Origin of the sequence: Shewanella alkalitolerans, from assembly GCF_019457575.1 — a bacterium.
GTDB lineage: Bacteria > Pseudomonadota > Gammaproteobacteria > Enterobacterales > Shewanellaceae > Shewanella > Shewanella loihica.
Window position 1 is genome coordinate 1 of sequence record NZ_CP080422.1, and the last position, 57671, is coordinate 57671.

At 54.9% G+C, this 57671-nt stretch carries 46 protein-coding genes and 1 riboswitch (1 of these 47 running past the window's edge); of the genes, 23 read left to right on the forward strand and 23 right to left on the reverse strand.

Annotated elements, in window-relative coordinates:
* The 5 genes from dnaA (at position 1) to K0J45_RS00025 (ending at position 6931) form a co-directional block, all read left to right on the forward strand.
* Positions 1 to 1380 carry a chromosomal replication initiator protein DnaA gene (gene dnaA, locus K0J45_RS00005; protein WP_011863811.1) on the forward strand — a complete coding sequence of 460 codons (1380 nt, stop codon included), beginning with the start codon at positions 1 to 3 and terminating at the stop codon, positions 1378 to 1380.
* Between the two features lie 20 nt (positions 1381 to 1400).
* Positions 1401 to 2501 carry a DNA polymerase III subunit beta gene (dnaN, locus tag K0J45_RS00010; RefSeq protein ID WP_220043791.1) on the forward strand — a complete coding sequence of 367 codons (1101 nt, stop codon included), beginning with the start codon at positions 1401 to 1403 and terminating at the stop codon, positions 2499 to 2501.
* 72 nt (positions 2502 to 2573) lie between these two features.
* Positions 2574 to 3656: a DNA replication/repair protein RecF gene (recF, locus tag K0J45_RS00015; protein WP_011863813.1), complete on the forward strand. Its 1083-nt coding sequence runs from the start codon at positions 2574 to 2576 to the stop codon at positions 3654 to 3656.
* 16 nt (positions 3657 to 3672) lie between these two features.
* Positions 3673 to 6090, forward strand: coding sequence for a DNA topoisomerase (ATP-hydrolyzing) subunit B (gene gyrB, locus K0J45_RS00020; protein ID WP_220043792.1), 2418 nt, complete (start codon positions 3673 to 3675; stop codon positions 6088 to 6090).
* Positions 6091 to 6211: 121 nt separating this feature from the next.
* Positions 6212 to 6931 carry a hypothetical protein gene (locus K0J45_RS00025; RefSeq protein WP_220043793.1) on the forward strand — a complete coding sequence of 240 codons (720 nt, stop codon included), beginning with the start codon at positions 6212 to 6214 and terminating at the stop codon, positions 6929 to 6931.
* Positions 6932 to 6964: 33 nt separating this feature from the next.
* On the opposite strand, the gene pxpA is transcribed toward K0J45_RS00025, so the two are convergent.
* From pxpA to glyQ, 5 genes are all read right to left on the reverse strand, one after another.
* A complete protein-coding gene (gene pxpA, locus K0J45_RS00030; protein WP_220043794.1) occupies positions 6965 to 7693 on the reverse strand; it encodes a 5-oxoprolinase subunit PxpA in 729 nt (242 codons plus the stop codon).
* On the reverse strand, positions 7683 to 8639 hold the full coding sequence (locus K0J45_RS00035; protein WP_220043795.1) for a 5-oxoprolinase subunit C family protein: 957 nt from the start codon (positions 8637 to 8639) through the stop codon (positions 7683 to 7685). The genes pxpA and K0J45_RS00035 overlap by 11 nt, the downstream gene beginning before the upstream one ends.
* Complete coding sequence (gene pxpB, locus K0J45_RS00040) at positions 8636 to 9322, reverse strand: 5-oxoprolinase subunit PxpB (protein WP_220043796.1); 687 nt, start codon at positions 9320 to 9322, stop codon at positions 8636 to 8638. The genes K0J45_RS00035 and pxpB overlap by 4 nt, the downstream gene beginning before the upstream one ends.
* A gap of 100 nt (positions 9323 to 9422) precedes the next feature.
* Positions 9423 to 11492 carry a glycine--tRNA ligase subunit beta gene (gene glyS, locus K0J45_RS00045; protein ID WP_220043797.1) on the reverse strand — a complete coding sequence of 690 codons (2070 nt, stop codon included), beginning with the start codon at positions 11490 to 11492 and terminating at the stop codon, positions 9423 to 9425.
* A 12-nt stretch (positions 11493 to 11504) separates the two neighbouring features.
* Positions 11505 to 12410: a glycine--tRNA ligase subunit alpha gene (glyQ, locus tag K0J45_RS00050; protein WP_011863820.1), complete on the reverse strand. Its 906-nt coding sequence runs from the start codon at positions 12408 to 12410 to the stop codon at positions 11505 to 11507.
* A gap of 109 nt (positions 12411 to 12519) precedes the next feature.
* Here glyQ and K0J45_RS00055 point away from each other — a divergent pair, with 109 nt between their 5' ends.
* A complete protein-coding gene (locus tag K0J45_RS00055; protein WP_220043798.1) occupies positions 12520 to 13089 on the forward strand; it encodes a DNA-3-methyladenine glycosylase I in 570 nt (189 codons plus the stop codon).
* A gap of 5 nt (positions 13090 to 13094) precedes the next feature.
* Here the strand turns inward: K0J45_RS00055 and K0J45_RS00060 are convergent, their stop codons facing one another.
* From K0J45_RS00060 to fadB, 8 genes are all read right to left on the reverse strand, one after another.
* Positions 13095 to 13772 carry a hypothetical protein gene (locus K0J45_RS00060; RefSeq protein WP_220043799.1) on the reverse strand — a complete coding sequence of 226 codons (678 nt, stop codon included), beginning with the start codon at positions 13770 to 13772 and terminating at the stop codon, positions 13095 to 13097.
* Positions 13773 to 13984: 212 nt separating this feature from the next.
* A complete protein-coding gene (locus K0J45_RS00065; RefSeq protein WP_220045177.1) occupies positions 13985 to 17170 on the reverse strand; it encodes an amidohydrolase family protein in 3186 nt (1061 codons plus the stop codon).
* Positions 17171 to 17491: 321 nt separating this feature from the next.
* Positions 17492 to 17932, reverse strand: a complete 441-nt coding sequence (locus tag K0J45_RS00070; RefSeq protein ID WP_220043800.1) for an MOSC domain-containing protein — start codon at positions 17930 to 17932, stop codon at positions 17492 to 17494.
* A gap of 166 nt (positions 17933 to 18098) precedes the next feature.
* Entirely contained in the window at positions 18099 to 18344 is a 246-nt protein-coding gene (gene tusA / locus K0J45_RS00075) for a sulfurtransferase TusA (RefSeq protein ID WP_011863825.1), read from the reverse strand.
* 133 nt (positions 18345 to 18477) lie between these two features.
* Positions 18478 to 18942, reverse strand: a complete 465-nt coding sequence (gene ybaK, locus K0J45_RS00080; RefSeq protein WP_220043801.1) for a Cys-tRNA(Pro) deacylase — start codon at positions 18940 to 18942, stop codon at positions 18478 to 18480.
* Positions 18926 to 19414: a GNAT family N-acetyltransferase gene (locus tag K0J45_RS00085; protein ID WP_220043802.1), complete on the reverse strand. Its 489-nt coding sequence runs from the start codon at positions 19412 to 19414 to the stop codon at positions 18926 to 18928. The genes ybaK and K0J45_RS00085 overlap by 17 nt, the downstream gene beginning before the upstream one ends.
* A 355-nt stretch (positions 19415 to 19769) precedes the next feature.
* Positions 19770 to 20933 carry an acetyl-CoA C-acyltransferase FadA gene (fadA, locus tag K0J45_RS00090; RefSeq protein WP_144202293.1) on the reverse strand — a complete coding sequence of 388 codons (1164 nt, stop codon included), beginning with the start codon at positions 20931 to 20933 and terminating at the stop codon, positions 19770 to 19772.
* A 21-nt stretch (positions 20934 to 20954) separates the two neighbouring features.
* Positions 20955 to 23105 (reverse strand): fatty acid oxidation complex subunit alpha FadB, encoded by a 2151-nt coding sequence (fadB, locus tag K0J45_RS00095; RefSeq protein WP_220043803.1) that lies wholly within the window; start codon positions 23103 to 23105, stop codon positions 20955 to 20957.
* 306 nt (positions 23106 to 23411) lie between these two features.
* On the opposite strand from fadB, the gene pepQ reads away from it, so the two are divergent.
* The 4 genes from pepQ to hemG (K0J45_RS00115) all read left to right on the forward strand — a co-directional run bounded on the left by pepQ (position 23412) and on the right by hemG (K0J45_RS00115) (position 27500).
* Complete coding sequence (gene pepQ / locus K0J45_RS00100) at positions 23412 to 24734, forward strand: Xaa-Pro dipeptidase (protein WP_220043804.1); 1323 nt, start codon at positions 23412 to 23414, stop codon at positions 24732 to 24734.
* A gap of 14 nt (positions 24735 to 24748) precedes the next feature.
* Positions 24749 to 25363, forward strand: a complete 615-nt coding sequence (locus tag K0J45_RS00105; protein ID WP_220043805.1) for a YigZ family protein — start codon at positions 24749 to 24751, stop codon at positions 25361 to 25363.
* Positions 25364 to 25515: 152 nt separating this feature from the next.
* The gene (locus tag K0J45_RS00110; RefSeq protein WP_011863832.1) at positions 25516 to 26973 is read left to right on the forward strand and encodes a TrkH family potassium uptake protein; all 1458 of its coding nucleotides are present in this window, start codon (positions 25516 to 25518) and stop codon (positions 26971 to 26973) included.
* Positions 26973 to 27500, forward strand: a complete 528-nt coding sequence (gene hemG, locus K0J45_RS00115; protein ID WP_144202301.1) for a menaquinone-dependent protoporphyrinogen IX dehydrogenase — start codon at positions 26973 to 26975, stop codon at positions 27498 to 27500. Before K0J45_RS00110 ends, hemG (K0J45_RS00115) begins: the two co-directional genes overlap by 1 nt.
* A gap of 21 nt (positions 27501 to 27521) precedes the next feature.
* Here the strand turns inward: hemG (K0J45_RS00115) and K0J45_RS00120 are convergent, their stop codons facing one another.
* The gene (locus tag K0J45_RS00120; protein ID WP_011863834.1) at positions 27522 to 27827 is read right to left on the reverse strand and encodes an ArsR/SmtB family transcription factor; all 306 of its coding nucleotides are present in this window, start codon (positions 27825 to 27827) and stop codon (positions 27522 to 27524) included.
* 272 nt (positions 27828 to 28099) lie between these two features.
* Here K0J45_RS00120 and hemG (K0J45_RS00125) point away from each other — a divergent pair, with 272 nt between their 5' ends.
* Together hemG (K0J45_RS00125) and K0J45_RS00130 are read left to right on the forward strand one after the other, a co-directional pair.
* On the forward strand, positions 28100 to 28633 hold the full coding sequence (gene hemG / locus K0J45_RS00125; RefSeq protein WP_220043806.1) for a menaquinone-dependent protoporphyrinogen IX dehydrogenase: 534 nt from the start codon (positions 28100 to 28102) through the stop codon (positions 28631 to 28633).
* A 115-nt stretch (positions 28634 to 28748) separates the two neighbouring features.
* On the forward strand, positions 28749 to 29285 hold the full coding sequence (locus K0J45_RS00130; protein WP_220043807.1) for a thioesterase family protein: 537 nt from the start codon (positions 28749 to 28751) through the stop codon (positions 29283 to 29285).
* Between the two features lie 19 nt (positions 29286 to 29304).
* Here K0J45_RS00130 and K0J45_RS00135 read toward each other — a convergent pair whose 3' ends face one another.
* The gene (locus tag K0J45_RS00135; protein ID WP_220043808.1) at positions 29305 to 29952 is read right to left on the reverse strand and encodes a glutathione S-transferase family protein; all 648 of its coding nucleotides are present in this window, start codon (positions 29950 to 29952) and stop codon (positions 29305 to 29307) included.
* An 81-nt stretch (positions 29953 to 30033) separates the two neighbouring features.
* Positions 30034 to 30933 (reverse strand): LysR family transcriptional regulator, encoded by a 900-nt coding sequence (locus K0J45_RS00140; protein ID WP_220043809.1) that lies wholly within the window; start codon positions 30931 to 30933, stop codon positions 30034 to 30036.
* 229 nt (positions 30934 to 31162) lie between these two features.
* Between K0J45_RS00140 and K0J45_RS00145 the strand changes: the two genes are divergently transcribed.
* Positions 31163 to 31852 carry a DNA-3-methyladenine glycosylase I gene (locus K0J45_RS00145; protein ID WP_220043810.1) on the forward strand — a complete coding sequence of 230 codons (690 nt, stop codon included), beginning with the start codon at positions 31163 to 31165 and terminating at the stop codon, positions 31850 to 31852.
* Between the two features lie 401 nt (positions 31853 to 32253).
* Here the strand turns inward: K0J45_RS00145 and K0J45_RS00150 are convergent, their stop codons facing one another.
* Positions 32254 to 33009: a TorF family putative porin gene (locus tag K0J45_RS00150; RefSeq protein WP_220043811.1), complete on the reverse strand. Its 756-nt coding sequence runs from the start codon at positions 33007 to 33009 to the stop codon at positions 32254 to 32256.
* Positions 33010 to 33433: 424 nt separating this feature from the next.
* Between K0J45_RS00150 and K0J45_RS00155 the strand changes: the two genes are divergently transcribed.
* From K0J45_RS00155 to K0J45_RS00165, 3 genes are all read left to right on the forward strand, one after another.
* Positions 33434 to 34594: an efflux RND transporter periplasmic adaptor subunit gene (locus K0J45_RS00155; RefSeq protein WP_220043812.1), complete on the forward strand. Its 1161-nt coding sequence runs from the start codon at positions 33434 to 33436 to the stop codon at positions 34592 to 34594.
* A gap of 9 nt (positions 34595 to 34603) precedes the next feature.
* Entirely contained in the window at positions 34604 to 37753 is a 3150-nt protein-coding gene (locus K0J45_RS00160) for an efflux RND transporter permease subunit (protein ID WP_220043813.1), read from the forward strand.
* Between the two features lie 223 nt (positions 37754 to 37976).
* Positions 37977 to 39818 (forward strand): M14 family metallopeptidase, encoded by a 1842-nt coding sequence (locus K0J45_RS00165; protein WP_220043814.1) that lies wholly within the window; start codon positions 37977 to 37979, stop codon positions 39816 to 39818.
* Between the two features lie 61 nt (positions 39819 to 39879).
* Here K0J45_RS00165 and K0J45_RS00170 read toward each other — a convergent pair whose 3' ends face one another.
* Positions 39880 to 40671, reverse strand: coding sequence for a class I SAM-dependent methyltransferase (locus K0J45_RS00170; protein WP_220043815.1), 792 nt, complete (start codon positions 40669 to 40671; stop codon positions 39880 to 39882).
* A 215-nt stretch (positions 40672 to 40886) separates the two neighbouring features.
* On the opposite strand from K0J45_RS00170, the gene K0J45_RS00175 reads away from it, so the two are divergent.
* Positions 40887 to 41657 carry a DUF4097 domain-containing protein gene (locus tag K0J45_RS00175; RefSeq protein WP_220043816.1) on the forward strand — a complete coding sequence of 257 codons (771 nt, stop codon included), beginning with the start codon at positions 40887 to 40889 and terminating at the stop codon, positions 41655 to 41657.
* Between the two features lie 89 nt (positions 41658 to 41746).
* Here K0J45_RS00175 and K0J45_RS00180 read toward each other — a convergent pair whose 3' ends face one another.
* The 4 genes from K0J45_RS00180 to K0J45_RS00195 all read right to left on the reverse strand — a co-directional run bounded on the left by K0J45_RS00180 (position 41747) and on the right by K0J45_RS00195 (position 45997).
* Positions 41747 to 42568, reverse strand: coding sequence for a phosphatase PAP2 family protein (locus K0J45_RS00180; RefSeq protein ID WP_220043817.1), 822 nt, complete (start codon positions 42566 to 42568; stop codon positions 41747 to 41749).
* A gap of 92 nt (positions 42569 to 42660) precedes the next feature.
* Positions 42661 to 43479 (reverse strand): phosphatase PAP2 family protein, encoded by an 819-nt coding sequence (locus K0J45_RS00185; protein ID WP_220043818.1) that lies wholly within the window; start codon positions 43477 to 43479, stop codon positions 42661 to 42663.
* Between the two features lie 162 nt (positions 43480 to 43641).
* The gene (locus K0J45_RS00190; protein ID WP_434086944.1) at positions 43642 to 44022 is read right to left on the reverse strand and encodes a GIY-YIG nuclease family protein; all 381 of its coding nucleotides are present in this window, start codon (positions 44020 to 44022) and stop codon (positions 43642 to 43644) included.
* The gene (locus K0J45_RS00195) at positions 43937 to 45997 is read right to left on the reverse strand and encodes a S9 family peptidase (protein ID WP_220043820.1); all 2061 of its coding nucleotides are present in this window, start codon (positions 45995 to 45997) and stop codon (positions 43937 to 43939) included. Before K0J45_RS00195 ends, K0J45_RS00190 begins: the two co-directional genes overlap by 86 nt.
* Positions 45998 to 46136: 139 nt before the next feature.
* A riboswitch (FMN riboswitch) is annotated at positions 46137 to 46336 on the forward strand.
* A 169-nt stretch (positions 46337 to 46505) separates the two neighbouring features.
* Between K0J45_RS00195 and ribB the strand changes: the two genes are divergently transcribed.
* Complete coding sequence (ribB, locus tag K0J45_RS00200; RefSeq protein ID WP_220043821.1) at positions 46506 to 47159, forward strand: 3,4-dihydroxy-2-butanone-4-phosphate synthase; 654 nt, start codon at positions 46506 to 46508, stop codon at positions 47157 to 47159.
* A 381-nt stretch (positions 47160 to 47540) separates the two neighbouring features.
* Complete coding sequence (locus tag K0J45_RS00205) at positions 47541 to 50756, forward strand: EAL domain-containing protein (RefSeq protein WP_258406735.1); 3216 nt, start codon at positions 47541 to 47543, stop codon at positions 50754 to 50756.
* Positions 50757 to 50934: 178 nt separating this feature from the next.
* Here the strand turns inward: K0J45_RS00205 and ftnA are convergent, their stop codons facing one another.
* Positions 50935 to 51459, reverse strand: a complete 525-nt coding sequence (gene ftnA, locus K0J45_RS00210; RefSeq protein WP_011863852.1) for a non-heme ferritin — start codon at positions 51457 to 51459, stop codon at positions 50935 to 50937.
* Positions 51460 to 51987: 528 nt separating this feature from the next.
* Here ftnA and K0J45_RS00215 point away from each other — a divergent pair.
* The 4 genes from K0J45_RS00215 to moeB form a co-directional block, all read left to right on the forward strand.
* Positions 51988 to 55098: an efflux RND transporter permease subunit gene (locus K0J45_RS00215; protein WP_220043823.1), complete on the forward strand. Its 3111-nt coding sequence runs from the start codon at positions 51988 to 51990 to the stop codon at positions 55096 to 55098.
* A complete protein-coding gene (locus K0J45_RS00220) occupies positions 55095 to 56165 on the forward strand; it encodes an efflux RND transporter periplasmic adaptor subunit (RefSeq protein WP_220043824.1) in 1071 nt (356 codons plus the stop codon). Before K0J45_RS00215 ends, K0J45_RS00220 begins: the two co-directional genes overlap by 4 nt.
* A gap of 181 nt (positions 56166 to 56346) precedes the next feature.
* Positions 56347 to 57594 (forward strand): molybdopterin molybdotransferase MoeA, encoded by a 1248-nt coding sequence (moeA, locus tag K0J45_RS00225; protein WP_220043825.1) that lies wholly within the window; start codon positions 56347 to 56349, stop codon positions 57592 to 57594.
* A gap of 10 nt (positions 57595 to 57604) precedes the next feature.
* A protein-coding gene (gene moeB, locus K0J45_RS00230; RefSeq protein ID WP_220043826.1) for a molybdopterin-synthase adenylyltransferase MoeB crosses the window boundary here: on the forward strand, positions 57605 to 57671 show its 5' end (the start). The gene runs 701 nt beyond the window's last position; the window shows 67 of its 768 coding nt (coding positions 1-67); its start codon is at positions 57605 to 57607; the stop codon falls past the right edge of the window.

The window sequence follows — 57671 nt, forward strand, 5'->3', positions numbered from 1 at the left end:
GTGGCGGTTTCACTTTGGCAGCAATGTATCGGACGACTACAGGACGAGCTTTCCGCTCAGCAATTCAGCATGTGGATCAGACCGTTACAAGCCGAAATGGATGGGGAAACTCTTGTGCTATATGCACCGAATCGATTCGTACTCGATTGGGTGAGAGATAAGTACCTCAATACCATCAATCAGTTCTTCACCGAACAGATGGGTAGCGACGCCCCCAAGCTGCGTTTCGACATCGGTAGTCGCCCTGCGAGCAAACCGGCAGCGCCGGCTGCCTCGACCAAGAGCCCTGTTGCACCTGCGGCAAAATCCCCAAGCAAGCCGTCATTTAATAGCAACGAACCCGCGGCCACGGCGAATCATAGAAGCAATATGAATCCCACCTACCAGTTCGACAACTTCGTCGAGGGTAAGTCTAACCAGCTGGGTAAGGCTGCCGCCTTGCAGGTGTCTGAAAATCCAGGTGGCGCCTATAACCCCTTGTTCCTATATGGTGGCACGGGCTTGGGTAAGACTCACCTGCTGCACGCCGTGGGTAATGGCATCATCAAGAACAATCCGAATGCCAAGGTGGTCTACATGCATTCCGAGCGCTTCGTGCAGGATATGGTGAAAGCGCTGCAGAACAACGCGATCGAAGAGTTCAAACGTTACTATCGTAGCGTCGATGCGCTGTTTATCGATGATATTCAATTCTTTGCTAACAAAGACAGATCCCAGGAAGAGTTCTTCCATACCTTTAATGCTCTGCTAGAGGGCAATCATCAGGTGATCCTGACTTCAGATCGCTATCCCAAGGAGATCGACGGGGTGGAAGATCGTCTCAAGTCACGCTTCGGTTGGGGTCTGACGGTCGCCATCGAGCCGCCCGAGCTTGAGACCCGCGTGGCGATCCTGATGCGTAAGGCCCAAGAGAGTGGCATCAACCTGCCCGATGAGGTGGCCTTCTTTATTGCCAAGCGTCTGAGATCTAACGTTCGTGAGCTGGAAGGCGCGCTGAATAGGGTGATCGCCAACGCCAACTTTACCGGACGTCCGATCACTATCGATTTTGTGCGTGAAGCCCTAAGAGATCTCTTGGCTCTGCAGGAAAAATTGGTCACTATAGACAACATTCAGAAAACCGTAGCTGAATACTATAAGATCAAGATGGCCGACATGCTGTCGAAGCGCCGTTCACGCAGCGTCGCCAGACCGAGACAGATGGCGATGGCATTGTCGAAAGAGTTAACTAACCAGAGTTTGCCCGAGATTGGCGATGCCTTTGGTGGCCGTGATCATACGACAGTGCTACACGCCTGTCGCAAAATTGCCCAGCTACGTGAAGAAAGTCATGACATTAAAGAAGATTATGCTAACTTAATCCGTACGCTATCTTCATAAACTCTGGGAAATTGAAACTGATGAAATTTTCAATTGATAGGGATGCCCTATTAAAGCCGCTTCAACTCGTGAGTGGGGCGGTGGAGAGACGACATAACTTACCTATTCTGGCAAACCTTTTAGTTGAAGTAAGTGGTCACTCACTTAAGTTGACCGGTACCGATTTAGAGGTCGAACTAGTCGGCCAAGCGCAGCTGCAAGGCGAGGCCCAAGAGGGCCGTACCACAGTACCGGCAAAGAAATTTCTCGATATCGTTAAGTCCCTTCCCGATCAAGTCGAACTCAAGATAGAGCAGCAGGACAACCGTTTGTTACTGCGCTCGGGTCGCAGCCGCTTTACCCTGGCGACCCTGCCGGCCGAAGAGTATCCCAATGTGGATGCCTTCCAGGCCGACATCGAATTTACCCTCAAGCAGGGCACCCTGAAGTCGCTGATCGATGCGACTCAGTTCTCCATGGCTAACCAGGATGTGCGTTACTACCTGAACGGTTTGCTGCTGGAAACCGAAGGCAATGTGCTACGCGCGATTGCCACCGACGGTCATCGTCTGGCTCTGAGTCACCGCATGGTGCAAGACTCTCTGCCCGAGAAGCAGGTGATCGTACCGCGCAAAGGCGTATTAGAGCTGCAGCGTCTGTTCGAAGGTGAAGATCTGGATGTGACCCTGGCTATCGGTGAAAATGCCATTCGTGCCACGACTCAGAGCGCCGTGTTTACCAGCAAGCTGGTGGATGGTCGTTTCCCTGACTATCGTCGCGTGCTGCCTAAGGGCGGCGACAAGATCGTTATCGCCAGCCGCAACCAGCTCAAGCAGGCGCTGCTGCGCGCCTCTATTCTCTCGAATGAGAAGTTCCGCGGCGTGCGCGTTCAGCTGGAGCAGAACCTGATTAAGATCACCGCCAACAACCCAGAGCAGGAAGAGGCGGAAGAGATCCTCGATATCGAATATGACAACGCACCGCTGGAGATAGGTTTCAACGTCAGCTATCTCCTGGATGTGCTCAACAACCTGCCATCGGATGACGTGCGCATCACGCTGATCGATGGTAACTCCAGTGCCCTAATCGAAAATCACGTCGAAGAAGATTCTATGTACGTCGTGATGCCGATGCGTCTCTAGTCTTAAGCTATGCGCGCCCGCAAGGGCGTGCATCTTCTTAGATGGCCCTAGCGCCATTGCCATGAGTATTAGATGAGTTTATCTCGCCTTCATATCGATTCCTTTCGTAATATCGCCAGTGCCCAGTTGCAGCTCGGTGACGGCCTGAATCTTATCTATGGTCAGAACGGCAGCGGCAAGACCAGTATTCTCGAGGCGATCTTCTTTCTGGGGATGGGGCGCTCCTTTCGTAGTCACCTGTCTCAGCGAGTGATTCAGAATGATCAGGACAAGCTGACCCTGTTTGCCCAACTAGAGCAGGGTGAGCAGGAGACCAAGATAGGGCTTAGACGTTATCGCTCGGGTGAAACCGAGGTCAAAATGAACGGCGAAAAGGTGAAACGCCTCTCCACCTTAGCCGAAACTTTGCCCATTCAGGTGATCACGCCAGAGAGTTTTTCACTGCTTTTTGAGGGGCCAAAATCCCGTCGTCAGTTTATCGACTGGGGCGCCTTTCATACCGACAAGAGTTTCTATACCGCCTGGGCAAATGTAAGGCGAATTTTAAAGCATAGAAATCAGATGCTTAAAAGCGAAACCCCTTATCAACAGATTCAGTTTTGGGATAAGGAATTGGTGCGCTATGCCGAAATCGTGACTGAGATACGAAAGCGATATGTAGGCTCGTTAAATGAACGACTTAAGGGTATAATCGAAGAGTTTTTACCTCAGGTTGATGTTAAGGTTTCCTTTACCCGAGGCTGGGATAGTAAAACTGATTATCAGACCCTGTTGCAGGCACAATATCCCAGAGATTTAGCGGCGGGACACACGGCCAGTGGTCCTCATAAGGCCGACCTGAGATTAAGGGTCGGGACTTTGCCGGTACAAGATGCCCTGTCCCGAGGGCAATTGAAGTTGCTCGTATGCGCGCTGCGTATTGCACAGGGAAAGTTGCTCAAACAACAAATAGATAAAAACAGTATTTATCTGGTGGACGATCTGCCATCGGAATTGGATGCTAGGCACAGGCAACTCTTGCTGCAGCAGCTAAGCGATACGGGCGCACAAGTCTTTGTCACCGCCATCGAGCCTGCGGCAATAATGGATTCGTTAAACACGCCACCCGTTAAGGTGTTCCATGTGGAACAAGGGCGTGTAACGGTAATTGAATAACCGACGAGAGAATAATATGTCAGAGAATAGTTACGATTCTTCGAGTATTAAGGTACTAAAGGGCCTTGATGCGGTACGGAAGAGACCTGGGATGTATATTGGTGACACCGACGACGGTACGGGTCTGCATCACATGGTGTTCGAAGTGGTCGATAACTCTATCGATGAGGCGTTAGCGGGCTACTGTAATGACGTGATCATTACTATCCATGCCGACGGCTCGGTATCGGTAAAGGATGACGGACGTGGTATTCCTGTTGCTATCCACCCAGAAGAGGGGGTATCGGCGGCTCAGGTTATTATGACGGTACTGCACGCCGGCGGTAAGTTCGACGATAACTCTTATAAAGTATCTGGTGGTCTGCACGGCGTGGGTGTTTCTGTGGTTAACGCCCTGTCTGAGAAGCTTAAGCTGACCATTCGCCGTGACGGCAAGTTGTATGAACAGTTCTACACCATGGGTGAGCCAGATGCGCCGATCGAGGCGATAGGCGATGCCACCAATACGGGTACTGAGATCCGTTTCTGGCCAAGCGCCGAGACCTTCTCGGACACTCTTTTCCATTTCGATATTCTGGCTAAGCGTGTTCGCGAGCTGTCATTCCTTAACTCGGGCGTAGGCATTCGCCTGATCGACGAGCGCGACAACAAGGATGAGTTCTTCAAGTATGAGGGCGGTATCAGTGCCTTCGTCGATTACCTCAACCTGAACAAGACCCCGGTCAACAAAGAGATCTTCCACTTCGTGCAAGAGCGTGAAGATGGCATTACCGTCGAAGTGGCGATGCAGTGGAACGACGGCTTCCAGGAAAACATCTTCTGTTTCACCAACAACATTCCTCAGCGCGATGGTGGTACTCACCTTGCCGGTTTCCGTGCCGCCTTAACCCGTAACCTCAACAGTTACATGGACAAGGAAGGCTTCAACAAGAAAGGTAAGACCTCTGCCACCGGCGATGACGCCCGCGAAGGCCTGACTGCCGTGATCTCGGTGAAGGTGCCGGATCCTAAGTTCAGCTCTCAGACTAAAGACAAGCTGGTATCGAGCGAAGTGAAGTCGGCCGTTGAGCAGACCATGGGTGAGAAGTTGGGTGACTACCTGCTGGAGAACCCTAACGAAGCTAAGCTTATCGTCGGTAAGATCATCGACGCGGCCCGTGCCCGTGAAGCGGCGCGTAAGGCCCGTGAGATGACCCGTCGTAAAGGCGCATTAGATTTAGGTGGTCTGCCAGGTAAGTTGGCGGATTGCCAGGAGAAAGACCCTGCGCTTTCTGAAATTTACATAGTGGAGGGTGACTCTGCGGGTGGTAGTGCCAAGCAGGGTCGTAACCGTAAGAACCAGGCGATTCTACCGCTTAAGGGTAAGATCCTTAACGTTGAGAAGGCCCGTTTCGACAAGATGCTCTCTTCTCAGGAAGTCGCGACTCTGATCACCGCCTTGGGCTGTGGTATTGGCCGTGACGAGTATGATCCCGATAAGACGCGTTACCACAACATCGTCATCATGACAGATGCTGACGTCGACGGCTCGCACATTCGTACCTTGCTGTTGACCTTCTTCTTCCGTCAAATGCCTGAGCTTATCGAGCGTGGCTATGTATTTATCGCCCAGCCGCCACTGTACAAGGTGAAGAAGGGTAAGCAGGAACAGTACCTGAAAGATGATCCGGCACTGACCGAATACCTGACTAACCTGGCCCTGGACGGTGGTGAGATCCATCCGTCTCAAGACGCACCGGCCATGTCTGGCGCGCCGCTAGAGAAGTTGGTGTACCAGTACCGTGAAGTGGAAGCGATTTTCGATCGTCTCGAGCAGCGTTTCCCTATCATGTTGACCGAGCGCATGCTGTATCAGCCTGGCTTGAGTAACGATATCCTGGCCGACGAAGCCAAGGTGAAACAGTGGTGTGACAACTATGTGGCAGCCCTGACGGAAGCAGAATCGGGTGGCTTCATCTTCAGCGCGGAAGCTTTCCTCGACCCAGAGCGTCAGGTCTATCTGCCTAAGGTGACGGTACGTAAGCATGGTATCGATACCCACTACCTGTTCTCTTACGACTTCCTGCAGTCGAGCGACTACCAGCGTATGACGGCCCTGGCCGAGGCGCTTGAAGGTCTGATCGAAGAGGGTGGTTATGTGAAGCGTGGCGAGCGCATGAAGGAAATTTCTTCATTCGTCGACGCCCTGGATTGGTTGATGAACGACTCTAAGCGTGGCCTCTACATCCAGCGCTACAAAGGATTGGGTGAGATGAACCCTGAGCAGCTGTGGGAAACCACCATGGATCCTGAGTCGCGTCGCATGCTTAAGGTGACCATCGAAGATGCCATTGCCGCCGACCAGCTGTTTACCTGTCTGATGGGTGATCAGGTTGAGCCGCGTCGTGACTTCATCGAGTCTAACGCCCTCAACGTGGCTAACCTGGACGTATAACGGCTAGCGAGTTTTAAAAGCCCCGGTCTTCCGGGGCTTTTTTGTGTCTGCGCTAAGACTTTACATCTTAAGACTTGCCTATTAGGTTAATCTACTGGGTTTCGCGAAAGGGATGTCGACGATGAAAAAAGCTTATCTTGCCGTGCTGTCTATCTTGTTACTCGCCTTAGGCTTTGGCCTGTTCCTTGGCGATACAGATAAAGGGGTCACGAGGGAGCAAGGTGCGATGCAGGAGCAGGTAAAACATCTGAAAGCACAGGATGAAGCCGACATTAAGGTTGCTATCGCAGATATTCAGCCTTCATCAGGAAAGGACTCAGAGATTAGCCCATCAAACAGTCAGCCTGATGCTGATTTAGCATCGGCAGACCAGCAGAATAGTTCGACAAGGTCCACTTCTTTATCCTCTTACCGAGTAACTCCCTCTCAGGCGGAATATGCCAGCTTAATGGAGCTGTACCTGGCAGACGAGGGCCCTTTCATGCGAGAGGGGACCGCCTACTTCTACGTTGCCAATCAGCAAGAGCCCTATTTCTTGGCATCACCGCCAGAGCTTAACGATTTAATGGCTAACGATACCGACCAATACATAGAGCTTAAGGTCGAGGAGTTTAACCAGATTGATGAGGCCTATGGTGACAATTGGGGTGGTGACTTTACCGAGTTAGTTGTGAATTATCACTATTGCAAGCAGAGTCGCTGTCTGCTGCGAGCCAGTCATGAGTCGGTAACCTTTCTTCGCGATTATGTCGCCCGCTATGAGCAGAGTCATCCGGAGTTAGAGGTCGATAGTATGACGACTGCTGGTGGCGATCTGTTGCTGATTTATCGCCGACGCTAATTCGTCTTAGACCTTGTCTATATCGCGCATTTGTTAATGATCCAGGCTGGCGCGAATCGCCCTAGCAAACTCCAGTGCCTGCGGGGTGTCACCATGCAGGCAGAGGCTGGTGGCCTGGCAGCTTACCGATTCACCCGTTACCGCCGTCACTTTCTGCTCTTCGACTATGGAGCTAACCTGTTCGAGCACCTTCTTGGTATCTTCGATAAGCGCGCCAGGCTGTGAGCGGGGAGCGAGCCGGCCATCGGCGAGGTAGCCTCGATCGGCGAAGGCCTCTTCGATCACCTCAAGGCCGGCGCGTCTCGCCTGAGTTACCAAGGGGCTACCCGTCAATATCATCAGCTTAAGCTTTGGATTGATCGCCTCTATGACCCGAATGAGAATGTCGCCTAGAGCGGGATCCTGAGCCGCATCATTGTACAGGGCACCGTGAGGCTTCACGTGGTGGAGATCGACGCCTAGCTCGTCGCATACGGCCTTTAAGGCGTTAATCTGTTGTAATAGCGAGTTAAAAAGCGGTTCCGCCTCTATGGCTATAGATAGGCGGCCGAAATTGGCTCTGTCGGGATAGCTGGGGTGAGCGCCAACCTTTACATGGTGCGCTTTTGCGAGTTTGACCGTCGCCAGCATGCTCTGTCGATCGCCGACATGACCGCCGCAGGCGACATTGGCTGAGGTGACCAGTGTCAGCAGCGCCTCGTCTTGTGGGCCTCCCTCGCCGAGGTCGGCGTTGAGGTCGATTCTTAGCGGCTTAACTTCCATCCATTACCCTCGCTAAGCGATAGAAATAGTGTTGCCATTCAAGGTTAGCATCTTCCACCTGATTGGGGCTGACATGCTGAAAGCGGATCGCTTGCCCTGCTCTGGCCTGGGCCAGTTTCCAGCGGTCGGCCTCGATCACCATGGCCATTCTCGGGTAGCCGCCGCTGGTCTGGGCATCGGCCTGTAACACTATAGGTTGGCCACTCGGCGGCACCTGAACCACGCCCGGTAGCACGGCGTGGGAGCGCAGACTCAGATGTTTGGCCGAATCCAGAGACTCGCCTGTCAACCGGGCACCCATGCGATCATTCTGGGGGGAAACGGTCCAGTGGCCATGCCAGAAGGCCTTGCGATCTTGATCGCTGAACTGGCTCATCTCTGGCCCGGGCAGGGCGCGCAGTATGCCGTCGTTGGCCCTGTGCACCGCGCCAACCGGACGACTGAAGTTCGCTTCAGCATGGACATTCAGGTTAAGGCTATCGCCCGAGGCGAGTTGTCGCCCCCGATGGCCACCGAAGTGTCCTGCTAGGAAGGTACCGTGACCGCCGAGAACCTCGGGGACCTTTATACCGCCGAGGACGGCCAGGTAGCCCCACACGCCCTGTCTTGGTCCCTTGATAGTTAGATGTTCCCCTGGGTTCACTCGGCCGCGCCAGCCGTGCCACAGGGGGCGGCCGTCTACCTTGCCCTTTATTTCACTCTTTATTTTAGCCTCGAAGGTGGCGCCGCACAGGGCGACCCAGCTCGGGGTCTCGAAGGTGATCTCATAGCTGCCGCTGGCGAGCTCGATGGCGGGGGCGTTATCCTCATTGCCCAGCAGGCGGTTGGCCAGGATCAGCGAGAAGCTATCCATGGCGCCACCGCTTGGTATGCCTAGGTGCCCCTGTCCCTGCCTGCCGAGATCTTGAATGCTGGCTAGGCCGTTTACCCTATCTAGCCGCATCATAGCGCTATCTCCACAGGGGTGAACCGTACCCTGTCGCCCGGCTGGAGCAGGCATGGGGTATCGCTGGTGGGATCGAATAGTGCCAGCTGAGTTTGGCCTATGATCTGCCAGCCACCCGGGCTCGCCAGTGGGTAGATACCCGTCTGCTCGCCGCCTATGCCAACGCTGCCTGCGGGAATGGTTAATCTCGGGGTCGCTAGCCTTGGCGTGTGTAAGCGCCTAGGCAGGCCTTCGAGGTAGGCAAACCCTGGTTGAAAGCCGATGAAGAACACCTGATAACTGGCCTGGCTGTGGCGTTTGATCACCTCTTCAGGGGAGAGGTGATGGAATTGGGCCACAGAGATCAGATCCGGCCCCGCGTCGCCGCCATAACTTACCGGGATCTCTATGGTGCGACTCTCACGTGTCTCTGTGGGTGCGCTCTGCCATAGTTCTGCCAGTCTCGCCTGCATGGCCTTTAACTGCCTGGTCTCTCTGACCACTATGCTCAGGTTGTTCATGCCGGGGATTGCTTCTTCGACACTGGGCAACTGGCGCAGCTGCTCGGCTAGCCAGCAAAGCTTAGACTGCACGGCCCAAGAGAGTGTGGTCTCGGGCGTAGGATCGAGTACCAGGGCGCGTTCGCCCAAGGGATAGATATTGATCTGCAAAGAGGGGATAAACCTATGACTGTCTCTCATCATTTGAGTCTAACGAGCTTGAGGCGCAATAGCCATCAATAGCATGTCCGGACATAAAAAAACGCACCCCTGAGGATGCGTTTTTTGTTTTATGAGCAGTGACTTATTGCAGCAGCGAGATATCGGCGGCGTGCAGGAACTGGGCTCTGAGCTTAGACAGCAGCGCCAGACGGTTCTGCTTGAGGGCCTCGTCGTCGGCCATTACCATCACATCTTCGAAGAAGGTGTCGACGCTTTCACGCAGGCTAGCTAGCAAGGCCAGTGCCTGTTGGTAGTCTGCGTTGGCAAATAGCGGCTCCAGTTGTGGCTGCAGCTCATTGAGCTTGCTGGCCAGCGCCTGTTCGGCGCTCTCTTGTAGTAGGCTGCTGTCGATATCGCTTGCGATCTCGCCCTCTACCTTGGCCAGAATGTTCGACACACGCTTGTTGGCTGCGGCCAGTGCGGCGGCCTGCTCCAGGCTTCTGAAGTGGGTGACCGCCTTGATGCGGCTGTCAAAATCGGCCGGTGAGGTTGGACGACGTGCCAATACCGCCAGGATCACATCGACGCTGATGCCTTGATCTTGGTACCAGGCGCGGAAGCGGCCCATCAGGAATTCCAGTACCTGCTCTGCGGTGTCGGCGTTGCTCAGGTTTGTACCATGAAGTTCCTGTGCCTTGGCAACCAGATCGACCAGGTCGAGTGGCAAGTTGTTTTCTACACAGATACGCAGGATACCGATAGCCGCGCGGCGCAGGGCGAAAGGATCCGCCGCTCCTTTTGGTGCTTGGCCTATGCCGAAGATGCCCACTAAGGTATCGAGTTTCTCCGCCAGTGCGACCGAGATAGAGATAGGCTGAGTCGGAACGCTGTCACCAGAGAACTTAGGCTTGTACTGCTCCTCAAGCGCCAGGGCAACCGCCTCGGTTTCACCGTCCAGGCGCGCATAGTGCATACCCATGGTGCCCTGTAGATCGGTAAACTCCATCACCATGTTGGTCATGAGATCTGACTTAGAGAGTAGACCCGCACGGCCTGCCTGCTCGCTGTCGGCGCCGATGCCTTGGGCGATGAAGGCGGCGAGGGCAGAGATGCGCTCGACTCTGTCTTTGATGGTACCAAGCTGCTGCTGGAATACCACGGTTTCCAGGCTGGCGAGACGAGATTCTAGGCTATGCTTCTTGTCTGTCTCGAAGAAGAATTCGGCGTCGGCAAGACGTGGACGAACCACCTTCTCGTTACCCGCGATGATCTGCGCCGGATCCTTTGATTCGATATTCGATACGAAGATGAAATGCGGCAGCAGAGTGCCCGCCTTGTCGAATACCGGGAAGTATTTCTGATCGCCTTTCATGGTGTAAACCAGGGCTTCGGCCGGTACGTCGAGGAACTTTTCTTCGAAGTTGGCCGTGAGCACTACCGGCCACTCGACCAGAGAGGTCACCTCTTCCAGCAGATCTTCATCGATCTCGGCGATGCCACCCATGGCATCGGCTGCCGCCTGAGCGTCGGCCTTGATGATGGCCATACGCGCCTGATAGTCGGCCATCACCTTGCCCTGGGTTTCCAGCGCGGAGAGGTAGTTATCGGCATGATCCAGCTCCAGAGTATCGACTCCCATAAAGCGGTGGCCGCGGATGGTGCGCGCCGATTCAATGCCCAGCAGTTCGCCAGGGATCAGCTCGTCGCCCATCAGCATGGTGACAGTGTGGACCGGACGGATAAATTGGGTCTTGTTGCTGCCCCAACGCATAGGCTTAGGGATAGGCAGTTTGTCTAGGGCGCGCTGGGCCATCTCGGCTACCAGTGACTTGGTTTCTACACCGACGACCTTGGCCTTGTGTAGTAACCACTCGCCCTTGTCTGTGGTGAGACGCTCGGCCTGTTCGACTGTGATGCCGTTGCCACGGGCCCAGCCCATGGCGGCCTTGGTTGGGTTACCATCGGCGTCGAAGGCCTGGGCGATTGCCGGGCCACGCTTCTCGACAACCTTGTCGGCTTGGGCGGTCACCAGGGCATTAACCTTTAGGGCCAGACGGCGCGGCGCTGCGTACCAGGTGGCCGACTCATAGCTAAGTTCGGCCTTCTGCAGCTCTTCTTCGAAGTTAGCCAGAAAAGATTCGGCTAAGGTGCGCAGCGATTTTGGCGGTAACTCTTCTGTGCCTACTTCAATGAGTAAGTTTTCAAATTTCATCTTAATATACCTCTACTTACACATTGGGAAGCCGAGTGCTTCACGGGCTTGGTAATAGGACTCAGCCACTGACTTGGCCATGGTGCGCACACGCAGAATATAGCGCTGACGCTCGGTGACCGAAATAGCATGACGGGCATCGAGTAGGTTGAAGGCGTGAGAGGCTTTCATCACCTGCTCATAGGCAGGCAAGGGCAGTGGCGTCTCGAGTGCTAGCAGCTCGTTACAAGCCTTCTCGCAGTCGTCAAACTGCTTGAACAGTACTTCTACGTTGGCGTGTTCGAAGTTATAGGTAGATTGCTCAACCTCGTTTTGATGGAACACATCGCCGTACATGATCTTGCCCATAGGACCGTCGGTCCACACCAGATCATAGACGCTGTCGACTTCCTGGATATACATGGCCAGACGCTCGAGACCATAGGTGATCTCGCCTGTCACAGGGCTACACTCCAGGCCGCCTACCTGTTGGAAGTAGGTAAACTGAGACACTTCCATGCCGTTTAGCCAGACTTCCCAGCCCAGTCCCCAGGCACCCAGGGTAGGTGATTCCCAGTTGTCTTCCACGAAGCGTACGTCATGGATATTCATGTCGACGCCCAAGGCCTCAAGAGAACCCAGGTAGAGTTCCTGGATGTTACTTGGCGACGGCTTAAGTACTACCTGGAACTGGTAGTAGTGTTGCAGACGGTTAGGGTTTTCACCGTAACGACCATCGGTAGGACGACGACATGGCTGAACATAGGCGCTGCTCATCGGCTCAGGGCCAAGAGAACGCAAGAAGGTCATAGGGTGGAAAGTGCCCGCGCCTACTTCCATGTCCAGCGGTTGAACGATGGCGCAACCTTGCTGCGCCCAGTATTCCTGCAGGGTTAAGATGAAACCCTGGAATGTTTTTACGTCATGTTTCGTCGTCATGTCTACTACTGTCAGCTTGTGATAGAAAATGGTTTCGATTATACCTTGTTGAAAAAGGCTTATGTAGGTTATTTTTTACCTTAACGGCGGAAAAATAGGAAAAAACACCATGGATGTAAAGCGTTGTGGCTGGGTCGGCGAGGATCCGCTATATAAGGCGTATCATGACGAGGTTTGGGGACGTCCCGTGTATGACAGTCGGGAGCTATTTGCCAAGCTCTGTCTCGACGGGCAACAGGCGGGTCTCTCCTGGATCACCATACTCAAGAAGCAGCAAAATTATGAGGCGGCCTTTGCCGATTTTGACCCCTATGTTATAGCCAAGTTCGACGAGGCAAAGGTAGAGGAATTACTACAAAATCCCGGCATCATTCGTAACAGGCTCAAGGTGAATTCCATCATCAAGAATGCCAAGGGTTACATCGCCTTCGTGGAGCAGGGCAACGACTTCTCCGAATTTCTCTGGAGTTTTGTCGGCGGTCAGCCCAAGTTGAATCACTTTCAGCGGCTGGAGCAGCTACCCGCGCAGACCCCCGAGTCGGAAGCCATGTCGAAGGCATTGAAAAAGCTTGGGTTTAATTTTGTTGGCCCGACCATCTGCTATGCCTTCATGCAGGCGGTTGGCATGGTCAACGACCATACCGCCGACTGTTTTTGCTACCAAGACAAGTCCAGTTAAGCGCATTAATAACCCTTAAAGCGCATGGTGGAAGGGTCATCTGTCTGCAGATAGATGGCCTGAAACTGTGTCTCACCCGTGTCGAGTTGGGTCTGCTTGATAAATGCGTAGTTTTTATCAAATTCACTCAGTTTATCAATACTTTGTTGGCTGATAGTGTCTGTTGTAAGGCTTAGGACGCAGATTCTGTCTCCGCAGGCATATTTTTCACTGTATATGGTCTCCCGCAAACGGGTGAGTCTGTCCGCCAGAGCCGTCTGGCGCTGTTGGCTGGTGGCATCATGGTTATCGAGGGACTCGATGAGATCGACATAGGCTTCCAGGTCTTGATCAAATAGTTTTTTTATCTGCTCACCATCAACGACCTCCTGCGCGTCAATGATTTGCGCCACCAGCTGCTTGGCCGAGGTCCGCTTGTCGTCCTCTATCTCATTCGATTCGGGTGTATCTGTATCGATCTTATTGCCGCCGTCGGTGTTCTCACTTATAAGGCTTACTGTTTCTACCTTGCTGCTTGTTTGGAGCTGGGTCGGAGACTGACGTTGAGTACTTCTGTCCTGGTCTGTCTGGGCGATGGGGATCTTTGGCTCATCTCTTGGCTGAGTATGGTCTGCCTCTAGCATCAAATAGGCGATGGCCGAGGCGGATAATAATATAAGTAGGGGAAGTTTTAGGAATTTCATTTCCAGCATCCTTTTGGTTGTGCTCTTCCAGATTGAGCTTTGGTCGATTAGCTTAGGCTAATTTGCTGGCGAATGTAAATGCAAGATATAAAAAAAGGATGTTCCACGTGAAACATCCTTTTTGCTTTTTAGGTCATTTTTGACCTGTTTTTAAATTTTTCTGAAATTAAAATTTGTGGCTTATCTCTGCCAGATTTTAAAATTGAAAACGTTTAAATTTCGAAGAAAAACGGCTTACGTTTAGTCTTGTCACCATTGAGTTGATTCATCGACTCGGCATCGAACAGCTTACCGTTGACCATGGTGTAACTCACCTTATCTGTGACTCGGATATTCTCAAGGGGATTGCCGTCGATAACGATCAGGTCGGCAAGCTTACCTGTCTTGATCGAACCGAGTTGATGATCCATGCCGAAGGTTTCCGCCGGGTTGATGGTTGCCGTCTTCAGCACCTCCATGTTGCTCATGCCACCCTGGGCAAACATCCACATCTCCCAATGAGCGGCTAAGCCTTCGCGTTGACCGTGGGCACCAATGTTGGGTTTCACACCCAGCTCGTTGAGTTCGTTGGCGACTCTGGCAACGTTGAAGTGGTTATAGTGAGCATCGGGCGCGGTAGGACGACGCATAGAGCGGGCCTGCAGCAGATCGCTCGGTACATATTTAGACAGGCGAGGGTGAGCCCAAACATCTGTCTTATCGTACCAATAGTTCTCGCCGGAGATACCACCGTAGGCCACGACCAGTGTCGGCGTATAGTGAACCTCTGTCTGACTCCAGAACTGCTTGATGTCGCTGTAGATGGCCGCGGCGGGCAGCGAATGTTCTACCGTGGTGTGGCCATCGGCGATCATGGTCAGGTTGTGCTGTAGCAGGCTGCCGCCTTCCGGGACTACCATCATCTCGAGTTCTCTCGCCGCCGCGATTACCTGCTGACGCTGATTGCGCCTTGGCTGGTTATAGCTCTTCACACTGAAGGCGCCAACCTTCTTGAGGCGCTCCAGATGGAACTTGGCGTCGTCTACCGAGTCGATGTGAGAGGTATAGCCGGGTAAGTTAGCCCCATAGAGAATCGTCCCGGTTGAGAAGATTCTCGGCCCGACAATGTTACCGGCCTTCTGCTGCTCTGAGGCGGCGAAGATCTCTGTAGTGTCGTTAGAGGGGTCGTGAATACTGGTTACCCCAAGCGCCAGATTAGCGTAGAGCTCCCAGTTCTGCTGAGGAATGATCTCATTCTCTCCTTGAGCACCGTGGGCGTGGGCATCGAACAAGCCGGGCATTATGCTCTTGCCCTTGATGTCGATAACCTGTGCACCCTTAGGCACCTGGGTGTTGGCGTCGCCGACGGCGACGATCTTGTTGTTTTCGACGATCACCACACCGTTTTCGATCACCTTATCCTCTTCCATAGTGATCACTCGGCCGCCGACGAAGGCTATGGTTCCACGTGGAACATCTGCCTTCTTCTCGAAGCCAATCTGAGTGATCTTAGGTTCGATAGTCGGCGTTTTCTCGTCGGTCTGATAGTCGGCGTCGACTTCCATCTGGTACAACTCTGGGCCTAGGGTCCAGTAGAGCTGGTCGCTGTCGCCGTTCCAGCTGATGCTTTCACCGGCGCGCACGCTGAGCTGAGTCACAGGGAGATTATCGGCCTTAGGACCTATCTCTATGGTCTCGCCATGCTTGGCAAATGGGGTAACCCACACCTTGAAGCGCTCGGCAAAGGCGAGTTGCTTGCCGTCTGGAGAGACCCTGAATTCGGTGGCATGCTTGCTGGTGTAGTGCACCCGTTTCTGGAAGCCATGCAGGTTGATCGAGGCGAACTGAGGTGTCTCGCCATGATCCATGAAATAAACACGGTCACTCTCGGCACCAAACTGGGGTTGAAAGCCATCGGGTGTTATCTTACGGTTTTCCTTACCCTTGATGTCGACAACATAGAGGCCGGGTTCCTGTGACCAGGTGCGTGGCGTGATATAACCGCCCTTGATCTTACGATAAACCACGAGTTTACCATCGGGTGAGAAGGTGGGCTCTACATATTTGCCCGGCTCCTGGGTCAATCTCTTGCTACGACCGCCTCTGGCATTGATGACACGAACACTACCCTGTTGGTCGTCGTCCCAGGTAGTGAAGACAATCTTCTTACCGTCGCGAGACCACTGAGGATAGAGTTCCCTGACTTGGTCGTCCAAGTCCGTCAGGCGGCTAACCTTACCCTCGGGCAGACGCTTAATCCAGAGTTTACCCAGGGCTTCATATACCACCTTGTCGCCGTCCGGTGATACCTGCGCCATGCGCAGCATCTTCACGTCGAAGCTCTCTTGATCGATATTCTGCTTGAAGCGTACCGATGGCTGCACCGCCAGTTCGGTTTTCACCTTGAAGGGGATCTCTTTGACCGATTTGCTCTCGACGTCCAGACGATTGATCTTACCACCAGCCCAGAAGACTAACTCCTGGTTGTCGGCTGTCCAGCTCATGGTAGGGTAGACGCCATGGATGGCCCAGGTTTCCTGCATGTCACGATCTAGCTTGTCGTAGAGCTTGGTCTTCTTGCCAGACTTTAGATCCAATAGGTAGAGGGTAGATTGGAAACCATCACGCTTGATGTAGGCGAGTTTAGTGCCATCCGGGCTCGGGGTTGGGCGAATCGCGCCGCCAGTGCCTTCGACCAATACCTCTATGTCACCGGTCTGGGTGTCGTAGCGTTTGATCTTATAGATGCCTTTTACCGAGTCCTTGGAGTAATGGAAGGTCTTACCCGGTGTGGCATCCTGGCTGAAGTAGACGTAGCGGCCGTCTGGTGAATAGGCGGGTTCGCCCAGGTCTTTCTGCTCGTTGGGGCGCTCTGTTAGCTTAACGCCTGTACCGCCGGCAACGTGATATAGCCAGACTTCGCCAGCCCCCAGGCTACGGCTGCCGGTAAAGTGTTTACGGCCGATGAGATATTGAGAATCTGGGCTCCAAGCCGGGCTGTTGAGCAGGCGGAAGGTTTCCTTGGTGACAGGGCGGGGATCTGTGCCATCGGCGTTCATCACCCAAATATTGTCGCCGCCATCTTCATCTGAGGTGAAGGCGATGTACTTGCCATCCGGGCTATAGACGGGTTGCATCTGCCAGGCGATGCCTTGGGCCAGGGGCTTAGCTTCGCCCCCTTCGATGGGCATCTGATAAATATCACCCAGCAGGTCGAACACTATCTGTTTGCCGTCTGGACTGACGCTGACGTTCATCCAGGTGCCTTCGGTGACATCTATCTTAACCTGTTCCAGTGGGGCTTTGGCGGGTTCATTAACCTGCCAGGCCGGAGGCGCATCTTTGTCTGCCGCCCAGGTCGGCAGGGCAAGTGTGAGGGCAATTGCCGTGCATAGGGGCGTTAATTTTTGTTTTAGCATAGGAGTTCCCAGTTTCATTATTATCCTTGGTTGGGCGCCTTTGAGTGGCTACAGAGAGGTAGTTGTATACAATCAGCACTAGTTATCGCACAAATTCGATAACAGTAAAACCTAAATTCTGTGACATTTGGTGAATGGTGAGGATAGCCTGGGCGGCTTAAATTGGGCTTAAGTTAGATAGGCTGAAAACCTTAGTGAATATATCAAGGGTAGGTTAAGTCGGTATTTACCTAGCTGCTAAAGTTGTGTAACCGGAAGTGAAATCGGGTTGAAAGTATAAAGGCAGCCTAGGTGGCTGCCAGTGGAGGAGATAAAGCTGGGCTAATCGGCTAACTGTACGCTATCGCCGATGCAGATCTCGGCATCGTTGAGTACGCGACAGGTGACGCCGCCGCGCCAGTCTGGTCGCAGGGCTGCTTCGAGTCCTGCATAGGCCATCTCCATCTTCTTACAGGGATCGGTTTCACCTGTGATCTCCAGTTGTAAGTCGCCTACGTGAATAACCTTGCCGAGATCTTTTTCGCTGAAGCTGATGCCATCTATGAGTAAGTTGGCTCTGCGTGTGGTCCAGGGAAGTTCGGTATCGAGTGCCTCGCAGGCGGCGAGCCATTGCTGCGCCGACAGTAGGGTGACTTGACGTTTACTTGGCTTTCCAAATACATCTTGTGCAACCCCTGTGCTGGTGGTGACGAGTGCCGCCGAGGTTTCCAGCATGGGTCCACCTTTGACTACCTTGTAGCTAATGCCTTGTAAACTTGCCATTTCTATCAATCCTTTTGAATGCCGAATCTCAGTGTAAACCGTGACTCGAACCGCTGGCAAGGGGAATCGGCTGGGTGCCGAGTGCGCATAGGCGCTGGGGAAGGTGCGGGTCGATTAAGGCAGAAGAGCATGAGCGACTGCCTTAATCGGTGGAACTTGAGTTGGATTAGAGACCCTTCTTGATCAGATATTGATAAGGCGTCGACTCGGTCTGGCTGGCGATCAGGGTGTGATCCATAAACTCACAGAAGCTGGGAATGTCACGTGTGGTCGCCGGGTCGTCGGCGATGATTAGCAGAGTCTCTCCCTCGTTCATCTTGCGCACCGATTTTCTCACCATCATCACAGGCTCGGGACAACGTAGTCCCAGGGCGTCGAGTTGGTGTTGTGCTTGTGCAAAAGGGTCGCTCATATCGTAAACCTTAATTGAAGTGAGACCGGATAAAATCGAGGGGGCTAATATTACGCTAGCCGGGCATTTAAGCCAAGTCGCGCCCCCTGGATTTGTGATCCTATAAAGGACGTTTCACGTGAAACACCCTGGATTATACCAGAGAGGCGAAGCGCGCATGAGTAACATCTTGCAGAGCCGTTGGGGTGAGTTCGATATCCAGGCCGCGGCGTCCACCACTGACATAGATCTGCGCCAGCTGCTGGGCACTCTCGTCGATAAAGGTGGCAAGTCGTTTCTTCTGCCCAATAGGGCTAACGCCACCTAACACATATCCTGTGCTGCGCTGCACCTTTTCCGGCGCGGCCATGGCAGCCTTCTTGGCTTTCGCCGCCTTCGCCAGTTGTTTTAGGTTGAGCTTCTTGTCTACGGGAATGATGGCTACCACCAGGGTGCCGTTATCGAGTTCGGCGACCAGGGTCTTAAATACCCATTCCAGTGGAAGCTGAAGCTTCTCTGCCGCCTCCAGTCCATAGGCGCCGGCATTGGCGTCGTGTTGATATTCATGGAGACGATAGGGGATCTTGGCCTTATCGAGCATCTTAGTTGCGGGTGTCATGATTCTCTCTTTCTAAGGATTTACGCATCACGCTGACCAATAGGTCTGAGTAGGGAAGTGTAGCGACAAGCTGCCAGCCTAGGCTGTGATAGAGGGCGAGGTTTTTGGCTTCGGTTTGCAGATAGAGGCTGTCTGCGTCAAAGGCTAAGGCATATTGTTCGGCAACGGCGATTAACGCTTTAGCTATGCCCAGACCTCGATAAGAGGGGCTTACATAGATGCCGCCGAGCCAGACGCTATCGGCAGGATATTGAGGGTTTTCCTGATACCTGAGCTGGATGGCACCGACGGGAACATTGTTATGCAGGGCTAGCCAGAGCTGGGGAAGGCCCGCCAATTGCAGATATTGGCTCAGGGTGTGGGTTAATTCGGCTTGGCTGCGATTCGGCCCCAGGTGACCCCATTCTTCATGATACCAGGTGGCCACTTGGCCTATGGCCTCTGGCTTGTCGATTAACCGAATTATTTCCATATGCCCCCATCTTAATTCATGCGCCTGATGATGATATTACAGCAGTGGTGGCGAAGTTAAAGCTAGAAACTATCTTATACCAATCGTAGTAAATAGCTGTTCATTCTAGCTTGTTAAAATGCGCGATAACGGCGTTAGTATTTTTGATTGTAGAATAACTACTTATCTAAAAATCCGGCCTTGTTCTCACGCGTTTTCCCTGCGCTATTTCTGACCATCTACTTACTGTGATTGGTATTAGTCGCTTGAGGCGTAAAAGGCCTGCTGAGGAAAGTGTGGTCTTGGTGTTTCACGTGAAACAAAAAAAGGAGCGACTGGGTCGCTCCTTTTCTTAGGCAAAACGGTAAGGGACGCGTTAGGCGCGTTCGAATACGGTTGCTATACCTTGGCCCAGACCGATACACATGGTCGCCAGACCTAGGGTCGCATCTTTGCTTTCCATCAGGTTGATCAGCGTGGTCGAGATACGTGCGCCCGAGCAGCCCAGTGGATGACCCAGGGCGATGGCTCCGCCGTTGAGGTTGACCTTCTCATCCACCAGATCCATCAAGCCAAGGTCTTTCACACATGGCAGTGACTGCGCGGCGAAGGCCTCGTTGAGCTCGATAAGGTCGATGTCGTTCATGGTGAGGCCGGCGCGTTGCAACGCCTTCTGGGTGGCCGGTACCGGACCATAGCCCATGATGGCGGCGTCACAACCAGCAACCGCCATAGAACGGATACGAGCACGGATCGGCAGACCCAAGGCCTTGGCTTTCTCTTCTTCCATGACCAACATGGCCGAGGCGCCGTCAGACAATGCCGAAGAGGTACCCGCGGTGACAGTACCGTTGGCTGGGTCGAATACCGGACGCAGGGTCGCCAGCGATTCCAGAGAGGTCTCGGGACGAATTACTTCGTCATGCATAACCTTGATCAGTGCGCCGTTGGCATCGTGACCCTCGATAGCATGGATCTCGTTGGCAAAGCGGCCTTCGACCGTTGCCGCGTGGGCACGTTGGTGTGAACGTACCGCAAACTCATCTTGCTGTTGGCGCGTGATGCCGTGCATCTTGCCTAGCATCTCGGCGGTGAGGCCCATCATGCCCGAGGCCTTGGCGACGTTGGTGGCCAGGCCTGGGTGGAAGTCGACACCATGGTTCATAGGTACGTGGCCCATGTGCTCGACACCGCCGACGATAAAGGTATCACCCATGCCTGTCATGATGGCGCGAGCCGCCTGATGAATGGCTTCCATGGAAGAACCACACAGACGGTTTACCGTCACCGCTCCGGCCTGTTTCGGAATGCCGGCTAGCAGCGCCGCGTTACGTGCGATGTTGAAGCCCTGTTCCAGCGTCTGTTGCACACAACCCCAGATCACGTCTTCAATGGTGTTAGGATCGAGTTGAGGATTGCGAACCAAGAGGGCCTTCATCAGCTCGGCAGAGAGCGACTCGGCGCGCACGTTTCTGAATACCCCAGCCTTAGAGCGGCCCATGGGAGTACGGATGCAATCTACAATAACTGCTTGTTTCATTATTCTATTCCTTCCGGGTGATTAGGCTAGGTAGTAACTGCCGTTGGTGGCAGCCAGTTCACGCATCTTGTCGGTTACCTGATACAGGCCACCCAGGTGGGCGTACTGATCGGCAAGGGCGACGAAGTTAGCGACACCTAAGGTGTCCAGGTAGCGGAACACACCTCCTCTGAATGGAGGGAAACCGAGTCCATAAACGAGTCCCATATCGGCTTCGGCCGGCGTGGCTATGATGCCTTCTTCCAGACAACGAACCGTCTCGATGATCATAGGGATCATGGTGCGGGCGATGATCTCGTCGCTGCTGAACTCCTTCTGCTCGCCGAAGGCGTTGCCCAGTAGTTCATAGCTGAGCGGGTCGACCTCTTTCTTCGGCTTGCCACGACGATCTACCGAATATTGGTAGAAGCCTTTGCCATTCTTCTGACCGAAGCGCTCGGCTTCGAACATGACGTCGATGGCGTCTTTGCCTTCTTTAGCCATTCTGTCAGGGAAGCCTTCGGCCATAACGGCCTGGGCGTGATGACCCGTGTCCAGACCAACGACGTCTAGTAGGTAGGCGGGGCCCATAGGCCAACCGAACTGCTTCTCCATCACCTTGTCGATGGCAGCAAAGTCGGCGCCATCTTCTAGCAGGCCGCTGAAGCCGGCGAAGTAGGGGAAGAGTACACGGTTAACGAAGAAGCCTGGGCAGTCGTTGACCACGATAGGCGTCTTGCCCATCTTGGCGGCGTAAGCCACGACGGAGGCAACTGTCTCTTCTGAGCTATGCTCGCCGCGAATGACCTCAACCAGTGGCATCTTGTGTACCGGGTTGAAGAAGTGCATGCCACAGAAGCGCTCTGGTTTCTGCAGGCTCTTGGCCAGCAGATTGATTGAGATGGTGGAGGTGTTAGAGGTGATGATGGCATCTTCGCCCACAACCTGCTCGACTTCCGCCAATACGGTCGCCTTCACCTTAGGGTGCTCCACCACTGCTTCGACCACGACATCGGCTTGCTTGAGCGCGTTGTAGTCCAGGGTTGCCGTGATGTTGTTGAGTATGCCCGCCATCTTAGCCGGTGTCGAGCGACCACGATTGATCTGCGCCGTGAGCAGCTTGGCTGCCTCGTTGAGGCCAAGATCCAGTGCCGCCTGATTGATATCTTTCATCACAATAGGCGTGCCCTTGCTGGCGCTCTGGTATGCGATACCGCCACCCATGATGCCTGCGCCCAGCACGGCGGCGGAGTTAACCGCTTGCGCCTGTTTGGCAGCCTTCTTGGCCTTGCCTTTAACCAGCTGGTCGTTAAGGAAGATACCGATAAGTGCCTTGGCCACGTCTGTCTTGGCTAGCTTGATGAAGGCCTGATGTTCTACCTGTAGTGCCTCGGCGCGCTCGCTCAAGGCGGCCTTCTCGATCACTTCGACAACAGCCATAGGCGCAGGATAGTGTTTACCGGCAACCTTGAACACCATGCCCTTGGCGGTGGCAAATGACATCATGGCTTCCAGCTTAGGCAGGGTCAGCGGCGACAGCTTGCGCTGACGACGGGCTTGCCAGTCAATCTTCTCGCTGATGGCATCTTGCAGCATCTGGCGCGCCGCCGTTTCCAGCAGCTCTGGGGCAACTACGGCGTCGATGGCGCCAACCTTGAGGGCGGCTTCCGGGCGTTGATCTTTACCTGTGGTGATCCACTCAAGTGCGTTGTCGGCACCTATCACGCGAGGCAGACGCACAGTACCGCCAAAACCAGGAATGATACCAAGCTTAGTCTCTGGCAGGCCGATACGCGCCGAGGTGTCGGCGATACGTAAGTCTGTGGCTAGGATAGTTTCGCAGCCGCCGCCCAGGGCGAAGCCCTTGATGGCTGAGATGGTTGGGAAGGGCAGATCTTCGAGCTTGTTGAACACCTTGTTGGCGTCTTCCAGCCAGCCCTGTAGCACGCTGTCGTCTTGTGCAAAAAGTCCCAGGAATTCTGTGATGTCGGCGCCTACGATAAAGGCATCTTTGCCCGAGGTGAGCATCAGACCCTTAACCCCTTGGGTTTGTGCTAGGGCATCGAGTGCGTCGTTAAGGGAGTTGAGGGTTTCTCGATCAAACTTATTGACTGAGCCCTCGGCGTTAAAACAGAGCCGAGCGATATTGTCTTCAAGTAATTCCACTTGAATCGTAGGACTTTGGTAGATCATTGCTTGCTTCCTTATTGCTTAAAGAGCGCCACCCACTATTAGAATCTTATAGCGTAGGTAAAAATCTCTATCTTACAGCAGGCCATCATTTGACCAGTTGCTGCTCAGTGTGCGTCTAAATCAGATAAATTTCAACACCCAATTTAAACACTTGTTTAATTTTGTTCGATTAGGGGGATTTTTGCCCTTATGTTAGACTCACTAGATCATAGTCGCTGTGCTAAAAATAGGGCCTTGGGATAGCGCATTTCATCCAAAAGAATGGGGTGCAACCTAGGGCCACAGAAGAATAACAGGAAGCTTATTATGGAAAACTTAGCCACCCTCTATCCCGCCCATATTATTGAACTGAACCGGCGCGTCGCCGAGATCACCGCAAGAGAGCAGTTGGCCGGCTTAGTGATTCATTCGGGTCAGCCTCATCGTCAGTTTCTCGATGATCTGGATTATCCCTTTAAGGTCAATCCGCACTTCAAGGCCTGGCTTCCGGTTATCGATAATCCCCACTGCTGGCTGATCGTCAATGGCCGCGACAAGCCGCAACTCATCTTCTATCGTCCGGTGGATTTTTGGCATAAGGTCGCCGATCTGCCAGAGGATTTTTGGACGACCGAGATAGAGATCAAGGTGCTGACCAAGGCCGACAAGGTGGCGGATCTGCTGCCGGGTAATTTGCAGGAGTGGGCCTATATTGGCGAGCATCTGGATGTCGCCGACGTGCTGGGCTTTGGTAGCCGTAACCCTGAGGCGGTGATGAGCTACCTGCATTATCACAGAGCCAGCAAGACAGCCTATGAGTTGGCCTGCATGCGCAAGGCGAGTGAGATAGGCGTGCGTGGTCATGTGGCGGCCAAGAGCGCCTTCTATGCGGGCGCGAGCGAGTTTGAGATCCAGCAAGCCTACCTGGCAGCGACCGATATGGGCGAGAACGATGTGCCCTATGGCAACATCATCGCGTTGAATCAAAACGCCTCAATCTTGCACTACACGGCGCTGGAGCATGTGTCGCCCAAGCAGCGACTCTCCTTCCTTATCGATGCCGGTGGTAGCTTCCATGGCTATGCCTCGGACATCACCCGTACCTACGCCTTCGAAAAGAACCTGTTCGGCGACCTGATTGCCGCCATGGACAAGTTACAGCTGGCCATCATCGAGATGATGCGTCCGGGCGTGAAATATGTGGATCTGCATCTGGCGACACACCAGAAGCTGGCGCAGCTGCTGCTGGACTTCAAACTGGTGCAGGGCGATCCCCAGGGACTTATCGAGCAGGGGATCACCAGCGCCTTCTTCCCCCATGGTCTGGGGCATATGTTGGGTCTACAAGTACATGATATGGGCGGCTTCCTCCATGACGAGCGCGGCACCCATATCGCACCGCCGGAGGCGCATCCCTTCCTGCGTTGTACCCGCACCCTGGCCGCTAACCAAGTGCTGACCATAGAGCCTGGGCTTTACATCATCGACAGCCTGCTCAATGAGCTGAAACAGGATGGTCGCGCCGATTGGGTTAACTGGCAGATGGTGGATCAGGTGCGCCCCTTCGGTGGTATTCGTATCGAAGACAATGTGATCGTCCATAGCGATCATAACGAGAATATGACTCGCGATCTGGGTCTGCACGGTTAACAGGTAAGGCGTTTTTGAGCGAGAGTTATCCCATTCCGGCCAAGCCGATCACCATAGAAGAAGAGATAAAGCATAGCCGCTTTATCTCTTTTCTATTTCACTGCCCATCGGAAGATGCGATGAAGTGTGCGCTTACTAACATTAAGGCCGAGTATCCGGGAGCGAATCACTATTGCTACGCCTTTATCGCCGGAGCGCCGGACAATAATGTGGCCATGGGCAGCAGCGATGATGGTGAGCCGTCCGGCAGCGCCGGGCGTCCTATGCTGGCAAGCCTGCAAGGCGTCGAAATTGGTGAGATAGGCGCCGTCGTGGTGCGCTATTTTGGCGGTACTAAGTTAGGTGTCGGCGGCCTGGTGCGCGCCTATAGCTCTGGTATCAAACAGGGGCTGGCGCAGCTGGAGACTGAGATAAAGCAGATCCGCTATCCGGGGCGGCTGGCCTGTGACTATCATCAGCTCAAAGATGTGGAGCACTTTCTCGAGCTCTGTGAGGGGCTGATTGTCGATAAGGTGTTTACCGACAGGGTGAGCCTGAGCTTCGAGATGCCCAAGGCGACTCAGAGCCGTTTCAATCAGGAGCTTGCGACCCTGAGTCAGGGACGCCTCAAGGCGGAGTTTTCTGACTGATGCCCAAGCGGAAGCGAGAGCGGGCTAACATGTTCGCAAAGGGCTTTTTGCCTTGGGTCACAAAGCGCCAATAAATTTTATACAACTGCCGGGATAAACTATGCGAGAATGCGCCAGTGCGTCTTCGCAAACGGAATAATAAAAACGCCCTAATGCAATATAGAACCATTATAAGAATTACAGGCCTACTCATGGGGCTGTTTTCTTTGTCGCTTCTGCCGCCAGCGCTGGTTGCCGTGATCTATAAAGATGGCGGAGGCACCGCCTTTCTGCAGGCCTTCTTCCTCAGCTTGTTACTCGGCTTCGTGCTCTGGTATCCCAACAGACGTCACAAGAAGGACCTGCGCACCCGCGAGGGCTTCATGCTGGTGGTGCTCTTCTGGGGCGTGTTGGGCTCCATAGGTGCCGTGCCTTTTATCTTCTCCAGTCAGCCAGACCTCTCGCTAACCGACAGCTTCTTCGAGTCCTTCTCGGCGCTCACCACTACAGGGGCGACAGTGCTGGTGGGGCTCGATAGCCTGCCCAAGGCGATCCTCTTCTATCGCCACCTATTGCAGTGGCTCGGCGGCATGGGGATCATCGTCTTGGCGGTAGCCATCCTCCCCGTGCTCGGGATCGGGGGGATGCAGCTCTACCGTGCGGAGATCCCCGGGCCGGTGAAAGACAGTAAGATGACGCCGCGAATCGCCGAGACCGCCAAGGCGCTCTGGTATATCTATCTGGCGTTGACCATCGCCTGTGCCTTCGCCTACTGGGTTGCCGGCATGGATGTGTTCGATGCCATCTGTCACTCGTTTTCTACCATCGCCATCGGCGGCTTCTCCACCCACGACGCCAGCATGGGCTACTTCGATAGCACGGCGATCAACATGGTGTGTGTGGTGTTTCTGTTGATTGCGGCGCTGAACTTCAGCCTGCACTTTGCGGCCTTTACCCGCCGCGGCATCAACCTCAAGGTCTATCTGAGAGACGCCGAGTTTAAGGCGCTTATCGTGATCCAGCTGGCGCTGACGCTGATCTGTTTCGCAACCCTCTACCATACCGGCATCTATGACAGCGCCGAGGAGACCTTCGACTTCGCCCTGTTCCAGGCGGTGTCTATCTCTACCACGGCCGGCTTCGGTACCGAAAGCTTCCATATGTGGCCGCTGTTCCTGCCTATGCTGCTGATCTTCTCCAGCTTCATCGGTGGCTGTGGCGGCTCGACCGCCGGCGGCATCAAGGTGATGCGGATGATCTTACTGCTGCTGCAGGGCTCCCGTGAATTGAAACGCCTGGTGCACCCCAGGGGCATGTTCTCCATCCGTATCAATGGCAAGGCGTTGCCGGATCGCATCATAGATGCGGTATGGGGCTTCTTCTCTGCTTACGCCCTCGTTTTTGTGGTTTGCATGTTGATCCTGATGGCGCTGGGCATGGATAATATCACCGCCTTCAGCGCGACCGCGGCCTGTTTGAATAACCTGGGGCCTGGGTTGGGTGAGGTGGCCAGTAACTATGCCAGCATTGGCGATGGCGAGAAGTGGGTGTTGGTGGTGGCCATGCTATTCGGCCGATTGGAAGTGTTTACCTTATTGGTGTTGTTTACACCGACTTTTTGGAAGAATTAATGAGTCGTACCCTAATTATCTATTCGACCGTAGACGGTCAGACGAAAGCCATCTGTGATCAGATTGCCGAGCAGTGCAAGTCGGATACCCAGCTGGTGACCATGGTCAGCCTGGAAGAGGCGCAGTCGGTCAATCTCTCCTATTTTGACAAGGTTATCATAGGGGCGAGCATTCGTTACGGCAAACACAGACCCGAGCTGTTCCAGTATGTGAATCGCCACAGAGCCGTGTTAAACGGCAAGAAGAACGCCTTCTTTACCGTGAACGTGGTGGCAAGAAAGCCGGAGAAGAATACGCCCGAGACTAACCCTTACATGAAGAAGTTTCTGCAGTTGTCGCTGTGGCAGCCTCAGCAGCTGGGGGTCTTTGCGGGTAAGATCGATTATCCCAAGTACCGTTTCTTCGATAAGTTCATGATCCGTTTCATCATGTGGATCACTAAGGGCCCCACTGATACCTCGGGTACCTATGAATTTACCGATTGGGATAAGGTGCAGGAGTTTGCGAAAGCCTTTAGCGAGCGTTAAAGGCTTTCATCTTCGCAGGAATTATACGCAGTAACGCTTGTAGAGAATCGAGATCACCTCGGTGACCTGCTCGTTCTTAAGTGTGTAGTAGACGATCTGTGAGCTCTTACGGGTCGCCACCAAGTCTTCGGCGCGCAGTACTGCCAGGTGTTGTGACAACGCAGACTGGCTCAGAGGCACGTTTTCATTCAGCTGTGTCACGCTCAGTTCATTGTCGAGTAGCTGGCACAAGATCATCAGTCTATAAGGATTTGCTATTGCCTTTAGCCACTTGGCTGCGCTCTGGGCATTGGTGACCATTGCATCTACATCAATATCTTTTTGCATACGGCAACTCTCTTGTACTCGATTAATTAGATTATTCTAATTGAATGGGAAAGTGAAAGCAATGATACTCAGCCAGCCTGGGTAACTCAATGGGAGCCGACCTGTGTCCTTTTAGGATTGCTCATGATTTTGTAGTTATTTTACCCCGAGTTAAATATCCAATTGGTGGTGTATTTCACAAAAACCTTAACTAAATTGTGATCCAATTTGGGGTTTCTCTGGCACTTTGCTGCAACAATGTGGCTCTCTTTTCCGATACAGATGAGTCGCTTATGGCTTCAGTACTAATTGTTTACTATTCTCGCGGTGGCCATACGGCCAAGATTGCCCAGGCGATGGCGGCGCACTTGGACGCTCAAGGGCACAGTTGCGACGCCCTGCGTATTGGCGAGTTTGAGCATATCGATTGGGAAAAATACGACTATGTTGCCGTGGGCGCCTGCGTACTCTATGGCAGCTACCATAAGTCTGTGTTCGAATTTGTCACCCGCTACCAGGCCGAGCTGGCGGCTAAGCCTAACAGCTTTTTCAGCGTCAACGTGGTGGCCCGTAACCCCGAGAAACGGATCCCCGAGAACAACAAGTATCTGCAGAAGTTTATTGAGCTCTCTCCCTGGAAGCCGAAGGACGTTAAGGTGATTGCCGGCAAGGTGGACTATCCCTCCTGGCGTTGGTATGACAGGTGGATGATCCAGCTGATCATGAAGATCACCGACGGCCCAACCGATCCTAAGGCGGTGATCGATTACACCGACTGGGAAGATGTTAAGCTATATGCCGAGCATCTGCTGACCCTCAAGGATTAGCCTCTACTCTCTATTCATCGCGCCCTGGCAACAGCCCTTGCCTCGGCGCGATCTTGCTTGTCACCTGGTCTGACCTCTGGTAGCCTTTGCCCTTCATTTAAGGGAGCCGGGTGAGATGAACCTCTATTTTCGTTTGTTTTGGTTGATGTTTTGGCGGGTACGTCATTGTCGTCGTATCGATTTTCTGGGCACGAGTACCATCAGCTATCGCGCCTTGCCGCTGGATTGCGACATTAACCTGCACCTGACCAACTCCCGCTATCCGGCCCTGATGGATCTGGCCCGTACCTATATGCTGGCCGAGATGGGGCTGCTGAAACGCTTCTTGAAGCTCAAGTGGCTGCCGATCGTCAACGCCGCCGAGTTCACCTATATTCGCGACATCAAACCCCTGTGTAAATTCGACATTCAGAGTCGAGTGGTGGGTTGGGACGAGAAATACTTCTATGTCGAGCAGCGCTTCGTCAGCGGCGACACCCTTCACTGCATCGTGCATGTGCGCGGTGTGTTCATGAATAACCGCAAGCAGGTACCGATTAAGGAGATGCTCAAGGAGGCGGGCTTCGAAGGTCCCGAACCTTGCCTACCGCCGGAAATCGAAAAGTGGAAAGCCTTCCTGACGCTCAAGAAAGAGCGCAACCTGCCCGCTTAACTCTTTTTGGGATTAGGGTTTAGGGAATGGGGCGAAATCCGGCCTGCACCGCGATGCGGGTGAGTTCTATCTCTTCCTGTACCTGAATCCAGGCGCCTCGGGTGTTGGCCTGATTCAGGTATCTGTCGATGGGATCCAGTTGGTACAGCTTGAGGCGATTTCTGGCGTGGATCAGGCAAGGGATCAGGGCGCAGTCCGCCATGGTAAAGGCATCGCCGCAGAGCCAGTGATGCCGCTGCAACTTGTCGTTCAGCTCATTCAGTAGCAGCATGATCTCCTTCTCTAACTGCCTCACCTTAATCGGATTATCTTCTTCACGGGCTTCCATCTGTTCCAGCAGATAGAGAGGATTGTTCAGGTCGTTGTCGATGAGGCGATCGTACAGGCGCACCTGTAGGCGCTGAGAGTAATCCTGTGGCAGCAGCCGGGTGCCGGTGGCAAATTCATGGTCTATGTAGTCTATGATGATGCTGGATTCGGGCAAGAGGTCGCCGGTGCGCGTCTTGAGCAGGGGTAATTTTCCCAAGGGATACTGCTGCTTAAATTCGTTGCGGGAAAAGGGATCGCTCAGCTCTATCACCCTGGGATAGAAGTTGGCCTGTTTTTCGTAGAGGGCGATCAAGACTTTTTGGGAATATCGTGACAGGGGATGGTAGAAGAGTTCCATCAAATGCACCTCCCATTTGTCCAGAACCAATAAGCTAATATTAGTTCGAAATCCCGCATCTGGCCTGCTTTTTAGCCTGTCTTATGCTGTCGGTGTGAGTCGCTCGGTCAGCAGTTCGATAAGTGCCCTGACTCTTGGCGGGATCACCTCAAGATAGGGATGTACCAGGTAAAGGGCGCCTCGTCCCAGATGATAGTCGGGCAGCAGCTGTACCAGCTGACCATTGGCAAGGTGCTGGCTTATCAATGGGGAGGGCAGCAAGGCAACGCCCAGCCCCTGCATCACCAGGCTTAGGGTTCCCTGTAGGCTGTTGCAGTTGATAAAAGGGCTAAGCTGCACGCGGACACGCTCGCCTTCGCTGTTTTCAAACTGCCAATGCCTGGGGAGCCTGTCGCCCGCCAAGCCTATCCAATGATGATGGCTGAGATTGTCCGGATGCACAGGTGCGCCATGATGCGCAACATAGTCTGGGCTCGCCACCAGATACTCATCGAAACGACCCAGTCTGGTCTCGTTGACACTGGGCTGACTGGCGGCGCCTATCTGAATCGCCACATCTATTTGATGTTCGGTGAGGTCCAGCTGTCTGTCCTGGATCAGCAGGGAGAGATGCACCTTGGGATAATGCTGGTGAAACGCCTTGATGATGGGGGCTATCACTCCATCGCCTAGCGCCAGGGGGACGGCGAGGGTGATGCTGCCTTGCAGCTCCGCATCTGCTGGCTGCAGCGAGGTTTCTGCCTGCTTGGCGAGTTTGAGCAGCTCGGCGCAGTAGCGGTAAAAGGACTGACCCTCCTGGGTGAGCGACAGGCTGCGAGTGGTCCTGTTTAATAGGCGCGACTGGCATCTATGCTCCAGTTTCTTTAGGTGTTGACTCACCATGGAGCGGCTAATGTTGAGCGACTCGGCGGCGCGGGTCAAGGAGCCCTGCTCGACCACACTGGCAAAGACCAACATACGATAGAGTTGTGATGCGTCCATAATTAACCTCAACGGCCTCTCACCGGTCTAAGTGCAAGCCAATTGCAATCATCTCTGGTTATTGTTTACTAATGTTGTAAAAATAAACCCATATATGGGTTATTTATTGTTCATGGTAACCAATATGTCAAAGTTGGCTGGGGTCGTCTCGAGCCGTTTGGCGGGTGATCGACATGGCTGCATGGCACGTAATCTGTATTCAACAAGCATTTAAGGAGCTGCTTACACTATGGCGCGATTAGAATCGTTCGACAGTATTTACCAGCGCGCCTGTGAGCGCAAAGGTGGCGAAGCCGGTTTGGCCGCTCGCCTGCCTGAGGTGTTGTCTCAGGATCAGATTGCCGAGTATACGGATGCCGAGTTGCTGTCAGAGCTGAGTAAGAAGGTGTTTCAATCGGGATTTGTATGGCGCATCGTCGACAACAAGTGGCCGGCCTACGAGGCGGCCTTCTTTAACTTCGAGCCCCACAAGATCTTGATGCTATCGCCGGAGCAGATCCAGCAGCGTGCCAGCGACCCCGAGTTGATTCGCCACCTGAAGAAGACCATGGCGATATATGATAACGCCCTGATGGTGCATGATATTAAGCTCGCCCACGGCAGCTTCGCCAAGTTTATTGCTCAGTGGCCCAGCGATAATATCATAGGGCTCTGGGCCGAGCTGAAACGCCTGGGCTGCCGACTGGGTGGCAATACCGGCCCCTATTTTCTGCGCACCATAGGCAAAGATACCTTTCTGCTGACCGAAGATATCAAGGGATATCTTCAGGCCCACAAACTGATCGATGCCGGTTTTACCTCTAAACGTGGTTTGACCCAGGTGCAGGAAGTATTCAATGAATGGCAGGGGCAGTCGGGCCGCTCTCTGGCGGAGATCAGCCGTATCCTCGCCTGTGGCGTGGGTGATAACCGGATATAACCTAGCTCCGTCTAAACACCTGGGATAAGTATTCTGACCCCCATGGATGGGGGGAATGCCAAAAAATGTCAGGAACATCAAAGGCCATGGACACCGGGGATAAATATATCCCTATATAAATTCCCTCTATGCTCACTGACCCCCATGGATGGGGAAATGCCAAAAAATGTCGGGAGCATTTTTGGCCCTATACAAATCCCCTCTTTGTCCACTGACCTTCATGGATGAAGGAAATGCCACTTGATGTCGGGAACATCAAAGGCCATGGACACCGGGGATATTTTTGGCCATGTACAAATCCCCTCTATGCTCATCCCTGAGCACCGGGGATAAATATATCCCTATATAAAAAAGCCAGCCCGAGGGCTGGCAAAACGTGCAGAGATTGGAAACTGCTGTGCTTAGAAACTCTTGCTGACGCCGATAACGACTCGGTCATCAAAAATCTTGGTTTGTGTACCGTACACCTTGTGGCTCTCATCCACTGTGCTGCCGTGGTATCTGAGATCGAAACTCAGGCCGGCGAATGTTTTGCTTACACCCAGGTTCCAGTGACCCCAGCCTTCGGCGCCGTTACCATCCAGATCCTGATAGCCGACACTGGCAGACAAGTTAATGCCATTGTCGAACTGGTAGCTTGGATGGATGGCGTAGTTCACGCCTTGCCAGCCATCGACACCGAACCAGTCATCGACCGTCGGGGTCACTTCCAGTTGTAGGTTAGTGCGGCCGAACTGCTTACCCACCTTGAGCCATAACTCTGTGTAGTTAGAGTATGAGGCGCCAGGGTAGAGGTAGGAGAAGAGCATGACATCATAGGTGATACCAGAATCGCCGAAGGTGCCCGCCTTACCTATGTAGGGAGCGGTGACGATTTCAAGGTTTGGATCGGCAAACTTGATGTTGGAGGCATACACACCGCCGTACCAGCCTTGATCATTTCCCCATCCCAGCGTGCCTTGCACGACAGGGACGTCGCCATCCATGGTTTCTGACTCACCACGAAAGACATAATCTGAGGCAAAGGTCAGCTTGCCTGTGATATTGCCGCCTAAGACTTGGGTGTCTTGCGCTTCGGCCATGACGCCGCTTGCGGCTAACAGGCTGCCAAGGAGTATCGAGCATTTTAACTGGGTTAAGGTCTTCATCATCTTCATCTCATCTAGCTGTTGTTTGGCTGATGAGGCGACTATAGGCCCAAGATGTGAATGGCCTTATCGGCACAGATGAACTGATCAAATAAAGATGTGAACAATTATGAATAGGTCTGAATTAACCCCATGTTTCATATGGTGTTAGTTTTCATCATGCCTGGATGACAGCGATCACATTTTAGACACAAAAAACGCTAAAACAGGGTGAAAACACGCAATTTTTAACTGTTTTTTAACAAGAAAACATGATTAAAAATAAAAATTTGCATTAACTTACAATATCTCTGCCCACATCTTCTTGTTGACCTTGGCTAGGTGTGAGATAAATAGTTTCTAAATCTTTTTTTAATTTTGCTTCCTCAAGATACCCCATAGCGCCTTACCCGTGCATGGGTGTTTTTTGTTGCGGCTTTGATTAGGAGTTCTCATGCGGCAAATAGTAAAAATTGCCTCGTTAGTTAGTGTGGCGTTATGGATAACAGGTTGTGGCCAGGACGAGAACCAAGGTCATTCGGCAGCAGCCCCAAGAAGCATGGAGGTTGGGGTGGTTCAGGTTGCCGAGCAGCCCCAGGCTATTCAGGTTGAGCTACCGGGTCGCAGCAAGGCATATCTTGAGGCCGAGGTGCGTCCTCAGGTGTCGGGTATCATCACCGAACGCGGCTTCGTCGAGGGTGGCGAGGTAACCGAAGGCCAATCTCTCTATCAGATCGATTCGTCGACCTATAAGGCGGCGCTGGTCAGTGCCGAGGCCGATCTGGCCCGTGCCAATGCCAGCCTGGTATCTGCCAAGGCCAAGGCAGCCAGATATAAGGCCTTGATCAAGACTGATGCTATCAGCCAACAAGATTTCGACGAGGCTGATGCCCTCTACAAAGAGGCGCTGGCTAACGTGACCGTGGCCAAGGCGGCGATTAACACGGCTAAGATTAACCTGGAATACACTCAGGTGAAGGCGCCTATCTCGGGCCGTATCGGTAAGTCTTCCGTGACTGCCGGTGCCCTGGTGACGGCGAATCAGAGCGCCGCACTGGCGACGATTCAACAGCTGGATCCTATCAACGTCGATATCGCTCAATCTAGCGCTCAGCTGCTACGCCTCAAGGCCAAGCTTAAGCAGGGACAACTGCAGGCGGCTGACAATGCCGATGTACGTCTGATCCTGGAAGATGGCACGGCATACGAGCACATGGGGTCTCTCAGATTCGCCGAGGTGAGTGTCGATGAGAACACTGGTTCGGTAACCCTAAGGGCCGAATTCCCTAACCCGGATGGCGTATTGCTACCTGGCATGTATGTGCGCGCCGTATTGAACGCGGGTACAGATCCTAAGGCGATTCTGGTGCCGCAGAAGGCTGTTACCCGTAATACCAAGGGTCAGGCCGTTGCCATGGTGATTGGTGCCGAGAGCAAGGTTGAGCCAAGAGTCGTGACGACCGCCGAGGTGATCGATCATCAGTGGCGCATCACCAGCGGCTTGAAGGCTGGCGATCAGCTGATTGTCGAGGGATTACAGAAGATACGTCCGGGCGCCCCTGTGGTGGGTAAACCACTCAGCGAGATGCAATCAGACAAGCAACCACAGAAGTAAGGTAAAGTTATGGCTCGTTTTTTCATCGATCGCCCTATCTTTGCCTGGGTGATTGCAATTATTGTTATGTTGGCCGGGGTGCTCTCTATCATGAAGCTTCCCGTGTCGCAGTACCCGAGTATTGCGCCGCCGACCGTGGTGATTAACGCCATCTATCCGGGTGCGTCTGCCAAGACCATGGAAGACACTGTGACCCAGGTGATCGAGCAGCGCATGACGGGTATCGACCATCTGCGTTACATCTCGTCCACCAGTGACAGCTTTGGTAATGCGCAGATCACCCTGACGTTCAATGCCGAGGCCGATCCCGATATCGCCCAGGTTCAGGTGCAGAACAAGTTGCAGCTGGCGATGCCTCTGCTACCGCAAGAGGTGCAGGCGCAAGGGGTTAAGGTCAACAAATCCAGCTCGGGTTTCTTGATGGTATTAGGCTTCGTGTCCCAGGATGGCTCGCTGGAGAAGAATGATATCTCCGACTATGTGGGCTCTAACATCTTAGACCCTATGAGTCGTGTACCCGGTGTGGGTGAGATCCAGCTGTTCGGTGCCCAGTACGCCATGCGTATATGGCTAGACCCGCTCAAGCTGACGCAATACAACCTCACCAGCCTGGACATCATGGCCTCGATTCGAGAGCAGAATGCTCAGGTGTCTGCGGGTCAGTTGGGCGGCGCGCCCTCTATTGCGGGTCAGGAACTCAACGCCACGGTAACGGCTCAGAGTCGTCTACAGACGGCCGAAGAGTTTAGAAAGATCATCATCAAGTCCGATCCGTCGGGCGCCAAGGTTTACCTGGAAGATGTTGCCCGAGTCGAACTGGGCTCGGAGAGCTATTCGGTAGAGTCCTTCTATAACGGCCGTCCTGCTGCCGGTCTGGCGATCAAGCTGGCCACTGGGGCTAACGCCCTGGCGACCGCCGAGCGCGTGCGTGAGAAGGTCGATGAGATGAAGCCCTTCTTCCCGCAAGGGTTGGAAGTGGTTTATCCCTATGACACCACCCCCTTCGTTGAGAAATCGATCGAGGGCGTAGTGCATACCCTGCTTGAAGCCGTGGTACTGGTGTTTGTGATCATGTATCTCTTCCTGCAGAACTTCCGTGCGACCCTGATCCCGACCATTGCGGTACCTGTGGTACTGCTGGGGACCTTCGCCATCCTGTCGGCTACCGGCTTCTCGATCAACACCCTGACCATGTTCGCCATGGTATTGGCCATCGGTCTGCTGGTGGATGACGCCATCGTGGTGGTAGAGAACGTCGAACGTGTGATGTCCGAAGACGGCTTGAGCCCGATTGAGGCCACCAAGAAGTCGATGGACCAGATCACCGGCGCCCTGGTGGGTATCGGTCTGACCCTGTCGGCGGTATTCGTGCCTATGGCATTCATGTCGGGTTCGACCGGTGTGATCTATCGTCAGTTCTCTGTGACTATCGTATCGGCCATGGCGCTTTCTGTGCTGGTGGCGATCATCCTGACGCCGGCCCTGTGTGCCACCATGCTGAAGCCGATTGCCAAGGGCCACCATGCGGTCGAGACCGGCTTCTTCGGTTGGTTTAACCGCACCTTCGACAAGATGACCTCGCGTTACGAGGCTGGCGTGGCGGCGATGATCAAGCGCGCTGGTCGCGTCATGTTGATCTACGTGGCTCTGACGGTTGCCGTGGGTTGGATCTTCATGCGCATGCCGACCGCCTTCTTGCCGGACGAAGACCAGGGTATCTTGTTTACTCAGGCTATTCTGCCGACCAACTCGACCCAAGAGACGACCAAGAAGGTGATGAGCAAGATCTCCGACTTCTATCTCAACGAGACGGGCGACAGCGTAAAGTCGGTATTTAGCGTATCTGGCTTCAGCTTCGCCGGTAGTGGTCAAAACATGGGTCTGGCCTTCGTGGGTATGAAAGACTGGTCTGAGCGTACCGGCCCGGGTCAAGACGTTAAATCGGTCGCCGGACGTGCCATGGGTATGTTCATGCAGATGAAGGAAGCCTTCGTGTTTGCCTTCGTACCGCCTGCGGTGATCGAGCTGGGTACGGCAAACGGTTTCGATTTCTATCTGCAAGACAGAAATGGCCAAGGCCATGAGAAGCTGCTCGAGGCCCGTAACATGCTGCTGGGCATGGCGTCACAGAATCCTAACCTGGTGGGCGTGCGTCCAAACGGTCAGGAAGATGCGCCTATGTATCGCATCCATATCGATCACGCCAAGCTTCGCGCCCTGAGTATCGATATCGACGCGGTCAACAGCGTGTTGGGTACTGCCTGGGGTGGTAGCTATGTGAACGACTTCATCGACCGTGGTCGTGTGAAGAAGGTCTATGTACAGGGCGATGCCCAGTACCGTATGCAGCCGGAAGACCTCGATACCTGGTATGTGCGTAACAGCCAGGGTGAGATGGTGCCTTTCTCGGCCTTTGCCACAGGTACCTGGGAATATGGTTCGCCGCGTCTGGAGCGTTTCAACGGTCTGCCTGCGATGAACATTCAGGGCGGTACGGCACAAGGTTATAGTACGGGGGCGGCCATGGCCGACATCGAGGCTATGGTAGCCAAGCTACCGCCAGGATTCGGTGTAGAGTGGAACGGCCTGTCATACGAGGAACGTCTCTCGGGTAACCAAGCGCCGGCGCTGTATGCCCTGTCTATCATGGTGGTCTTCCTGGTATTGGCGGCTCTGTATGAGAGCTGGTCTGTGCCGTTCGCGGTGATCTTGGTGGTGCCACTGGGGATCATCGGGGCCTTGCTGGCGATGAACGGTCGCGGCCTGCCTAACGACGTGTTCTTCCAGGTGGGTCTGTTGACTACCGTAGGTTTGGCGACCAAGAACGCCATCCTGATCGTCGAATTCGCCAAAGAGTTCTACGAGAAGGGCGCGGGTCTGGTGGAAGCGACCCTGCACGCGGTGCGTGTGCGTCTGCGTCCTATCCTGATGACCTCGCTGGCCTTCGGTCTGGGTGTTGTGCCACTGGCCATCAGCTCGGGCGTAGGTTCGGGCAGCCAGAACGCTATCGGTACCGGCGTATTGGGCGGCATGATGAGTTCGACCTTCCTGGGGATCTTCTTTATCCCTATCTTCTTCGTGATTGTGGAGCGCATCTTCAGCAAGCGCGAGAAGAAGGGCGCCGCGACTAAGGTTGCCGATTCGACACCGCAAGAATAGGCATTAGCCATTTCGTCAAAAAGCCCGGTATAAACCGGGCTTTTTATTGCCTTAGGGGCTGTTGACCGTTCAGGTTTAATTTTTGTTCAATCTAAACGCGTTTTGTTCAAGGCACCTGTTGTGCCGCATAGATATTCTGTGCAAATAAGTCCTTAACGTATTGCACTTGCTGGCTATTTATTGAAAGATAATCGTCTAATAATAAGCCGTTAGGTAACCTAAGATGTCCCTATATTCTCGCGCTACGCTCCTCTGTCTCGCCGCCTTCGGCGCATCCGCCATGGCAGAGACCAGCGGCCCTCAACCGGCCCAAATCTCGTTAAATAAGACTTATATCAATGATGCCATCTTGCCGCCGAGCATCACCTGGCACGGCGACAGCGAAGCCTTGCTGCGCGCGGCAGACGATCCCTGGGCGACCCCCTTCGAGCAGGGCGGTCTTAAGTCCAGCCCCAGTTATGACGACACCTTCGCCTGGCTGGATAAGTTGCTCGCCACCAGCGACAAGCTCCGCAAGGTTTCCTTGGGTAAGAGTCCTCAGGGGCGGGATATCTGGATGATAGTGGCGAGCCAGGAGGGGGCGGCGACGCCGGATGCATTGCAGGCTAATGGTAAGCCAACGCTCTTGGTACAGGCCGGGATCCACTCGGGCGAGATAGATGGCAAGGATGCGGGCATGATGTTGCTGCGTGACATGGTCATGGGAGACAAGCAGGCGCTGTTAACCGGTGCGAACCTCCTCTTCGTGCCCATCTTCAGCGTCGATGCCCATGAGCGCAGCGGCCAGTTTAACCGGGTCAACCAGAGGGGCCCGGTGGAGATGGGCTGGCGCACCACGGCCAACAACCTCAACCTTAATCGCGACTATGCCAAGGCCGATACTCTGGAGATGCAGCATATGTTAGCGGCGATTAATCGCTGGCAGCCGGATCTCTATATCGATGTGCATGTCACCGATGGCATAGATTATCAATATGATGTCACCTTCGGCTATAACCTGGCCCAGGGACTGAGTCCTGCCAGCTATCGCTGGCTCAATGACAAGTATCGTCCCCAAATCGAGCAGGCGCTCAGCGCCCAGGGACATGTGCCCGGCCCTCTGGTGTTCGCCATCGATAATCGCGACCTGAGCCAGGGGCTCTCCCTATGGAACGCCAGCCCACGTTACTCCAACGGTTATGGCGACGCCCGCCATCTGCCGACCATATTGATCGAGAATCATAGCCTCAAGCCCTTCAAGCAGCGAGTGCTTGGCACCTATGTGATGCTGGCCTCGACCCTGGAGGTGTTAGGCGAGCAGGGCACGGCGCTGCGCAGCGCCATCAAGCAGGACAGTTATCGCTACAGCGACCGCATCACACTGACCTGGCAGTCAGAGACCCAGCCCAAGGGATGGGACTTCAAGGGGATAGACTATCGCCTGGAGCAGAGCCCTATCAGTGGCGAGGCGGTCGTGCGCTGGACCGGCGAGCCTAAGCTGTACCAGAGCCTGCCTGTGATAGGTAAGACACGCGCCGACATCAAGGTGAATCGTCCCAAGGCCTACTATGTTCCGCCTCAGTGGCAGGAGGTGATCGAGCGTCTGAGCATTCATGGCATACGCATGACGCGTCTGGAGCAGCCTAAGACCTTGACCCTGACGCAATATCGATTCGGTGAGCCAGCGTTCGACGTTAAGGACTACGAGGGACGCCAGCGGGTCTCTGCCCCTGTGTCGAGCCATACGGCTAAGGTGGCGCTGCCGACAGGCACGGTGAAGATCAGCACACAGCAACCCCTCGGCGATCTGGCTATCCTCTTGCTGGAGCCGCAGTCACCCGACTCGCTGCTGCAGTGGGGCTTCTTTAATCCTATCTTTACCCGCACCGAATATATCGAGCACTACGCGGTAGAGCCGCTGGCGGTAAAGATGCTCGAAGAAGATTCCGCCCTGGCGGCCGAGTTTGAGGCTGCGCTCAAGGATCCTGAATTTGCCAAGGATGCCGAGGCGAGACTGCGCTGGTTCTACGAGCGTAGCCCCTATTTTGATAAGCAGTACAGGGTCTATCCCGTGCTCAGAGACTAAACAAAAAAAGCAGGCCAGGCCTGCTTTTTTTATGTTGGTTTATTCATCCCTAGGTGAAGGATTACTCAGGTTTGCGCGCCGACAGGCTGTAGACCATGGGAATAGGTTTACCCTGATACAGCTGATAATACCTGGGCCTGTCACTTGAGAGCCCAAGGCTCTCCCCGCTCACCAGATTGTCGAAGGCATCATAGGGGCTGAAGGGATACTCTTGAATCGCATCGATCTTGAGTCCGGCTTGGATGAGCGCCCCTATCACATCGGCCAGGGAGTGGGGCCAGGTGACCATGGTGTGTTTGGTGTCGCTGGCGTTTTCCGTATAGGTGCCTTCCTCCTCGACATCGGGTTCTTGCTGGGCAAAGTAGCTGTAACCCTCCATCATTGCCTGCACGGGATGAAACTCCACCATATAAAACTCACCACCGGGTAGCAGCGCTTCATAAATCAACTCGGCCCAACGACCTAGATCAGGCAGCCAGCAGAGGGCGCCATAGGAGGTGTAGACCATATCGAATTGCTGCTGCAGCAGTGCGCCTGCCTGGTAGAGATCGCTGCAGATAAAGTCGGCCTTAAGGTCGCAGGCCTCGGCCAGTCGCTTGGCATGATGGATAGCGGTGTCGGAGAGATCCACGCCAGTAACCTCGGCGCCCAGGCGAGCCAAGGAGAGGGTGTCCAGGCCGAAATGGCATTGCAGGTGCAGCAGGCTTTTTCCCTTTACCTTAAGGTCGGATTGCTCTATCTCCTGCAGCGAGCTGTTGCCGGCGAGAAAACCGTCCACATCGTAAAAGCTGGAGTCCAGGTGTTCTAGGGTCCTGTGATTCCAGGCCGTTCGATTTAGGGTCAGATAATCCACTGCGCGCCTCATAAGTTGATGAAGTATTTCACTAAATAGTAACTAATCCTACGAATCTGGTGGTGGCATCACCATCCAAAAATCGGTTAAGCAAGATAATAACATAGCAAAAACAATTAGATAACTTGTTGGCATGTTATCTGCTTAGTTGGGCTATCTAAGCCGCCGCGTCGAGGTGGTTCAAATGACTTTAACAGAGATTAAGGAAGGTGTTTATGTTGGCTCGTGTAATGACTATGGTGACGGTACTGGTATTTGGCCTCACTGGTTGCATAGTAAATGTGAACAGTGCGGGAAGGGACGATTTCGACTATCACAAGCAGACGCAGCTGACGCTGGATGCTCAGTCGCTGGAGACACTGGTCGCCGATACCGGCGCCGGTAGCCTGAAGATAGTGGGCGACGCCTCGGTTGAACAGATCACCCTGGATGCCGACATCTATGGTTTTGATGGCGCCGAGCCCGAACTGACCCTGACTCGCTCGGGTAACAAGGCCAAGCTGGTCGCCAATTTCGATGCCTTTCACCGCGCCAGCTTCTCAAATGGTAAGTCGCCCTACATAGATCTGCTGGTGAAGGTGCCGGCGGGAATCAAACTGGATATCCATGACGGCTCAGGCAGCATTGTCATTCGCGGCGTGCAGGCGGATATGGAGATCGAAGACGGCTCGGGTGCTATCGAGATAGATGGCGGCTATAAGCTCACCATAGATGATGGCTCGGGCAGCATTACCCTCACCAATGTGGCGGGCGATATCCAGGTTAAGGATGGCTCAGGCAGCCTGACCATAGCCTCGGTACAAGGAGGTGTTGAGATAGACGACGGCTCGGGTGCCATAGAGGTTAGAGGCGTTCAGGGTAAGGTTACCATAGACGATGGCTCTGGTGGCATCCGTGTGGTGGACACTCAGGGGCTTCACATCATAGACGCGGGCTCAGGTAGCCTAAGCTTCGACAATATTCAGGGCCAGGTCAGCATAGACTAAGGCCAGGACTTCCCGGCGCAGAGGCTAATCTCGGGGTCACACGAACCTAGGGATTAGCCGATGCCCACCCCATTAAGACTCTAAAAGGCTTAGGCTCTGACCCACTTACGCGGGGCGAGCGGCTGGCGAGACTGCAGGTATTGGCGAAGCACCAGCATGCCGGCTAGCAGCAGGAGTCCCCAACGAAGGCCAATGATCTGCCAGGCCATCTGCGAAGAGGTCTCCTTGTACTGGCATATCACCAGCGTTAGCAGCAAGATGCCCACTAGGATTTTCCAGTGCCTTGGCGACAGACGCACCAGGGGAACATAGGAGGCGACATAGGCGCAGCTTAATCCCAAAAGCGCGCCCGCTAGCGTGTCTACCGGCCAATGGGCGCCGACCAAGATGCGTGACAGCGCCACCATGGCCGCCCCCATCAACAGGGCCCATTTACTCTTCTTATCCTGCATCACCATCAGCAAGGTACCGGCGAACAGGAAGGCGCTGGTGCTATGGCCTGAGGGAAAGCTGTGGTGCAGACGCGTCTCGCCGACGATATAGAGAAAATCCAGGGTTGCCGCCGGTCTGGGGGCATCGAAATACTGTTTTAGCAGCGGGACTAAGATCATCGACAGCAGGCTGGCGGTCAGTACCCGCGGCATCAGCTCGGGGCGACGCAGCAGACAGATGAGCACGATCGTGCCTAGGGTGCTGCCGTGGCCGAGATCGGTTATCCCCAGCTGTAGCCACTGGGGCAGGCTAGGCGAGAGGCCGTTTATGGCACGAAAGAGGCCCAGGTTGAGATCCTGATTCAGGCAGAGCAGCGCCAGCATGCTGACCAGTAGGATCAGGGTGCCATAGCGGCTGCGATCTGTGGTCATCGTCAGGGCGGTTTCTCTGGTGGTCTGAGCCTGGGTCAGTCTGAACATGGCGCACCTCTTCATCTTAGGAGCCTCCAGTGTAGGCACCTAAGTGTGAAGAAAGCGTGAATGTTGGTGAAAGTCTTACGCCTTTTGGGCAGTTAACCTTGAAACGCCAGCCAACGTCTTACCCTGTGCATGGCGCCATATTCGCGCCAGATCAACAGGGCGGCTGTGGCAATTAGGCCCCATCTGAGCATGAGGATCGGCCAGATATGATCTTTGTCGAAACTCTTATCCAGCTCGCTCACCACCAACACACACCAGAGGAAGGCCAATATGAGCGCCTTGTGGAACTGGGTGAGCTTGACTAGGGGGCAGTGGGCCGCCGCGTAGGCGCAGAAGAGGCCGACGAAGGCGCCCATGATGACGTCCTCTGGCCAGTGCGCGCCGACGACGATGCGAGACAGACCCACCAGGCTGGCGAAAGTGATTGCCAGGCATTTAATCTGGGTCTGCCGATAGGCGAAGAAGAGGGTGCCGGCAAACAGGAAGGCGGTGGCGGTGTGGCCCGAAGGAAAACTGTGTTTAAGGCGGATCTCACCGACGATATTCAGTGTCTCCAGCACCACGGCCGGACGAGGCGCATCGAAGGTCTGCTTCAGCAGGGGTACCAAGATCAGCGACAGCACGCTGGCTATGACGACCCTGAGTAGAAGCTCTGGCCGTTTCACCAGACAGCAGAGAGTGATCACCCCGAGGGTGATGCCATCGCCTAGGTCTGTGATCAGCAGGAGGAGATCGGCTGGGGCATAGGCCGCAACGCCGTTAAAGAATCGAAATAGGGATAGATTGACTGCCGAGTTCAACACCATGAGGTGCAGACAGAGCAGAAACAAGAGTAACCCAATAAAGCCGCGTCCCTGGTACTTGTCTTGCGCAGGCATTCCCATTGCCTTTGCTTGTTGTTGTAAATTCATAGTCTTTCCACATAAACGCGCCCGCCTAAGATAGTGGTTTGTTATGGGTAAGTAAAGACGTTTAACCTGAGGTAAATCTGTGGTTTACATCTTGTTGAGCCGGGCCGGTCTGGTTTGTTTTGGCCTTAGCCTATGATTTACGGCTGCTTTCCCCTGTAATTTTTAGGGGCATTCATCATTTGCATCAAAGTGTATTAGGGCGACTTTTTGCGTTTTTGTGAGCCTTTTCACGGCGATTTCCCGCTTCAGGGCATCCGAGTGGCTGCCGACCCGCTCGCGATAGACCAGAGTCAGTGGCCCCTTGCCCCTGAGGTATTTGGCCGTCTTGGGGCCATTGTCGCTATGTTCCTTGAAGCGGCGGTCGATATCTGTGGTGATCCCAGTATAGAGGTGGCCGTTGGCGCAGCGGATCATGTAGAGGCTCCAGGTGGTGCTAGCTAACTTCTCCTGGGTCATCTTAGGCGAGTCCCAACAGGCCGAGGAAGAAGGCGTACTCTTCGGCCGTGTCCTCAAAGTGACGATAGCGGCCGCTCTTGCCGCCATGACCCGCCTCCATGTCGATATGAAACAGCAACAGGTGCTCGTCTTGTTTATATTCTCTGAGTTTCGCCACCCACTTGGCGGGCTCGAAATATTGCACCTGAGAGTCGTGCAGGCCTGTGGTGACCAGCAGGTGCGGGTAGGCCTGACGGCTGATGTTGTCGTAGGGCGAATAGCTCAGCATGTAGTGGTAAGCCTCGGCCTGATTCGGGTTGCCCCACTCATCATACTCGTTGGTGGTCAGGGGCAGCGACTCGTCGAGCATTGTGGTGACGATATCGACGAAAGGCACGTGGGCCGCCACGGCCAGATAATGCTGCGGCGCCTGATTGATCACCGCGCCCATCAGGAGGCCACCTGCGCTGCCGCCACTGGCAACCACCTTATCCCGGGCGCAGTAGCCTAGCTCTACCAGGGCGAGGGTGACGTCGATAAAGTCGTTGAAGCTGTTCTGTTTTTGCATCAGGCGGCCGGCGTCGTACCAGGGGCGCCCCAACATCTCGCCACCGCGCACGTGGGCGACCGCATAGACGACGCCGCGATCCAACAGGCTAAGGATGGCGCTGTCGAAGTCAGGTTCTATGGTGTAGCCGTAGGCGCCATAGCCATATTGATACAAGGGGTTGCTGCCGTCCTGGAGGAACTTGTCCTTGCGGTACACTAGGGTCACGGGCACCTTGGCGCCGTCTCTGGCGTCGATGAAGAGCCGCTCTGTCTGGTAGTGTTGGCTATCGAAGCCGCCGAGTACTCGCTCCTGTTTCAGCAGGCATCTCGGGCTGGCCTGGGTGAGATCCACCAGGTAGATGGACTCGGGGGTCGAAGGGCTGGCGTAGTAGATGCGCAGATGATGGCTATCCTGAACCGGGTTAACATCCAGACCCACCACGTAGGCGGCATCGTCGAAATCGAGTTCATATTCCGGGGCGCCGTTGAGGGGCAGGATGCGGATCTGACTCAGCCCCTGCTGGCGATACTGCACCACAAGATAGTCCTTTAACACCAGCAGATCTTCCAGGCGGCGCGACTCATCTGCGGGGATGATCTCCTGCCAGGTGCGCTTATCGGCGAAGCTCGACTCTGTGGCCTTCATCAGACGGAAGTTCACCGCCTGCCAGTTGGTGAGTATGTAATATTCCTCACCGCGCTTGGCCACCGAATATTCGTGTCCCGGCTCCCGTGGAAGCAGTGGCTTAAAGCATGCCTCTGGTTGGTTGGCATCTAAGATGGACACCTCGCTGGTGAGCGTACTCTCGTGGGTGAGCAGGATGCGCGACTCATCCAGGCTCTTGCCGATCGACAGGTAGAAGCTGTCGTCCGCCTCCTGATACACCAGGCGGTCATTGGCCTGGGGATCACCCAAGCGGTGGCAATAGACGCGATTGCCCAGTAGGGTTTGAGGATCCTTGGCGATATAGAAGAGGTGCTGGTTATCCTTGGCCCAGACGATTTCGCCATCTGTGTCGCTTAGGCTGTCGCTGAGCCATTCACCCGTGTCCAGGCGCTTGATGCTGATGCGATAGAGGCGCCGACTCAGGGTATCTTCGCTGATGGCCAGCAGCGTCTCGTCTGGGCTGACGCTCAGCCCGCCCAGACTGTAAAACTCCTTACCCTGGGCGCGCTCGTTGGCATCGAGCAGTAATTGCTCCTCGCCTTCCAGCTTGCGTTTGCGGCCAAACAGCGGGTACTCCTGCTCTCCCTGATAGCGCTTGTAGTACCAATGTTGGTGCCAGCGATAGGGGACGCTCGACTCGTCCTTGTCGACGCGGCCGATAAGCTCCTGAAACAACGTCTGCTGCAGTGGCTCGAAGGGGGCAAAACAGGCCTTGTGGTAGGCGTTTTCCGCCTCCAGATGAGCCAGCATCTCGGGGGATTGGCGCTCGTCATCTCTCAGCCAATGGTAGTCATCGATACGATCATTGCCGTGATGCTTGAGTGGGTGGGCTTGTTTGCGTGCGACCGGGGGGGTTATCCCTGACATTGGAGTGACCTTATTCTGAGCCGAAAGTGAGCGGGTACTGGAGCAAGAGCTTAGGTGATCTGGCTTATATTTGTCACCCCTAGCGCTTGTACTTTGATGGTTTTAGGCGCACCATAGCGGCGCTTTCCATCAAAGGAGAGTACATTCTCAGGGCGGGGTGAGACTCCCCACCGGCGGTAATCATCCTATAGGATGTCAGCCCGCGAGCGCCTATTTGCATCTAGGTATTAGTGTGCAGCTAGGGTCAGCAGATCTGGTGAAGTGTGCAACAAGCACTCTATTCCAGAGCCGACGGTAATGAGCACCTAGTGCACTAAGTCCGGATGAAAGAGAATATAAGATAGCGTGATCGCGAGAAGATGAGGCTGGCCTCATGCTTTTCTCGTGCCTGCACACCTCTTATTCGGCGAGCCTGGATATCTTTTTCAAAGAGACTCCAAGGCGCGTCATTTTCTGCATGCCCTGATTCTGGAAAAACCATTTTATTAGTCTTACTAAGGATTTAACCATGAATCAGTCTCTACTTTCTCCCTTTGGCGATGCCATCACTCGCGTCGAAGCCGCCCTCACCGCGCTTAGAGCCGGTCAAGGCGTGCTGGTGGTCGACGATGAAGATCGCGAAAACGAAGGGGATCTTATCTATAGCGCAGAACACCTGACCCAAGAACAGATGGCGCTGTTGATCCGCGAATGCAGCGGTATCGTCTGTCTCTGCCTCACCGACGAGCGGGTGAAGCAGCTGGAACTACCGCCCATGGTGGAAGACAACTCCAGCCAATACGGTACTGCATTCACCGTGAGTATCGAAGCCAAGGTGGGGGTAACCACAGGTGTGTCGGCGGCCGATCGCGTGACCACCATCAAGGCTGCCATCGCCGATGATGCCAAGCCTAGCGACCTGGCCCGTCCCGGCCATGTTTATCCGCTACGGGCGCAGCCCGGTGGCGTGCTAACACGTCGCGGCCATACCGAGGGCACCATAGATCTGATGAAGCTGGCGGGACTCAAGCCGGCGGGCGTGCTGTGTGAAGTGACCAATGTCGACGGCACCATGGCGCGTCTGCCAGAGATCATCGCCTTCGGCGAGCAGCATAAGATGCCTGTGCTCACCATCGAAGATATCGTCTGCTATCGCAAGTCATTGCTGGAAAAGGCGAGCTAACCCAAGTGCGTTAGCGCAAATCAGCTAACTCATATGAGCCAACTGATTTGTCATGTATAACTAAACAAACAGTTAATTATTGGCTATTTGTTTAGTTTAGTCCGATAAAAAGGCCGATCTCATCGGCCTTTTTTGTGTCAAACCCTGTGCCAGCCTCGCTCTGCTTGCGCCGAACGCCTTCCTGCAAAATCTTCTCGTCAATCTAAATGTTAATAAAAAATAAAGGCTTATCTAATAATTCACCATTGAAGCGTTAATTTCGTGACCTAGATTAGACTTTGGTGAAATAGGTATGACGGCGGGGGTTAGGCTATGTTACTACTCTCAGACCCTAAATTCCTCGCGTCTGCTTTTGTGATAATCGAGCAAGGAGCGCTTAAGATGTCATCTATGCTGAACCGGTATAGTCTGAGCCAGAAATTAATCTTGCTGGCGACTATCCCCATGTTGCTGCTGCTGATCTTCGGCAGCTTGCGCATGCTCGATCTGATCGAGCGCCAGCAGACGGCTCAGCGCAATGCCCTGGGGGTGATGATCACTGAGCAGACCCAGAAGCTCATCTTCGCCCTGCAGAACGAGCGAGGCCTGTCGGCCGGTTTTGTCGCCAGCCAGGGTAATCGATTCGAGCGGCGGCTACAGACCCAGCGGCGCCAGACAGACAAGGCATTGCAGGAGCTGTTGGATGCCCCCAATATCGCTAACCTGCATCTCTCCCTCAGCGACATAGACAGGCCCAGCGTCAACTTGCAACAGAGTGTCGACACCATTCATGCCCTGGGCGCCCGCCTCAAGCAGGTGCGTCAGGGAATAGATAGTCGCACTGAGGGAAGCGGCTTTAACTTCTACAGCGAGTTCACTCAGCACCTCTTGGTGCTCATCTCCCAGATCCAGTCCCAGGTACAAAACACCCTGCTCGCAAAGGCCTACAATGACCTTATCCATATGCTCAAGCTACAGGAGTTGGCGGGCAAAGATCGCGACCTGCTCAATCGTCTGCTGGCCGCCGACAGCCTAGATCATCAGGCCTATCTCGCCCAATACTCGATGCAGGATGACCTGCTGGACGCCTTCCACGAAATGCTCTCGACCACTTCCCCGGCGGATCTTGCCCTGATCAAGGAGACCCTAGATAACGAGGCGACCCAGGAGCTGCTGCTGATGAAAGGGCGGGTGAAGGCGCAGGTGAATCTTATTCTGCTGGCCAATCGCCTCAGGGAGAGGCTGGGGTATGGCGGCTTGATCGATCACTATCAGGATTACCTGCTCTCGGGCGAAGAGACCAACATCATACTGTTCGAAGAGGACTGCCTGGCCATACAGGGGCTTTTGCAACAGGCCCAGAAGCTGCCCCATGTGACCTCGCCACAGCGCGAGGCGCTGGCCCAGATAGATAATACCGTGGAGCAGTATCGTCAGGCGGTGGATGCCCAGCGTCAGCACAGGCTATCAGGTCATGCCGGACCCTTACCACAAGAGGGGCACTCCATCATAGCCGATCAGGCCATGTTGGCGGCCCTGTCTCAGCTGCAACACCAACACCCAGCGGTAGCCAGCGAGGCCTGGTGGGGGCTGGCCACTGAGGCCCTGGGGCAGATGAATCAGGCGAGCCTGACCCTGAGCAATAACATAGCTAACTTGGTACAACGTCAGGGGCGCGAGGCGCTCAGCTTCCTGGTGTTAGGCATCATGGCGGCCATGTGCAACTTTCTGTTTTTGATTGTCTTGGGTCGCCTCATCGTCAATAACCTGGTGACCCGCATCGGCACCATAGCCTCCCTGATGCAGCGCATGGCGCAGAATACTCAGCTGCAGCTGTCTGTGCCGGTGGATGGGCGAGACGAGGTCGCCAAGATGGCGATGGCCCTCAACGCCATGTTGAGTGAGCGCCAGGAGGCCAACCGTGAACTCTCCCTGGCCTCGGCGGTGTTTGAATACTGCGCCGAAGGGATAGTGGTCACCGACAAGGATAACCTGATCGAGGCGGTAAACCCCGCCTTTACCCAGATCACAGGTTATACCCTGGAGGAGGTGAAGGGTCGCAGCCCGGCCGTCCTTAACTCTCATCAGCAACCCCATCACTTCTATGAACAGATGTGGCAGTCGCTCAAGCAATACGGCAAGTGGCAGGGGGAGATCTGGAACAAGCGCAAGAACGGCCAGATCTATCCCGAATACTTGGCGATTACCGTGGTGAAGGATGATAAGGGGCGGGTGGTGCAACATATCGGCCTCTTCCTGGATATCAGTAACCGTAAGAAGTACGAGCAGGATATCTGGTACAAGTCCAACTACGACGCCCTGACTAACCTGCCTAATCGTCAGCTCTATACCTCGCGCCTGTCGCAGATGCTGCAGCTGGCGGAGCAGCGTTGCTGCTCTGTGGCCGTGCTCTTCATCGATCTCGACAGGTTTAAATACATCAACGACATCTATGGCCATGCGGTGGGCGATGAGCTGCTGCAGGTGGCGGCCGCCAGGCTGGAAGCCCTGCTGGAACAGCATGACTTCGTCGCCCGTCTCAGCGGCGACGAGTTTGTGGTGGTCATGGGGCACACCAAGCATCAAGGGGAGATAGAGCAGCGGGCGCAGCATATATTGCAGCACCTGTCGTCGCCTTTCGGCATCAACCGCAACGAGCTGCTGATCTCCGCCAGTGTCGGCATCAGCTGTTACCCCAGCAACGGCACCAGTGTCGAGGTACTGACCCGTAATGCCGAGACCGCCATGTATCAGGCGAAGCAAGATGGCCGTAATTGCTTCGGCTACTTCTCTCCCGACATGAACAACAACATGCTGGCACGTATCACCCTGGAGCAGTCGCTGCGCAGCGCCGTACTGCAACACGAGTTCTGCCTGCATTATCAGCCGATTGTAGATACCAGCAGTGGTGAAGGCGTCGCCCTGGAAGCCTTGCTGCGTTGGCGTCATCCACAGCGAGGCCTGGTGCCCCCCGATGAGTTTATCCCCATCGCCGAGGAGACTGGGCTTATCGAGCCAATCGGCGAGTGGGTGATCCAGCAGGCGTTGCGGGATCTACGCCAATGCCATAGCCAGGGGATAATGATCAACATGGCGATTAACGTCTCTGGTCGTCAGCTGGCCCACGGCGATCCCAGCCATTTCGCCTGCATGCTCAACGGCTTGCTGCAGAAATATGATGTGGCGCCCCAATATGTCCACATAGAGATCACCGAATCGATTCTGATGGCCGACACCGAGCTGTCCCTTAAGGCGTTGACGGCGATTCGTCACCTCGGGGTGGAGATCTACCTGGATGATTTCGGTACAGGCTACTCCTCCCTCAGCTATCTGAAGCAGTTCCCCATCTCGGTGATCAAGATAGACAAGAGCTTCGTCGATAACATGCTGGAAGATAGGGCGGATGCCAACCTGATCAAGGCGATCATCACCATGGGGCAGAGCCTGGATATGCGCCTGGTGGCCGAAGGGGTGGAGAGCGAGCCGCAGCGCAGCTTCCTGCAGGGGTTAGGCTGTGACTTCGTGCAGGGCTATCTCGTGGCCAAGCCGATGCCGCTCAAGGAGCTCGAACCCTTGCTGCGCCGCATCGTCAGAGAGAAACCGACCTCATTGCTTTGACTGCTCAACTCAATCGCTGCCGATAGCCAGATTGTTTGAAAACGGTTAGGGAGAGGCGTTTAGGTATTAGGCTTTAGACAAAGCTAGTTAGGCGAGCGCCTTCGCGGAAAATCAATGTGGAAATCCCATGTGGGAAGCATAGCGGGGGAAAGGCGGGGCGCCATGCCCCGCATCTGGCTTATTCGCCGACTGTCATCACGCTGGCAGATTCCTGCTGAGCCATCTGCGCCAGATCTTTATCGACGAAGAAGAGCGCCTTGCCATCTTCGCCCACCAGACGGATCTTATCGACGATAGACTTGAACAGCTTCTCCTCTTCGTGCTGCTCAGACACATACCATTGCAGGAAGTTGAAGGTCGAGTAATCCTGATTGGTAAAGGCTGTGTGGGCCAGCGCGTTGATCTTGCTGGTGATCATCTGCTCGTGCTCATAGGTGTATTCGAACAGGGCCAGCAGCGAATCGAATTGTGACTGCGGCGCCTCGATCGCCCCCAGTAGCGGCATGCCACCAGTTTCGCTCACATAGGTAAACAGACGATGCATGTGCTGCATCTCCTCTTCGGCGTGAGCACGCATAAATTTCGCGGCACCCTCAAAGCCCTTGTCTTCACACCAGGCGCTCATCTGTAGGTAGAGGTTAGAGGAGAAGAACTCCACATTAATTTGCGCGTTCAACTGATCTATCATCGTTTGTGCCAGCATAGTTACTTCCTTATTTGAGTCATTTCTTGTTGCTAGGGCCTGTTCACCTTTCAGGTTTAATTTTTGTTCTATCTAAACGCGTTTTGCTCGAGGCGAGAGCAATGAAGCATAGTTACTCTATGTGAATTGCGAGCAACAAAGTGCAGGGCGCGTTTAGATGAACCCATAGGGCAGCGTTTGCAGGCCATTTCTACTGCGTTATCGCCAGTTTGTGTAGAACCACTACACGACTCAGGCTCTGCCTTGTATCAATCACCTTCAAACTGCTGCAAAAACAAACAGGAAAGGTCAATAGGCCCTATTTATTGTGTTTAACCCCCCAGTGAATTGCAACCATCTTTACTTAACTCAATGTTTTTAAATGCAAATAATTATCGTTAATGGCTTAGAGGGTAGCATTCATGTCTGCTTGTTACATTTGCTAACCAAATCAGGCGGATTTATTAACATTTTGTCTCTAGGCTTTAGGGTCAAGAAACTAAGCTCATAACCCCGGCCGGGTCTGACGTGCCTGGGGTGGGACAATCGATGAACCTCACCAAATTAAGCACCAATAACCCTGCCGGCACCCTAGTGGCCCTGCTGCTGATCGCCATATTCGGCGTGTTAGCCATAGGCAAGCTGCCGATCCAGCTGCTGCCGGACATTCAACGGCCGCAGATCTCCGTCTTCAACAACTGGCGCTCGGCGGCGCCTCAGGAGATGGAATCCAACATCATAGAGCCTCAGGAAAATGTGCTGCGCCAGGTGCCCGGCGTGGTGGAGATGACCTCCAATATCTCCCAGGGCTTTGGCGGCATCACACTGACCTTCGAGGTGGGTAGCGACATGCAGGCGGGGATGATCAATGTGATCAACGCCCTCAACCAGACGCCCCCCCGGCCGCTGGATGCCAACGAGCCCTTCATCAATGTCGGCGGTGGTAACGGCGCGCCCAATCTGGCCTCCCTGCTGATCCGTATGGCGCCGGATAATCCGGCCACCGACTTCGCCCAGTACCAGAAGCTGATCGACGATGTGGTCGAGCCCAGGCTGAGGCTGATTTCCGGCGTGGGCTCGGTGCGCCTGCAGAGTCGCCTGCCGAAAGAGTTACATATCGAGTTCGATCCCTATCGCGCCGCGGCGCTGGGGATCACTCTGGATCAACTGCGCAGCACACTGTCGCGGGCGGCGGATATTTCGGGCGGCACAGCTAACGTGGGTCGTCGCCAATATACGGTACGTTTCATCGGCCAATACACGCCAGAAAACCTGGGTAATCTCATCGTCACCTACAACGAGGGACGCCCCATCTACCTCAACGAGCTGGCGGATGTGGAAGTGTCGAGTGCCGATGTGCAGGGCTTTACCAAGCGTAACGGTTACCCCGCCTACTATATGACGGTGGAGGGCACCTTCGATGCCAATACGGTGAAGGTGCTCGATGGTGTCAACGAGGCGATTGCCGAGCTCAATCTGGGACCGCTCAAGGAGGCGGGGCTGGTGTTGGATCTCTCCTTCGATGCCTCTGTGCATATCAAGCGGGCCATCTGGTTGGTGAAGGGCAACCTGGCGATCGGTGTGGTGCTGGCGCTGGTGATCCTCTATGCCTTCCTGCGCAGCTTCCGCGCGACCCTGATGATCGCCTCGACCATCCCCGTCGCCCTGCTGATCGCCTTCTTCTTCCTCGAGATGATGGGGCGCACACTGAACGTGATCTCCCTGGCGGGCCTGGCCTTCGCCGTGGGACTGGTGTTGGATGCGGCCATCATAGTGCAGGAAAATATCGTGCGCATCCTGCAGCAGGGGACGCCGATCCGTGAGGCCATCGCCAAGGGCACAGATCAGGTCAAGGGTGCCTTGCTGGCCTCCACCGCCACGACGGTCGCCATCTTCCTACCGATCCTGTTCATGCCCGGGGTGGAGGGGCAGCTGTTTTCTGATCTGGCGCTCACCCTGTCGGTGGCCGTAGTCTCCTCCTTTATCAGTGCCATCACCCTGATCCCGGTATTTAGCCTGTTGTGGCTCAAGCTCTCACCGCAGGATGATGGCCAGCAGAGCGGCCGCCTGTGGCGCTGGATCTCGGCAACCGTACAGCGCCTCACCGGCGACACCAAACGTGCCGTCTTCTGGTGTATCACCCTGATACTGGGAGCTGCCCTGTTGACGGCGGTCCTGATGCCGAGACCCGACTTTCTGCCCCAGGCGCGCTCGGACGGCATATTCGCCTTCTTCGCCCTGCCGCCGGGCGCAAACGTCAAGACGCTGGAGAAGGAGGTGGGTGATGTGATCATAGAACGCCTCAAGCCATACTATGACAAGGAGAAACAGCCCTATATCAAGGGATATAACTTCTCCATGTACAGCGCCTTCAACGTGCTGTTTATTTATCCCGAAGACCCGTCCCAGGCCGATGCCATGATAGAGCTGCTCAACAAGGAGATCTTGGTGGGACTGCCCGATACCCAGGCCTTTACCAACCGCGGCTCCCTGCTGCAGTTTGGCTTTAACGGCGGCAGAGCGATCAATATCGACCTTCAGGGGGCCGACATGGAGGCCCTGATGGAGACGGCAGGCAAGGGGATGGGGCTCATTCAGGAGGCGCTGCCCGGCGCCGTGGTTAGGCCGATTCCTGGTCTCTCCATGGCACAACCCGAGCTGCAGTTGATCCCCAACGAGCGCCGTCTGGCCCAGGCGGGCGTCGACCGGATTCAGATAGCCAACGCCATTCGCGCCTACACCTCTGGCTTGTTTGTGGGTGAGTATTTCGACGGCAACGAGCGCATGGATGTGTTGCTCAAGGGGCCCAAGTGGCAGGTGCCCGAGCAACTGTCGGCGACCCCTGTCTATACCCAGGCCGCCGGTATTCAGACCATAGGCGAGCTGGCGACCCTCAAGCGAACCGTGGGACCGACCCAGCTGCAGCGAGTCAATGGCAAGCGCAGCGTCAGCCTGTTGATCTTCCCGCCGGCGGATATGTCCTTGGATGAGGCCCTGGAGAAACTCAATGAGTCGGCGGTGCCGACCCTGAGAGCCAGCCTGCCGGAAAACAGCTCACTCGGCTATCGTGGCAGCGCCGACAAGCTCGACAGCACTATCAAGGATATGGGCGCCAACTTCGCCCTGGCGGTGGTGATCCTCTTCCTGCTGATGGCCGCCATGTTTAAGTCGGCCAAGGATAGCCTGCTGGTCTTGCTCTCTATGCCGCTGGCGATCTGTGGCGGCGTGGTCAGCCTGCGGCTGCTAAACTTGTTTAGTTTCCAGAGCCTGGATCTGCTGACCATGATAGGTTTCATCATCTTGCTGGGGCTGGTGGTCAATAACGCCATCCTGCTGGTGGATCAGACCCGCCAGAGTTATCGCGAGACGCCGGATATCGACCTGGCCATCGCTCAGGCCGTGGCGACCCGCGCCCGCCCTGTGTATATGAGCACCCTGACCTCCATCTTCGGCATGCTGCCGCTGATGCTGGTGCCCGGTGTCGGCAGCGAGATCTACCGCGGCCTGGCGGCGGTTATCGTCGGCGGCATGACCTTTAGCGCCTTGTTTACCCTTATTTTGATGCCCAGCCTGTTGCGTCTGACCCATAGGTTGAGCCCAGTTACCAAAAGGGGGGCCGACGAGCCAGCCCTCGCATCCACTACAGGAGTGAAGTCATGAGATCCTTAATTGCCGGCGTGCTGGCGCTCTCTCTAATCGGTCCCATGAGCTGGGCCCAGGGCGAGGCGCCCGAGCGTCTGGTGCAGGTGGTTCAGGTTGAGAACCGCGCCCTGTCGCCCAAGATCATGGTGATAGGATCTGTGCACTCCCGTAACTATGCCGAGCTGACCGCGGGCATCGAGGGTAAGCTCGAGTGGGTGATCGAGGCCGGTACGCTAGTGAAGGCGGGTGAGGTGGTCGCCCGCATCGAGAAGACTCGCCTCGAGCTGCAGAAGGCTCAGCAAGAGGCGCAGATAGAGTATGAGACTGTGGGGCTGTCTAGGCTGAACCGCGAGCTGAAACGCTTGCAGAAGCTGATGGCTAACAAGAACGCCTCGGAGACCGAGCTGGACAAGGCGCGCTCGGATCGCGACCTGGCCGCCGCTAACCTCAAGCTGGCGCAGATCAAACTTAAGATGATCCTCGATGATATTGCCCGCACCCAGGTGAAGGCGCCCTTTGCCGGCATCATCACGGCGCGTCAACGTCAGGCGGGTGAGGATATCAGCCGCGCCGAGTCAATCGTCGCCATTACCGACCCGGACAACCTGGAGATCAGACTGCATGCGCCGCTCAAGCACAGTCGCCGGGTGAAGGTGGGGGATGAACTGCGGGTCTATCATGGCCTGGGGGAGTTCTCCGCTAAGATCCGCAGCCTGATCCCCGTGTCTGATGTGCGCTCCCAGACCTTCGAGGCTCGCATCGACCTACCGCTGGAGCGACAGGATATGCTCAACGTCGGCGAGCTGGTCTCCCTGGCACTGCCAATTGCTCCTAAACAACTGACCACCTTAGTGCCCCGTGACGCCGTGGTGCTGCGCTCCGCCGGTGCCTTCGTGTTCAAGATAGATGCGAGTAACAAGGCGGTGAAGGTGGCAGTCGAACTGGGCGATGGTGAAGGGGAGTGGATCGCCGTTAAGGGTGAACTCAGCGACAGCGACCAGGTGGTGATTCGCGGCGCCGAGACGCTACAAGATGGCCAGCAAGTGAAGGTGCAGGCCAATACCCTGGAGCTGAGCGCCGGTTAATCTATACCTTTGGAGATAGCCGAGCCGACATCCGCCCAGCCGCTGTCGGCTTTTTGGTTGAATCTCGGCGGATTGCGGCCAAAAACTGCCGTCGAGATCATAGTCTTCTGATCTCAGCGTGGCATAATGAGCGGCAATATTCGCTTTTACTCATATCCTACAGTTAACGCTAAGGTACTCTATGTCTATGCAAGCCGATCCCTGTGCAAAACCCAGCCTAATGCATCCCGATGAAGCCATCATCAAGCTTCTGGAACAAGTTCGTCCACTGGAAGAATCGGAAATGGTGCAGCTTCCCCATGCGCTGGGACGTGTGCTGGCCGAGGATCTGGCCTCTAGCATAGACCTGCCACCCTTCGACAACTCGGCGATGGACGGTTATGCCTTCCGCTTCGAGGATCTGGCCCAGGGCAATCGTTTCACCCTCATAGGTCACTCCTTTGCCGGGCATCCCTTCGAGGGCGAGGCCAGTGCCAATACCTGTGTACGCATCATGACGGGCGCGCCTGTACCGCCGGGTTATGACACAGTGCAGATGCAGGAAAAAGTCGAGGTCGACGGCGACAGCATAGTGATTGAGGCGCCAAAGGCATTAGGCGCCAACGTGCGCCGTCGCGGCGAAGAGGTGATGACGGGTGGCAAGGTGCTCTGCGCCGGCACCCAGATCGGCGCCGCCGAGATGGGCGTGCTGGCCACCATAGGTGCCAGCCAGGTACGGGTGACCCGCCTGGTCAAGGTGGCCTTCTTCTCTACCGGTGACGAGTTGCGCCCCGTGGGCACAGAGTTGGCGCCGGGTCAGATCTACGACTCCAACCGTTACAGCATTCAGGGCCTCTTGAGCCGCGCCAACGTCGAGTGGATAGACCTTGGGGTGATCGAAGACGACCCGGAGGCGATCCGCGCCGCGTTTCGTAATGCCGCGGCTAATGCCGATATGGTGATCACCTCGGGCGGCGTCTCGGTGGGCGATGCCGACTTTACCAAGCAGATCCTCGACGAGGAGGGTGAGATCACCTTCTGGAAACTGGCCATCAAGCCGGGTAAGCCCTTCGCCTTCGGTCGTATCGGCGAGGCGGTCTTCTGTGGTCTGCCGGGCAATCCTGTCTCCTCCATGGTGACCTTCTACAAATTGGTGTGGCCGCTGCTCAACAAGATGCAGGGGCTGCCTCAGGTCAAGCCGCTCCTGTTACAGGCCAAGCTCAAGGGCGACCTGCGTAAGTTCCCCGGCCGCGTCGAGTATCAACGTGGTGTGCTGAGTCAAAATGCCCAAGGTGAGGCCGAGGTGAGTGTCACCGGCGGCCAGGGCTCTGGCATGCTTACCTCAATGAGTCTGGCCAACTGTTTCATTATCCTGGCGCAGGAGCAGGGCGATACGCCGGACGGTAGCCTGGTGACTGTGGAACCCTTCAACTCAGTGCTGGCACTCTAGGGGCGGACAGATGGAGCCGAATACCCAAGAAGAGATCCTCTCCGACGCAGAGATCTTGCGCTATAGCCGCCATATCT

Coding starts and splice junctions, on each gene's coding strand:
- dnaN (WP_220043791.1), top strand. CDS start 1,401: ATGAAATTTTCAATTGATAGGGATGCCCTATTAAAGCCGCTTCAACTC.
- recF (WP_011863813.1), top strand. CDS start 2,574: ATGAGTTTATCTCGCCTTCATATCGATTCCTTTCGTAATATCGCCAGT.
- gyrB (WP_220043792.1), top strand. CDS start 3,673: ATGTCAGAGAATAGTTACGATTCTTCGAGTATTAAGGTACTAAAGGGC.
- K0J45_RS00025 (WP_220043793.1), top strand. CDS start 6,212: ATGAAAAAAGCTTATCTTGCCGTGCTGTCTATCTTGTTACTCGCCTTA.
- pxpA (WP_220043794.1), bottom strand. CDS start 7,693: ATGGAAGTTAAGCCGCTAAGAATCGACCTCAACGCCGACCTCGGCGAG.
- K0J45_RS00035 (WP_220043795.1), bottom strand. CDS start 8,639: ATGATGCGGCTAGATAGGGTAAACGGCCTAGCCAGCATTCAAGATCTC.
- pxpB (WP_220043796.1), bottom strand. CDS start 9,322: ATGATGAGAGACAGTCATAGGTTTATCCCCTCTTTGCAGATCAATATC.
- glyS (WP_220043797.1), bottom strand. CDS start 11,492: ATGAAATTTGAAAACTTACTCATTGAAGTAGGCACAGAAGAGTTACCG.
- glyQ (WP_011863820.1), bottom strand. CDS start 12,410: ATGACGACGAAACATGACGTAAAAACATTCCAGGGTTTCATCTTAACC.
- K0J45_RS00055 (WP_220043798.1), top strand. CDS start 12,520: ATGGATGTAAAGCGTTGTGGCTGGGTCGGCGAGGATCCGCTATATAAG.
- K0J45_RS00060 (WP_220043799.1), bottom strand. CDS start 13,772: ATGAAATTCCTAAAACTTCCCCTACTTATATTATTATCCGCCTCGGCC.
- K0J45_RS00065 (WP_220045177.1), bottom strand. CDS start 17,170: ATGCTAAAACAAAAATTAACGCCCCTATGCACGGCAATTGCCCTCACA.
- K0J45_RS00070 (WP_220043800.1), bottom strand. CDS start 17,932: ATGGCAAGTTTACAAGGCATTAGCTACAAGGTAGTCAAAGGTGGACCC.
- tusA (WP_011863825.1), bottom strand. CDS start 18,344: ATGAGCGACCCTTTTGCACAAGCACAACACCAACTCGACGCCCTGGGA.
- ybaK (WP_220043801.1), bottom strand. CDS start 18,942: ATGACACCCGCAACTAAGATGCTCGATAAGGCCAAGATCCCCTATCGT.
- K0J45_RS00085 (WP_220043802.1), bottom strand. CDS start 19,414: ATGGAAATAATTCGGTTAATCGACAAGCCAGAGGCCATAGGCCAAGTG.
- fadA (WP_144202293.1), bottom strand. CDS start 20,933: ATGAAACAAGCAGTTATTGTAGATTGCATCCGTACTCCCATGGGCCGC.
- fadB (WP_220043803.1), bottom strand. CDS start 23,105: ATGATCTACCAAAGTCCTACGATTCAAGTGGAATTACTTGAAGACAAT.
- pepQ (WP_220043804.1), top strand. CDS start 23,412: ATGGAAAACTTAGCCACCCTCTATCCCGCCCATATTATTGAACTGAAC.
- K0J45_RS00110 (WP_011863832.1), top strand. CDS start 25,516: ATGCAATATAGAACCATTATAAGAATTACAGGCCTACTCATGGGGCTG.
- hemG (WP_144202301.1), top strand. CDS start 26,973: ATGAGTCGTACCCTAATTATCTATTCGACCGTAGACGGTCAGACGAAA.
- K0J45_RS00120 (WP_011863834.1), bottom strand. CDS start 27,827: ATGCAAAAAGATATTGATGTAGATGCAATGGTCACCAATGCCCAGAGC.
- hemG (WP_220043806.1), top strand. CDS start 28,100: ATGGCTTCAGTACTAATTGTTTACTATTCTCGCGGTGGCCATACGGCC.
- K0J45_RS00130 (WP_220043807.1), top strand. CDS start 28,749: ATGAACCTCTATTTTCGTTTGTTTTGGTTGATGTTTTGGCGGGTACGT.
- K0J45_RS00135 (WP_220043808.1), bottom strand. CDS start 29,952: ATGGAACTCTTCTACCATCCCCTGTCACGATATTCCCAAAAAGTCTTG.
- K0J45_RS00140 (WP_220043809.1), bottom strand. CDS start 30,933: ATGGACGCATCACAACTCTATCGTATGTTGGTCTTTGCCAGTGTGGTC.
- K0J45_RS00145 (WP_220043810.1), top strand. CDS start 31,163: ATGGCGCGATTAGAATCGTTCGACAGTATTTACCAGCGCGCCTGTGAG.
- K0J45_RS00150 (WP_220043811.1), bottom strand. CDS start 33,009: ATGAAGATGATGAAGACCTTAACCCAGTTAAAATGCTCGATACTCCTT.
- K0J45_RS00155 (WP_220043812.1), top strand. CDS start 33,434: ATGCGGCAAATAGTAAAAATTGCCTCGTTAGTTAGTGTGGCGTTATGG.
- K0J45_RS00160 (WP_220043813.1), top strand. CDS start 34,604: ATGGCTCGTTTTTTCATCGATCGCCCTATCTTTGCCTGGGTGATTGCA.
- K0J45_RS00165 (WP_220043814.1), top strand. CDS start 37,977: ATGTCCCTATATTCTCGCGCTACGCTCCTCTGTCTCGCCGCCTTCGGC.
- K0J45_RS00175 (WP_220043816.1), top strand. CDS start 40,887: ATGTTGGCTCGTGTAATGACTATGGTGACGGTACTGGTATTTGGCCTC.
- K0J45_RS00180 (WP_220043817.1), bottom strand. CDS start 42,568: ATGTTCAGACTGACCCAGGCTCAGACCACCAGAGAAACCGCCCTGACG.
- K0J45_RS00185 (WP_220043818.1), bottom strand. CDS start 43,479: ATGAATTTACAACAACAAGCAAAGGCAATGGGAATGCCTGCGCAAGAC.
- K0J45_RS00190 (WP_434086944.1), bottom strand. CDS start 44,022: ATGGCGGCAAGAGCGGCCGCTATCGTCACTTTGAGGACACGGCCGAAG.
- K0J45_RS00195 (WP_220043820.1), bottom strand. CDS start 45,997: ATGTCAGGGATAACCCCCCCGGTCGCACGCAAACAAGCCCACCCACTC.
- ribB (WP_220043821.1), top strand. CDS start 46,506: ATGAATCAGTCTCTACTTTCTCCCTTTGGCGATGCCATCACTCGCGTC.
- K0J45_RS00205 (WP_258406735.1), top strand. CDS start 47,541: ATGTCATCTATGCTGAACCGGTATAGTCTGAGCCAGAAATTAATCTTG.
- ftnA (WP_011863852.1), bottom strand. CDS start 51,459: ATGCTGGCACAAACGATGATAGATCAGTTGAACGCGCAAATTAATGTG.
- K0J45_RS00215 (WP_220043823.1), top strand. CDS start 51,988: ATGAACCTCACCAAATTAAGCACCAATAACCCTGCCGGCACCCTAGTG.
- K0J45_RS00220 (WP_220043824.1), top strand. CDS start 55,095: ATGAGATCCTTAATTGCCGGCGTGCTGGCGCTCTCTCTAATCGGTCCC.
- moeA (WP_220043825.1), top strand. CDS start 56,347: ATGTCTATGCAAGCCGATCCCTGTGCAAAACCCAGCCTAATGCATCCC.